The organism is Empedobacter sp. UBA3475 (assembly GCF_002378465.1).
Classification (GTDB): domain Bacteria; phylum Bacteroidota; class Bacteroidia; order Flavobacteriales; family Weeksellaceae; genus Empedobacter; species Empedobacter falsenii_B.
On the sequence record NZ_DFRA01000037.1, the window covers coordinates 1 to 57,671 of the forward strand.

57 protein-coding genes and 1 pseudogene (1 of these 58 running past the window's edge) are annotated in these 57,671 nt (G+C 31.1%); 18 read left to right on the forward strand and 40 right to left on the reverse strand.

All coding sequences use genetic code 11. The annotated features are described in order from the left end of the window. The 6 genes and pseudogenes from B3I31_RS08320 to B3I31_RS08345 all read left to right on the forward strand — a co-directional run. A pseudogene (locus B3I31_RS08320) lies at window positions 1-848 on the forward strand (glycoside hydrolase); the annotation flags it as partial. Beyond that, on the forward strand, window positions 848-1,660 hold the full coding sequence (locus B3I31_RS08325; RefSeq protein ID WP_286495610.1) for a rhamnogalacturonan acetylesterase: 813 nt from the start codon (window positions 848-850) through the stop codon (window positions 1,658-1,660). The pseudogene B3I31_RS08320 and the gene B3I31_RS08325, both read left to right, overlap by 1 nt. Beyond that, entirely contained in the window at window positions 1,660-3,327 is a 1,668-nt protein-coding gene (locus B3I31_RS08330) for a glycoside hydrolase family 28 protein (protein WP_221855156.1), read from the forward strand. Before B3I31_RS08325 ends, B3I31_RS08330 begins: the two co-directional genes overlap by 1 nt. Then, window positions 3,311-4,213 carry an alpha/beta hydrolase gene (locus B3I31_RS08335; protein WP_219034313.1) on the forward strand — a complete coding sequence of 301 codons (903 nt, stop codon included), beginning with the start codon at window positions 3,311-3,313 and terminating at the stop codon, window positions 4,211-4,213. Before B3I31_RS08330 ends, B3I31_RS08335 begins: the two co-directional genes overlap by 17 nt. Then, on the forward strand, window positions 4,210-5,184 hold the full coding sequence (locus B3I31_RS08340) for a pectinesterase family protein (RefSeq protein ID WP_286495611.1): 975 nt from the start codon (window positions 4,210-4,212) through the stop codon (window positions 5,182-5,184). Before B3I31_RS08335 ends, B3I31_RS08340 begins: the two co-directional genes overlap by 4 nt. Window position 5,185: 1 nt before the next feature. Next, window positions 5,186-5,926, forward strand: coding sequence for a rhamnogalacturonan acetylesterase (locus B3I31_RS08345; protein ID WP_286495612.1), 741 nt, complete (start codon window positions 5,186-5,188; stop codon window positions 5,924-5,926). A gap of 74 nt (window positions 5,927-6,000) precedes the next feature. Here the strand turns inward: B3I31_RS08345 and B3I31_RS08350 are convergent, their stop codons facing one another. Genes B3I31_RS08350 through B3I31_RS08360 form a run of 3 tightly spaced genes read right to left on the reverse strand, consistent with a single transcriptional unit; the run spans window position 6,001 to window position 8,647 of the window. Beyond that, window positions 6,001-7,062, reverse strand: coding sequence for an agmatine deiminase family protein (locus tag B3I31_RS08350; RefSeq protein WP_219034310.1), 1,062 nt, complete (start codon window positions 7,060-7,062; stop codon window positions 6,001-6,003). A gap of 2 nt (window positions 7,063-7,064) precedes the next feature. Further along, window positions 7,065-7,772: a subclass B1 metallo-beta-lactamase EBR-4 gene (locus B3I31_RS08355; protein ID WP_114999921.1), complete on the reverse strand. Its 708-nt coding sequence runs from the start codon at window positions 7,770-7,772 to the stop codon at window positions 7,065-7,067. Continuing rightward, window positions 7,772-8,647: a carbon-nitrogen hydrolase gene (locus B3I31_RS08360; RefSeq protein WP_114999920.1), complete on the reverse strand. Its 876-nt coding sequence runs from the start codon at window positions 8,645-8,647 to the stop codon at window positions 7,772-7,774. The genes B3I31_RS08355 and B3I31_RS08360 overlap by 1 nt, the downstream gene beginning before the upstream one ends. Before the next feature lie 261 nt (window positions 8,648-8,908). Here B3I31_RS08360 and B3I31_RS08365 point away from each other — a divergent pair, with 261 nt between their 5' ends. Further along, window positions 8,909-9,553 carry a DUF5715 family protein gene (locus B3I31_RS08365; RefSeq protein WP_291059069.1) on the forward strand — a complete coding sequence of 215 codons (645 nt, stop codon included), beginning with the start codon at window positions 8,909-8,911 and terminating at the stop codon, window positions 9,551-9,553. 43 nt (window positions 9,554-9,596) lie between these two features. Beyond that, window positions 9,597-10,178, forward strand: a complete 582-nt coding sequence (locus B3I31_RS08370) for a DUF5715 family protein (protein ID WP_291059071.1) — start codon at window positions 9,597-9,599, stop codon at window positions 10,176-10,178. On the opposite strand, the gene B3I31_RS08375 is transcribed toward B3I31_RS08370, so the two are convergent. Next, window positions 10,159-11,349, reverse strand: a complete 1,191-nt coding sequence (locus tag B3I31_RS08375; RefSeq protein WP_291052708.1) for an MFS transporter — start codon at window positions 11,347-11,349, stop codon at window positions 10,159-10,161. The two genes, B3I31_RS08370 and B3I31_RS08375, sit on opposite strands and share 20 nt — an antisense overlap. Window positions 11,350-11,551: 202 nt before the next feature. On the opposite strand from B3I31_RS08375, the gene B3I31_RS08380 reads away from it, so the two are divergent. From B3I31_RS08380 to B3I31_RS08395, 4 genes are all read left to right on the forward strand, one after another. Next, window positions 11,552-13,105, forward strand: coding sequence for a calcineurin-like phosphoesterase C-terminal domain-containing protein (locus tag B3I31_RS08380; protein WP_291059073.1), 1,554 nt, complete (start codon window positions 11,552-11,554; stop codon window positions 13,103-13,105). Window positions 13,106-13,349: 244 nt separating this feature from the next. Further along, window positions 13,350-16,553: a SusC/RagA family TonB-linked outer membrane protein gene (locus B3I31_RS08385; RefSeq protein ID WP_291059075.1), complete on the forward strand. Its 3,204-nt coding sequence runs from the start codon at window positions 13,350-13,352 to the stop codon at window positions 16,551-16,553. A 23-nt stretch (window positions 16,554-16,576) separates the two neighbouring features. Beyond that, window positions 16,577-18,028, forward strand: a complete 1,452-nt coding sequence (locus B3I31_RS08390; protein ID WP_286495618.1) for a SusD/RagB family nutrient-binding outer membrane lipoprotein — start codon at window positions 16,577-16,579, stop codon at window positions 18,026-18,028. An 85-nt stretch (window positions 18,029-18,113) separates the two neighbouring features. Then, a complete protein-coding gene (locus B3I31_RS08395; RefSeq protein WP_286495619.1) occupies window positions 18,114-18,461 on the forward strand; it encodes an MmcQ/YjbR family DNA-binding protein in 348 nt (115 codons plus the stop codon). On the opposite strand, the gene B3I31_RS08400 is transcribed toward B3I31_RS08395, so the two are convergent. The 5 genes from B3I31_RS08400 to B3I31_RS08420 form a co-directional block, all read right to left on the reverse strand. After that, the gene (locus B3I31_RS08400; RefSeq protein WP_286495620.1) at window positions 18,458-19,483 is read right to left on the reverse strand and encodes an isochorismate synthase; all 1,026 of its coding nucleotides are present in this window, start codon (window positions 19,481-19,483) and stop codon (window positions 18,458-18,460) included. The genes B3I31_RS08395 and B3I31_RS08400 overlap by 4 nt on opposite strands. Continuing rightward, entirely contained in the window at window positions 19,476-19,898 is a 423-nt protein-coding gene (locus B3I31_RS08405) for a PaaI family thioesterase (protein WP_219034304.1), read from the reverse strand. The genes B3I31_RS08400 and B3I31_RS08405 overlap by 8 nt, the downstream gene beginning before the upstream one ends. 3 nt (window positions 19,899-19,901) lie before the next feature. Beyond that, window positions 19,902-20,462 carry a 1-acyl-sn-glycerol-3-phosphate acyltransferase gene (locus B3I31_RS08410; RefSeq protein WP_286495621.1) on the reverse strand — a complete coding sequence of 187 codons (561 nt, stop codon included), beginning with the start codon at window positions 20,460-20,462 and terminating at the stop codon, window positions 19,902-19,904. Window positions 20,463-20,609: 147 nt separating this feature from the next. Then, window positions 20,610-22,406: a PspC domain-containing protein gene (locus B3I31_RS08415; protein WP_219034302.1), complete on the reverse strand. Its 1,797-nt coding sequence runs from the start codon at window positions 22,404-22,406 to the stop codon at window positions 20,610-20,612. Next, a complete protein-coding gene (locus B3I31_RS08420) occupies window positions 22,399-22,740 on the reverse strand; it encodes a PadR family transcriptional regulator (RefSeq protein WP_125350363.1) in 342 nt (113 codons plus the stop codon). Before B3I31_RS08420 ends, B3I31_RS08415 begins: the two co-directional genes overlap by 8 nt. A gap of 342 nt (window positions 22,741-23,082) precedes the next feature. Here B3I31_RS08420 and B3I31_RS08425 point away from each other — a divergent pair, with 342 nt between their 5' ends. The 4 genes from B3I31_RS08425 to B3I31_RS08440 all read left to right on the forward strand — a co-directional run bounded on the left by B3I31_RS08425 (window position 23,083) and on the right by B3I31_RS08440 (window position 27,463). Then, window positions 23,083-23,874 (forward strand): S1/P1 nuclease, encoded by a 792-nt coding sequence (locus B3I31_RS08425; RefSeq protein ID WP_219034301.1) that lies wholly within the window; start codon window positions 23,083-23,085, stop codon window positions 23,872-23,874. 197 nt (window positions 23,875-24,071) lie between these two features. Further along, on the forward strand, window positions 24,072-24,497 hold the full coding sequence (locus tag B3I31_RS08430) for an Hsp20/alpha crystallin family protein (RefSeq protein ID WP_257468096.1): 426 nt from the start codon (window positions 24,072-24,074) through the stop codon (window positions 24,495-24,497). 243 nt (window positions 24,498-24,740) lie between these two features. After that, window positions 24,741-25,772 carry a hypothetical protein gene (locus B3I31_RS08435; RefSeq protein ID WP_219034300.1) on the forward strand — a complete coding sequence of 344 codons (1,032 nt, stop codon included), beginning with the start codon at window positions 24,741-24,743 and terminating at the stop codon, window positions 25,770-25,772. Between the two features lie 128 nt (window positions 25,773-25,900). Then, window positions 25,901-27,463, forward strand: a complete 1,563-nt coding sequence (locus tag B3I31_RS08440; protein ID WP_125350368.1) for a M20/M25/M40 family metallo-hydrolase — start codon at window positions 25,901-25,903, stop codon at window positions 27,461-27,463. Window positions 27,464-27,514: 51 nt separating this feature from the next. On the opposite strand, the gene B3I31_RS08445 is transcribed toward B3I31_RS08440, so the two are convergent. The 30 genes from B3I31_RS08445 to B3I31_RS08590 form a co-directional block, all read right to left on the reverse strand. Then, window positions 27,515-28,822, reverse strand: a complete 1,308-nt coding sequence (locus tag B3I31_RS08445; protein ID WP_219034299.1) for a phenylacetate--CoA ligase family protein — start codon at window positions 28,820-28,822, stop codon at window positions 27,515-27,517. Beyond that, window positions 28,801-30,462, reverse strand: a complete 1,662-nt coding sequence (locus B3I31_RS08450) for a C45 family autoproteolytic acyltransferase/hydolase (protein ID WP_286495628.1) — start codon at window positions 30,460-30,462, stop codon at window positions 28,801-28,803. The genes B3I31_RS08445 and B3I31_RS08450 overlap by 22 nt, the downstream gene beginning before the upstream one ends. After that, entirely contained in the window at window positions 30,449-32,020 is a 1,572-nt protein-coding gene (locus B3I31_RS08455; RefSeq protein WP_286495630.1) for a phytoene desaturase family protein, read from the reverse strand. The genes B3I31_RS08450 and B3I31_RS08455 overlap by 14 nt, the downstream gene beginning before the upstream one ends. Beyond that, complete coding sequence (locus B3I31_RS08460) at window positions 31,995-33,299, reverse strand: lysophospholipid acyltransferase family protein (protein ID WP_291087914.1); 1,305 nt, start codon at window positions 33,297-33,299, stop codon at window positions 31,995-31,997. The genes B3I31_RS08455 and B3I31_RS08460 overlap by 26 nt, the downstream gene beginning before the upstream one ends. Then, a complete protein-coding gene (locus tag B3I31_RS08465) occupies window positions 33,290-35,653 on the reverse strand; it encodes an MMPL family transporter (protein WP_291087917.1) in 2,364 nt (787 codons plus the stop codon). Before B3I31_RS08465 ends, B3I31_RS08460 begins: the two co-directional genes overlap by 10 nt. Then, the gene (locus B3I31_RS08470) at window positions 35,646-36,830 is read right to left on the reverse strand and encodes a DUF2062 domain-containing protein (RefSeq protein WP_291059080.1); all 1,185 of its coding nucleotides are present in this window, start codon (window positions 36,828-36,830) and stop codon (window positions 35,646-35,648) included. The genes B3I31_RS08465 and B3I31_RS08470 overlap by 8 nt, the downstream gene beginning before the upstream one ends. 3 nt (window positions 36,831-36,833) lie before the next feature. Then, window positions 36,834-37,316 (reverse strand): hypothetical protein, encoded by a 483-nt coding sequence (locus B3I31_RS08475; protein ID WP_221854835.1) that lies wholly within the window; start codon window positions 37,314-37,316, stop codon window positions 36,834-36,836. Then, window positions 37,316-37,687: a 3-hydroxyacyl-ACP dehydratase gene (locus tag B3I31_RS08480; protein ID WP_125350372.1), complete on the reverse strand. Its 372-nt coding sequence runs from the start codon at window positions 37,685-37,687 to the stop codon at window positions 37,316-37,318. Before B3I31_RS08480 ends, B3I31_RS08475 begins: the two co-directional genes overlap by 1 nt. A 56-nt stretch (window positions 37,688-37,743) precedes the next feature. After that, window positions 37,744-38,367: a hypothetical protein gene (locus tag B3I31_RS08485; RefSeq protein WP_291059082.1), complete on the reverse strand. Its 624-nt coding sequence runs from the start codon at window positions 38,365-38,367 to the stop codon at window positions 37,744-37,746. Beyond that, complete coding sequence (locus B3I31_RS08490; RefSeq protein WP_376741533.1) at window positions 38,345-38,971, reverse strand: LolA family protein; 627 nt, start codon at window positions 38,969-38,971, stop codon at window positions 38,345-38,347. The genes B3I31_RS08485 and B3I31_RS08490 overlap by 23 nt, the downstream gene beginning before the upstream one ends. Beyond that, window positions 38,961-39,572: a polysaccharide deacetylase family protein gene (locus tag B3I31_RS08495; RefSeq protein ID WP_291059084.1), complete on the reverse strand. Its 612-nt coding sequence runs from the start codon at window positions 39,570-39,572 to the stop codon at window positions 38,961-38,963. Before B3I31_RS08495 ends, B3I31_RS08490 begins: the two co-directional genes overlap by 11 nt. Before the next feature lie 158 nt (window positions 39,573-39,730). Continuing rightward, window positions 39,731-40,720: a beta-ketoacyl synthase chain length factor gene (locus tag B3I31_RS08500; protein WP_286495636.1), complete on the reverse strand. Its 990-nt coding sequence runs from the start codon at window positions 40,718-40,720 to the stop codon at window positions 39,731-39,733. Next, window positions 40,717-41,913, reverse strand: a complete 1,197-nt coding sequence (locus B3I31_RS08505; protein ID WP_280051371.1) for a beta-ketoacyl-[acyl-carrier-protein] synthase family protein — start codon at window positions 41,911-41,913, stop codon at window positions 40,717-40,719. The genes B3I31_RS08500 and B3I31_RS08505 overlap by 4 nt, the downstream gene beginning before the upstream one ends. Further along, window positions 41,913-42,170, reverse strand: a complete 258-nt coding sequence (locus B3I31_RS08510) for a phosphopantetheine-binding protein (RefSeq protein ID WP_019975316.1) — start codon at window positions 42,168-42,170, stop codon at window positions 41,913-41,915. The genes B3I31_RS08505 and B3I31_RS08510 overlap by 1 nt, the downstream gene beginning before the upstream one ends. A gap of 30 nt (window positions 42,171-42,200) precedes the next feature. Next, window positions 42,201-42,740, reverse strand: coding sequence for a 3-oxoacyl-ACP synthase (locus B3I31_RS08515; protein ID WP_286495637.1), 540 nt, complete (start codon window positions 42,738-42,740; stop codon window positions 42,201-42,203). After that, on the reverse strand, window positions 42,733-43,881 hold the full coding sequence (locus tag B3I31_RS08520) for a beta-ketoacyl-[acyl-carrier-protein] synthase family protein (RefSeq protein ID WP_291046904.1): 1,149 nt from the start codon (window positions 43,879-43,881) through the stop codon (window positions 42,733-42,735). The genes B3I31_RS08515 and B3I31_RS08520 overlap by 8 nt, the downstream gene beginning before the upstream one ends. Next, on the reverse strand, window positions 43,854-44,291 hold the full coding sequence (locus B3I31_RS08525) for an acyl-CoA thioesterase (protein ID WP_221854827.1): 438 nt from the start codon (window positions 44,289-44,291) through the stop codon (window positions 43,854-43,856). Before B3I31_RS08525 ends, B3I31_RS08520 begins: the two co-directional genes overlap by 28 nt. Continuing rightward, window positions 44,266-45,543 (reverse strand): ABC transporter permease, encoded by a 1,278-nt coding sequence (locus B3I31_RS08530; RefSeq protein WP_221854826.1) that lies wholly within the window; start codon window positions 45,541-45,543, stop codon window positions 44,266-44,268. Before B3I31_RS08530 ends, B3I31_RS08525 begins: the two co-directional genes overlap by 26 nt. A gap of 1 nt (window position 45,544) precedes the next feature. After that, window positions 45,545-46,270, reverse strand: coding sequence for an ABC transporter ATP-binding protein (locus B3I31_RS08535; protein WP_221854825.1), 726 nt, complete (start codon window positions 46,268-46,270; stop codon window positions 45,545-45,547). A gap of 6 nt (window positions 46,271-46,276) precedes the next feature. Next, window positions 46,277-47,278 carry a BtrH N-terminal domain-containing protein gene (locus B3I31_RS08540; protein WP_291059088.1) on the reverse strand — a complete coding sequence of 334 codons (1,002 nt, stop codon included), beginning with the start codon at window positions 47,276-47,278 and terminating at the stop codon, window positions 46,277-46,279. Next, window positions 47,262-47,666 (reverse strand): hypothetical protein, encoded by a 405-nt coding sequence (locus B3I31_RS08545; RefSeq protein WP_125350383.1) that lies wholly within the window; start codon window positions 47,664-47,666, stop codon window positions 47,262-47,264. The genes B3I31_RS08540 and B3I31_RS08545 overlap by 17 nt, the downstream gene beginning before the upstream one ends. Next, window positions 47,663-48,118 carry an ABC transporter permease gene (locus B3I31_RS08550; protein ID WP_114999652.1) on the reverse strand — a complete coding sequence of 152 codons (456 nt, stop codon included), beginning with the start codon at window positions 48,116-48,118 and terminating at the stop codon, window positions 47,663-47,665. The genes B3I31_RS08545 and B3I31_RS08550 overlap by 4 nt, the downstream gene beginning before the upstream one ends. Window positions 48,119-48,122: 4 nt before the next feature. Then, window positions 48,123-48,563, reverse strand: coding sequence for a hypothetical protein (locus B3I31_RS08555; RefSeq protein WP_291059090.1), 441 nt, complete (start codon window positions 48,561-48,563; stop codon window positions 48,123-48,125). 3 nt (window positions 48,564-48,566) lie between these two features. Beyond that, complete coding sequence (locus B3I31_RS08560; protein WP_280049818.1) at window positions 48,567-49,706, reverse strand: beta-ketoacyl-ACP synthase III; 1,140 nt, start codon at window positions 49,704-49,706, stop codon at window positions 48,567-48,569. 1 nt (window position 49,707) lies between these two features. Then, complete coding sequence (locus B3I31_RS08565; RefSeq protein WP_291052746.1) at window positions 49,708-50,619, reverse strand: dialkylrecorsinol condensing enzyme DarA; 912 nt, start codon at window positions 50,617-50,619, stop codon at window positions 49,708-49,710. A 50-nt stretch (window positions 50,620-50,669) separates the two neighbouring features. Beyond that, window positions 50,670-51,539, reverse strand: a complete 870-nt coding sequence (locus tag B3I31_RS08570) for a lipid A biosynthesis acyltransferase (RefSeq protein ID WP_291046920.1) — start codon at window positions 51,537-51,539, stop codon at window positions 50,670-50,672. A gap of 5 nt (window positions 51,540-51,544) precedes the next feature. Then, window positions 51,545-51,793 carry an acyl carrier protein gene (locus B3I31_RS08575; RefSeq protein ID WP_038332291.1) on the reverse strand — a complete coding sequence of 83 codons (249 nt, stop codon included), beginning with the start codon at window positions 51,791-51,793 and terminating at the stop codon, window positions 51,545-51,547. Between the two features lies 1 nt (window position 51,794). Next, entirely contained in the window at window positions 51,795-53,021 is a 1,227-nt protein-coding gene (locus B3I31_RS08580) for a beta-ketoacyl-[acyl-carrier-protein] synthase family protein (RefSeq protein ID WP_291046922.1), read from the reverse strand. Window positions 53,022-53,026: 5 nt separating this feature from the next. Continuing rightward, window positions 53,027-53,758 carry a 3-oxoacyl-ACP reductase FabG gene (fabG, locus tag B3I31_RS08585; RefSeq protein ID WP_291046923.1) on the reverse strand — a complete coding sequence of 244 codons (732 nt, stop codon included), beginning with the start codon at window positions 53,756-53,758 and terminating at the stop codon, window positions 53,027-53,029. 3 nt (window positions 53,759-53,761) lie between these two features. Further along, entirely contained in the window at window positions 53,762-55,276 is a 1,515-nt protein-coding gene (locus tag B3I31_RS08590; RefSeq protein ID WP_038332296.1) for an HAL/PAL/TAL family ammonia-lyase, read from the reverse strand. A gap of 88 nt (window positions 55,277-55,364) precedes the next feature. Between B3I31_RS08590 and B3I31_RS08595 the strand changes: the two genes are divergently transcribed. Beyond that, window positions 55,365-56,606 carry an NAD(P)/FAD-dependent oxidoreductase gene (locus B3I31_RS08595; protein ID WP_291046926.1) on the forward strand — a complete coding sequence of 414 codons (1,242 nt, stop codon included), beginning with the start codon at window positions 55,365-55,367 and terminating at the stop codon, window positions 56,604-56,606. Window positions 56,607-56,690: 84 nt separating this feature from the next. Continuing rightward, entirely contained in the window at window positions 56,691-57,557 is an 867-nt protein-coding gene (locus B3I31_RS08600) for a cupin-like domain-containing protein (protein ID WP_291059092.1), read from the forward strand. A gap of 10 nt (window positions 57,558-57,567) precedes the next feature. On the opposite strand, the gene B3I31_RS08605 is transcribed toward B3I31_RS08600, so the two are convergent. Further along, window positions 57,568-57,671: the 3' portion of a carboxypeptidase-like regulatory domain-containing protein gene (locus B3I31_RS08605; RefSeq protein ID WP_280049813.1), read on the reverse strand. Its footprint extends 1,027 nt past the window's final position; the window shows 104 of its 1,131 coding nt (coding positions 1,028-1,131); its start codon lies beyond the right edge, outside the window — the gene reads right to left on this strand; the stop codon is at window positions 57,568-57,570.

Sequence of the window (57,671 nt, forward strand, 5' to 3'; positions counted from 1 at the left end):
GAAAATTCAGGGGGATATCCAGTGCTTGGGTGGATACAAAAAATGGAGAAGATTGGTTCTATCATTTTCAAGATGCGGACACTTATGGACGAATTGTTCATCTTCAACCAATGAAATGGATCAACGATTGGCCCTTTATTGGTGTTGATCAAGATAAAAATGGAATTGGAGAACCAGTTTTAACGTATAAAAAACCTACAATTTCGAATAAGTCTGACATTATAAATCCTTCAGAAACAGATGAATTTAAAGAAAATGATATTGGATTACAATGGCAATGGAGCGCAAATCCTTCAATTGTTTGGTACAGTAAATTAGCAAATCAAAATTTTCTTCGTCTTTTCTCTATCAAAGTTCCAGAAAATTCGAATAATCTTTGGACGGTTCCTAATTTGTTAACCCAAAAATTTCCTGCACCAAATTTCACAGCTTCAACAAAAATAAAACTTACGCCTGAAGATGCTACAGAAGGGAAAACTGCTGGTTTATTAATCATGGGAACAGATTATCAATCTTTGGTTATCACAAATAAAAAAGATGGTTATTATTTACAATTGATTCGTGCAGAAAAAGCAGAGAAAAATAATCCAGAAAAAATTCTATCCGAAGTAAAATTAGGAACTAATGAAGTTTTCTTGAAAGTAAGAGTGAGCGAACCTAACGGAGTTTGTCAATTTAGTTTTAGTGAAAACGGAAAAAAATATACATCAATCGGAGAACCATTTCAAGCTAAACCAGGAAAATGGATCGGAGCAAAAGTTGGTATATATAGTATAAGTTCTCAAGATGCGAAACGTGGTGGTTATGCTGATTTTGATTGGTTCAGAGTAGATAAAAATGAGAAATAATGAAGACAAAACAATTTTTATATGCTTTAATTTGCTTCGTTACTTTGTCAAATTTTTGTCATGCTCAAAAAGGAAAATCAATCACCATTTTCTTAATCGGAGATTCAACTGTTGCAGATTATACAGACGATTATGATCCGGGCAAAAACTATATGAAAAACAGATATCCAATTGCTGGTTGGGGACAAGAATTTCAACCATTTTTTGCAAAAGATAGTGTACAAGATCTGAAACATTTAGCCAATAAACATATCATCGTCAAGGATAAAGCAAAAGGTGGTCGAAGTACGCGTACTTTTTTTCAAGAAGGTAGATGGCGAGAGGTTTATTCTCAACTAAAAAAAGGTGATTATGTTTTAATACAATTCGGACATAATGATGCCGCCGAAGATAAACCAGAACGATTTGTAAATTTAGAAGGTTACAAAGAATTTTTGAGATTATATGTGGATCAAACGAGAGAAAAAGGTGCAATTCCGATTATTCTAAGTCCTGTTGCAAGAAATTATCCTTGGAAAAATGGAAAGTTAGAAAATGTACATGGCGAATATCCATTTGTTGCAAAAGAAATTGCAAAAGAAAAAAATGTTGCATTCTTAGATTTAAATCAATTATCGATGGATTTTTTTAGCCAAAAAGGACAAGAATATGTAACAAAAACCTATTTCATGAATTTTGAAGCGAATTTGTACGATGCTTATCCAAATGGACAAAAAGATAATACACATTTTCAAATTGCAGGCGCAAAAGCTGTCGCATCAATTGTTTTCAAAGAATTCAAAAATATCATTCAAAACAAAACCATTAAATAATGAAAAAATACATAAAACTACTTACAGTTGCGTTAGCGGTTGTTTGTTCTTCTCATTTATCAGCTCAAGTTGATGAGAATATTTACAAAGATATTGAGTTTAATATGCCCAAAGTAAAAGAAACTTCGTTTCCAAATCGTGTTGTTTCAATTGCTCAATATGGTGCAAAATCGGACGGAATTTTCAAAAATACAGAAGCAATCAACAAAGCTATTTCAGAAACAAGTGCAAAAGGTGGAGGAAAAGTTGTTATTCCACGTGGAATTTGGTTGAGTGGTCCTATCGAAATTAAAAGTAATATCAATTTACATTTAGAAGATGGTGCTTTATTGATTTTTAGTAAAGATTTCAACGATTATCCTTTAGTTGAAACAAGCTTCGAAGGATTAAATACAACGCGTACTGCTTCTCCTATTTCTGCAAAAAATGCGCAGAATATTGCGATTACAGGAAATGGAACAATCGATGGAAATGGTGATGCGTGGCGTTTTGTAAAGAAGGGTAAAATGACAGATTCTCAATGGAAAAATCTAGTTGCGTCTGGCGGAGTTTTATCAGATGATAAAAAAACGTGGTTTCCAAGCGAAGGTTCTAAATTAGGTTATATCAGCAGTTCTAATTTTAATGTTCCTGATAAAATTAGCAAAGAAGATCTAATTAAAGTAAGAGATTTTTTACGTCCAGTAATGGTTAGTATTGTTAATTCGGATCGTGTACTTTTAGATGGTCCAACGTTTCAAAATTCACCAGCATGGAACATTCATCCGTTAATGAGTTCGAATATTATCATTCGAAATTTGAATGTTAGAAATCCTTGGTATTCGCAAAATGGAGATGGATTGGATTTAGAATCTTGTAAAAATGTGTTGATTTACAACAATACGTTTGATGTTGGTGATGATGCGATTTGTATCAAATCTGGAAAAGATAAAGATGGTCGCGATCGTGGAATTCCTACTGAAAATGTAATTATCAAAAATAACACAGTTTATCATGCGCACGGCGGATTTGTGATTGGTAGCGAAATGTCTGGTGGTGTTCGTAATGTTCATGTTTCTGGTGCAACTTTTATCGGAACAGATATTGGTTTAAGATTCAAAACGACTCGTGGTCGTGGTGGATTAATCGAAAATATTTACATCTCTAATATTGATATGATTAATATTCCTGCGCAAGCAATTGGTTTTAACATGTTTTACGAAGGAAATTCTCCGATTGTAGAAGATGATCAAAATGCAGATGACGAAAAAAGAAATGATAAAAAAGTTCCTGTAACAGAGGAAACTCCAACAATTCGAAATATATTTTTCAAAAATATTAATGTTGTAAGTTCTCACGAAGCGTTGTTTATCATGGGACTTGCAGAAATGAATATTAAAAATATTGTGGTTGAAAATTCAACTTTCGACACGAAAAAAGCTTTAAGTATTATTGACGCTGATGGAATTCAACTGAAAAATATAAAATTCAATTACAAAGAGGGAAAAGCGGTCACAATTTTTAACAGTAAAAATGTTGATTTAAGCACTACTGAATTCAAGTCAGCTACAACTCCAGAAATTAAGATTATTGGTAATGAATCTGATAAAATCAAGTTACCAAAAGCATTTGATAAGAAGAATGTAACAAGTTCTAAAGAAGTCAAAAAGAATGCAGTTATCAATTAAAAAGATTTTGTTTGTTTTTATGATGCATTTGGTGATAGCCTTCGGTCAAGTTGAGAGACCGAAGGCTTCGCCTTATACAATCGAAACGACTTACAAAAAATTAAAGAAAAATTACCCTTTTATTACGCCGATTTCTTCTAAAAACTTCGAAAACATTAATGCGTTTGAAGATATAATTTATCAAGAAAAACATCAATTAAAAGCAGATATTTATCAACCAAAAAATCAAACTAAATCCTCTATAGCAATTGTTCTTGTACATGGTGGAGGTTGGATTTCGGGTAGCAAAGAAAATCAAAAACCAATGGCTCAAACGTTGGCTTCAGCTGGTTTTGTAACGATGGCGATAAATTATAGATTAAGTGATGCTGCAAAATATCCAGCTCCTTTAGAAGATATGGATGATGCGGTTAATTATTTGAGAAAGAATCGTAAAAAACACAAACTCGATCAATCGAAAATCGTTATTCTTGGCGCTTCTGCAGGTGCTCAATTGGCAACACTTTACGGCGTAAAATCAAAGAAAATTGCTGCAATTATCAATATTGATGGAATTGTTTCTTTTATTCATCCCGAAGCTGAAGAAGGTACTTATGCCAGTTATTTTTTCGGTTATACGAAACAAGATAATTTTGAACTTTGGAAAGAAGCTTCGCCTTTAGAATATGTTACTTCTAAAACGCCTCCTACTCTATTTATCAATAGTTCGCAACCGAGATTTCGAGCTGGTAGAGATGATATGATGAAAAAATTAAGCGATTATCATATTCTAAATGAAGCATACGAAATTAAGAATTCGCCTCATTCTTTTTGGTTGATGAATCCTTGGTTTGATGAAACGAAAGACTACATTATTGATTTTTTAACGAAACGATTTAACAAATGAAAATCATTCAATTCATTTTTATAGTTTGTTTACATTTCATCTATACTAATGTAAATGCTCAATACAAAACAATTACTGTTGCAAAAGATCAACAAGCAGATTTTACATCTATTCAAGAAGCGATTAATTCGTTGAGAGATTTAGGACCAGATCAAGCTTTGATTCTTGTTAAAAATGGCGTTTATCTCGAAAAAATTAGAATTCCTTCTTGGAAACATAAAATAAAGATAAAAGGTGAAGATTCAGAGAAAACTATTATTACTAATAATGATTTTTCAGGAAAAATAGATGGTTTAACCAATCAAAAAATGACAACCTATACTTCCTACACTTTTTTGGTTGAAGCAGATGATATACAATTAGAAAATCTCACGATACAAAACGAAAGTTGTAACCAAGGTCAAGCTGTTGCTCTGCATGTGGAAGGCGATAAATTTGTGGCAAAAAATATTCGGTTATTAGGATGTCAAGATACATTGTACACAGCTACAAATAGAAGTCGTCAATATTATCAAAATTGTTATATCGAAGGAACGACAGATTTTATTTTTGGTGAAGCAATTGCCGTTTTTGAGCATTGTACCATAAAAAGTTTGGCTAATTCTTATATTACAGCTGCGGCAACACATCAAGAGCAAGAATTTGGTTATGTTTTTTTCAATTGTAGTCTTATTGCAGAAGACAATTTGACAAAAGTTTATTTGGGAAGACCTTGGCGTCCTTTTGCCAAAACAGTTTTTATACATACCGAAATGGGAAAACATATTCTTCCTATTGGTTGGAACGAATGGAAAGGTGATGCAATGTTTCCAGATAAAGAAAAAAAAGCTTATTATGCAGAATATAAAAATAAAGGTTTAGGAAATAATCCTCAAAAAAGAGCAATTTGGTCGCATCAATTAACCGAAAAAGAAATACAAAAATATACCATCGAGAATATTTTTAACGGATGGAATCCAAAGCAGAATTAACATGAAAAAAATAATTTTATCAACGATTTTATGCTTGTTTTTTAGCATAATATTCGCACAAAAAAGAACCCTATTTCTTGTTGGAGATTCGACAATGGCGAATAAAGAAAATCCAACTAAAAATCCCGAACATGGCTGGGGACAACTTTTGCCTGAGTTAATGAATTCTGATTTAGAAATTCAGAATCATGCAACAAATGGAAGAAGTTCCAAAAGTTTTAGAACAGAAGGAAGATGGAAAAAAGTTCAGAATCAATTGAAAAAAGGTGATTATGTAATCATTCAATTTGGACATAACGATCAAAAAATTGAAGATTCTGTTCGTTACACAAATCCTGTCACTCAATATCGCGCAAATTTGGAACAATATGTTACAGAAGCACGAGCAAAAGGTGCTATTCCGATTTTAATGACTTCTATTGTTCGTCGAAATTTTAATGAAAAAGGCGTTTTGGTTGACACTCACGGTTTATATCCTTTGATTGTGAGAAGTGTTGCAAAAGATTTGGATGTTCCGTTTGTTGATATGCAATATTTGACAGAGAAATTGGAAATAAAATATGGTCCAGGAAACTCTAAAAAATTGCATTTACATTATCAACCAAATGAAATTGATTATTATCCAAAAGGCAAAAACGATGATACTCATCTATCAAAACTTGGAGCCGAAGAAGTTTCGAAATTAGCTGTTAAAGAACTGATCATACTAAATATCGGCTTAGAGAAATATATTAAAAAATAAGTTTTTAGTTTTCATTCTAAATCAATACCCCTCAACAAGAAATTTTGAAGAGGGGTATTTTTGTATTTTAAAAACTAAATCTTAGGTTCTTGTTGACTCAAACAATGGAAAGATCCTAGTCCCCAAATAATATCTGTAGAATCTATTCCTACAACTTTACGATCGGGGAAACATTTCTGAATAATATCCAAAGCAATTGCATCTTTTGCACAACGATAAGTTGGTACAATGACAGATTTATTCGCAATATAAAAATTCGCATAAGAAGCAGGTAAACGCTCACCTTCGCAATAAACCGCATCCGGCATTGGCAATTCAATAATGTTTAATGGACGTCCATCTCGTAATTTCATTTCTTGCAATTGGCGAAGATTCACTTGCAACAATTCGTAGTTATCATCCGATTCATCTGTTTCAACAACCGTCAAAACTGTATCTTCATTTACAAAACGAATTGTATCATCAATGTGTCCATCCGTATCATCACCAACAATTCCGTCTTCTACCCATAGAATTTGCGAAACTCCGTAATAATTTCTTAAAAATTCTTCGATTTGTTCTTGCGAATAATCTGGATTACGATTTTCATTCAGTAAACAAGATTTTGATGTCATCAACGTATCTTTTCCATTAAATTCGACCGAACCTCCTTCCATAATAATTCCAGGATGAAAAACAGGAAGATTAAATTCTGCACCAATTCTTGTTGGCACAACATCGTCATTTTCAAAAGGTGGATATTTTCCTCCCCACGCATTGAATCCCCAATCAACAATAACTTTTGGGTTATCAGGATTGTTTTTATTCAATAAAAATGCAGGACCATGATCGCGACACCATGCATCATTTGTTTCATTAAAATAAAACTCAACTTGTGACAAATCTGCATCCGTTTTTTCGATAAAAGACAACGCAAACACTTTCATTTCTTCATCTTTCACATTAATACGAACCTTTTCACCTTTCGATAATTCAGCAATAAATTCAGCATAAGCTGGATAAATTAACTGAATACGATCTGGCCAAGATTCTTCTTTGTGCGGCCAAGACAACCATGTTGCTTCGTGTTCTTCCCATTCGGCAGGAAATCTATATCCTAAATCTTTTGGGAATTTTGATGTATCTATAGTGTTCAATTTTATTTCTTTTCTAAAAGTTTAAACGTATTTTCGATATGTCCAGTAACTTTCCAATTATCATGACCTGGAATAACTTGTTTAATTTTTGGATGTTTTGTAACTAGTTTCTGTACTGTTTTTGGCCATTCAGTAACATTTGCTTCACCTGTGTAACCTAAATTTACAGCGTCAGCACCTTTTATCAAACAACCTCCATTCAGCACTTTATATTTTGGAAACCAAACCACAACATTATCAGAAGTATGTCCTTCACCAAAATATTCAACAACAAATTTTTCATTACCAAATTTGTATGTTTTTCCTAATTCAATCTCAAATTTTGATGTCGCTTTTCCTTCTTTTTTTAATTTAGAATTGGTTAAAGAAGTTGCATAAGTAGGAATATTCAAATCATTATAAAAACTTAAATCTCCTGCTCTATCATCATGCGAATGTGTTGCAAACACAGCGATAACTGGCAAATTATACTTTTCTTGTAACATATCATTTAATTCTTGATATTGCGATTTCTGCCAAGGAACATCAAACAAAACGATTCCTTTATTCGTTACCAAATACATTCCATTTGCATTATACTCAACACCATTAAACGAATTGAATGTTTGATAAACAAATAAATTGTTATTAATCGGATCAATCTGAATTGGTTTTATTTGACCAAATGCAAAACTTCCTATCAATGCTATAAGTGAAAATAATTTCTTCATTAATCCTCGTCTATAAAACGTTTTGTAATTGGTTGATAAGAATCGATGCGGCGATCTCTTAAGAAAGGCCAGTGTTTACGGAAGAAATCAGATTCGTTCAAATCCAATTCAACCACTTCTGTTTCCTCTTTATCATGCGTTGCTAAGTACAACAATTTTCCCTGCGCATTTGTCGCAAAAGAGCCTCCCCAGAACTTCATTGCTCCATCTTGCTCAAAACCAACACGATTTACAGAAATAACCGGAACTCCATTCGCAACCGCATGTGAACGCTGAATTGTTTGCCAAGCATTGTATTGATCTTGATTTGTTTCTTCGTCTTGCGTCGTATCCCAACCAATCGCAGTAGGATAAAATAAAATTTCTGCTCCCATCAATGCTGTTATACGAGAAGCTTCTGGATACCACTGATCCCAACAAATTAACACTCCAATTTTTCCAAATTTAGTATCAAAAACTTTGTAACCTAAATCACCTGGAGTAAAATAGAATTTTTCATAAAACGCAGGATCATCTGGGATATGCATTTTGCGATATTTTCCTAAATATTGTCCATCAGCATCTAAAATAGCGGTTGTATTGTGATATAAACCTTGCGCACGTTTTTCGAATAATGAAGCGATAATTACCACTCCCAATTCTTTAGCTACAACTGATAACGCATCTGTTGATGGTCCAGGAATTGCTTCTGCTAAGTCGAAATTATCGTAATCTTCTACATCACAGAAATATAATGAGGTAAACAATTCTTGCAAACACACAATTTGAGCGCCTTTTGCAGCTGCTACTTTTACTTGCTCTATTGCTTTGTTTAAATTTTCTTGTTTGTTATTAGTACAAGTCATTTGTACCATTCCAACTTTAACTTTTGCCATTTTATAAATAGGTCTAAAAATAAAAATGAATAATAATTACAAAAATAGCGAATTTAGTAGGATTTAATCTATTAGAATTTATATTTAAGAATATTTTATGTTTCAAATGTGATGAAATTTAAATTTCTATAAATCTATCTAACAATGCTATTTTGAGAACAGATTTAAGAAAATTTTAAAAAAAATTTACCTAAATATTATAATTTTTAACAAGTCTTTATTAAATTGTAACTTCTAATTTTGTCGCGAATAATTTAAAACATGAAAAAATTAATTGCCCTTTCTTGTCTTTTTAGCGGAATATTTATTTCAGCTCAAAGTCAAGAAAGTTACATTTTAGCAGAAAATTCTGCCTCTTCATCCACTTCTATCTCTACAAAAAAAATAACTTATGACGATCATTTAATGGCCGCAGAATCATTCAACGTTCCAATCGTGAAGAGTTTTGATGATATTGAAGGTTTAGTTGCTACAAAAAAATTAGTTGCAATTCCTGAAGAAGGAAATGGGTACACAATTGAGAAATTAACACACAGTAAAGCATTCTTAAATAACAGAGCAAAAACTGTGTTGGAACGAATTGCTTCAAAATTTCTGGACGAAAACAATGCTACAATTACTGTAACTTCGCTTACCCGTTCTGAAGAAAGTCAAGCAAGTTTAAGACGAGTAAATAGCAATGCAGCAAAAGGCGAAAGTTCTCATAACTATGGTGCTTCTTTTGATTTGTCGTATACAAAATTCAATAATAAATATACGTATAGCAAAACTCATCGTGATAATTTAGAAGCGATTTTAAAACAATTGCAAGAAGACGGTAAAATTTACTATATCAAAGAATATAGACAACACTGTTTTCATGTAACGGTTCGTAATCCCGATCAATTTAAATCAACAACAATGTAATATATAAAAGTTCTTTTCTATTTTTGCAGAAGAGAATTGAATCATGAAACAATTTTTAACAACTTTTTTTATTTGCTCTTCTTTATTCGGTTACGCTCAATCGCGAGTTGTTATAGAGCCTTCTAAAGAATATGTTCAGCATTTGAATGCCGCAAAATCTCATAAACTTGAGCTAATTGATGGTGATAAAAAGTTGAACAAATACATCAATCAAGGTAAATTGGTTAAAATAAAACAACGTGGTTATGGTTGGCGAGTTGGTGATTTAACACATAGTCATTCGTATCTTATTCCAAAAGGTCGAGATATTTTGACAAGTATTGCAAGAGATTTTGTAAAAACAACAGGTCAAAATTTTTTCGTTGTTACATCAATGACACGAACGCTACATGATCAAAATCGTTTGAGAGGAATTAATAAAAATGCTTCTTCTAATGATAGTTCACATAATTTTGGTGCTGCTTTTGATATTTCTTATGTTAGGTTTAATCATAAAATTAGACCTGATTCTAAACTAGAAAAAGAGTTAGAACAAGTGCTAAAAAATTATGTTAGAACAGGTAAAATTTACTACGTAAAAGAATCTAAAATTAGATGTTTTCATATTATCGTTCGGAATTATTAAATTCTGAACGATTTTTTTTTGTTTGTAAATAATAACTATACAATAATCCTATAAACACAAACAAACTACAAAAACCAAATAAGTTTGACATTCCAAACAAACTGATAACACCACCAATTAGAGGACCTGTAATTCCCAATGAGATATCAATAAACAAGCCATACGCAGCTAAAGCAGCTCCTTTACTATTATCTGAAACCAAAGCAACAGCCTCTACTCCCATCGCAGGAAAAACCAATGAAAAACCAATTCCTGTAATACCTGCACCAATAAGAGCTATAAAAGAATTTGGCGCACTAAAAAGAATTAATAAACCTATCGTTTCGACTATCATGCAAATAATTCCAACTTTTAATCCTCCTAATGTATTAATTGAACTATTAAAAAATAATCGTCCTACAATAAACAATAAACTGAAAACACTTAAACATAAAGCTGCATTCGACCAACTATAAAAGTCGTAGTAAAGTGTTATAAAATTAGAAATTCCTCCAAATCCAAGACCTGCAAGTGCTAAACAAATTCCAAAAGGAGCCACTGTTTTCAATACACTTATAAATGGTTGCGGAACTTTTGAAACTGCAGTTAATATATTCTCTTTATTTCTAGCTAAAAAATAACCTATAATCGCACAAACAATACTAAACAAACCAATAAAACCAAGTCCAAAATATTGATTTAAGATAACTCCCAATGGTGCTCCAATTGCCAATGCACCATAACTAGCAACACCATTATAAGAAATTGCTTTCGCTGTATGTTGTTGTCCAATTTTTAAAATTGCCCAGTTTATTGGACTTCCACCTACCATTCCTTCTGCTGCACCAGTAACCAATCTCGCAAGTACAAGAATAGCTATTGACAAAAAATGATTGTTTCTTGTGAAGTAACAAAAGTATAATAAAACTCCTGCTAAAATAAACAAACTCATACTCAATAAAACGGCTGGTTTAGGACCTTTTGTATCTACAATTTTTCCCGCATAACCTCTCAATATAAAAGTTATCACATATTGCAAACTAATTACAATACCCGCTACAAGCTCAGTAAAACCTAATGTTTTTGTAATAAAAATAGGTAAAATAGCCAACGGTAAACCTATAAGTAAATAACCTATAAATGAAAAACTTACATAACCTATAATTTGCATGAAAATTTGTCGTGAACTCATGCTTAATTTCTCTTCCATAACATAATGCAATCGGTTGCAAATTTAGAATATTTAATAATCAAAGACAATTATTCATCCATTATTAAATTTGAAAATATATTATTCTTATTTACTTAAATTTAATCTTTACTTATTGTTGTGTTAATCCGAATACCGCATAAAATATAGAATTTTAACATCTACAAAACAAGAAATTCACACAATGAAAAAAATCGTATTATCGCTGGTATTATTTGGAAGTTTTTATACTTCTGTCAACGCTCAACAACTTGCTAAAGGAATTGTTTTTGAAGATAAAAATCAAAACAATAAATTCGATAAATCAGAAAAACGTTTGGCAAACGTGCAAATTAGTAACGGAAAACAAGTTGTTTCGACAAATGATAAAGGAGAATATCAAATCGAGATTGATAACGAAACTATTTTGTTTGTCATTAAACCAACAAATTACAAAGTTCCTACAAACGAATTCAATCAGCCACAATTCTACTACATCAACAAACCTAATGGCTCTCCAAAATTAGAATATGCAGGTTCTGCTCCGACTGGAAATACTCCAAAGAGTATTGATTTTGCTTTAATTCCTACAAAAGAAAACGAAAAATTTTCGGCTTTAATTTTTGGTGATCCTCAAGCTTATACAGAAGAAGAAATCGAGTATTTCTCTAAAGGTGTAATTGATGATGTTAAAGGAATTAAAGGAATGGAATTCGGACTTTCTTTAGGAGATTTGGTTGGTGATGATTTGAATTTGCATCCATCTTATATAAAAGCTGTTTCGAAAGTTGGTTTACCTTGGTACAATGTTATGGGAAATCACGATATGAATTATGATGCAAAAGAAGATCAATATTCGGATGAAACGTTCGAGAAAAATTTCGGTCCAAATAATTATTCATATAATATCGGTAAAGCACATTTTATTGTTTTAGATGATATTTTATATCCAGATCCTCGTGATGGAAAAGGATATTGGGGAGGTTTCCGTCCTGATCAATTAGAATTCATTAAAAATGATTTAAAATTTGTTCCAAAAGATCATTTAATTGTTTTAGCATTTCATATTCCGTTGCGTGACACACGTCCAGAAGATAGAAATCAATTATTCGAATTGTTAAAAGATTACCCAAATACAATTTCAATGTCTGCTCATACACATTTCCAAGAACAGATTTTTTATGCAAATCAAGATGGTTGGCAACAACAAAAACCTCATCACGAGTACAATGTTGGAACAACTTCTGGTGATTGGTATTCGGGACCGAAAGATGCAAAAGGAGTTCCGGCCTCTACGATGCGTGATGGTACACCAAAAGGTTATGCTTTTTTACATGTAGATGGTAATCAATATAAATTTGATTATAAAGTTGCAAATTCACCAAAAGAAAAACAAATCGACCTGTACCACACAAAAAAAGTAAAAGAAGGTAAACGTAATCGTGCTTTTTTATATGCTAATTTCTTTATGGGACATGAATCGAATAAAGTGGAATATCGCGTAAATAATGGTGAATGGAAAGAGATGAATTGGGATCCTACAGTTGATTACAATTATATGGAAACTATCATGAAAATTGATAATGCAGAAATTACAAATATTGGAAACAGACCTTCTGCTCCAGAAATTTCGAAACATATTTGGTCAGTTCGCTTACCGAATAAACTAAAAGCGGGAGCTTATCCAATTGAAGTTCGAGCAACCGATTTGTACGGAAATACTTTTACAGAAAAATCTTCTTTCGAAGTTATCAAATAAAAGCATTTTATTCACGTCAATGAGCCACTTCAAAAGAAGTGGCTTTTTTTAATAAAATATTTTACAATTTATCCATGTTAAATAAAAGTCAATAAACCTTTACTCAAATGTAAAATTAATATCAAGACCTTTATTTTAGTAATGTTTACTTAAAAATCTCTTAATCCTAAGTTAAACAACTTCACAAACGGAAGATTTAGTTTTGTTAAAATTTTTAACACATAAACATTTCACATTTACAGCTATGAAACAATTAAAATTACCACTACTTCTACTTGGTGGATTTTTAAGTTTACACGCCAATGCTAAAACTTACATTCATACAAATTATTATCATTCAATTTCTCAAGATCAGAATCCAATCAAAGGTCAAATCGTTGATCAAAATGGATTCGGAGTTGCAGATGTTGAAATTATCATCAAGGGAACATCTTTTAAAACATTTACAGATGGAGATGGTTTTTTCGAATTTGTTTCAGTAAATGTTGCTCATCCTACATTATTGGTAAATTCATCTCAACACAAATTTATTGAATACACACCGAAAGATATTTCTCAGATAAGAATTACTTTACAAGAAGAATCTAACCAACTGAATGAGGTAATTGTCACTGCTTTAGGGATAAAGCGAGAGCAGAAAAAATTAGGATTTGCACAACAAAATATAGGCTCGGAAGAACTTGCAACAGCAGAAGCGAATAACTGGTCTTCTGGATTGAAAGGAAAAGTAGCTGGTCTTAATATTATTTCTGGAGGAAATGGACCAATCAATTCTCAGCAAATTATTTTACGCGGAGCAAATTCAATCGATCAATCAAAAAATTACGCTTTAATTGTCATCGATGGTGTTCCAATGAGCACAGAAATGACTTCTTCTGGAAATAATACTGCTTACATGGGCGATGATTCGCCTATCGATTTTGGTAATGGTATTTCTGATATCAATCAAGCGGATATCGAAAGTGTAACCGTTTTAAAAGGTCCTGCCGCAGCAGCGCTTTATGGAAATAAAGCTGCAAATGGAGCTTTAATTATAACAACAAAATCAGGTAAAAAAGGTAAACAATTAGGTTTAGAATATAAATCAACTGTAGCTATTGACGTTATTAACAATTGGCCAGATTTTCAATATGAATATGGTCAAGGAACTGGAAAGAGTTTCGATAAAAATGGCAATCCTTATTACTCATATCAAACCTCAGCAGATGGACCAAATACAGGAAGTACTTCTTCTGCATTCGGTCCAAAATTTGACGGACAATCATTTTTTCAATATGATCCAACTTTAGAAAAACAAGGGGCTGAAAGAACTTTATGGCGTGCTTATAAAGATAATAGAAAAGGATTTTGGCAAACTGGTTTTACTTTCAGTAATGCAGTTACACTTTCTGGTGGAAATGACAAAGGAAGTATGAGAGCTTCTATTGGACATCAGAAAAATAGCTGGATTATGCCAAATACAGGCTACGAGAATTATACTGCTGCGATTAATGGAAATTATCAAGTGAGTGATCGTATCAAAGTTTCGACTGCCTTAAACTATACTCGAAAAACAAGTGATAATTTACCAGGAACTGGTTACAATAATGGATCTATAGCCTATTTTATGATCTTCCAAAATCCAAACGTAGATTTAAATTGGTACAAACCAATTTGGAAAAAGGATTTCGATGGAGTAAAAATGATTCGCCCATTTAGTTCGTACATGGACAATCCTTATGCTATTGCTTACGAAGCTGTTAATCCATTAAGAAGTAATCAATTGATTGGTAATATTGAAGCCGATATTAAATTAAGTAACAAACTAAGTTTAATGCTTCGTCCTGCAATTAATACCTATACTCAATTGCGCGAACAAAAACGTCCATTTGATATGAATCGTACGCCGAATGGATATTACAAAAGACAAGACATATCTAAAACTGAAACAAATATCGATTTCTTATTAACTTATACTGATAAATGGGGAGATTTTGGTTTCAATGCAAATGTTGGAGGTAATAGAAAAAATTATGAATACAGAAATTTAACGGCTTGGGTAAATGGTTTAGCTTCGCCTGGAGTTTATAAACTTTCGAATGGATTAACTTCTCCTTTTGCAAGAACGTATGATTCTAATTTAAAAGAAAATTCATTATATGGAATGGCTTCATTTGGTTGGAAAGACATGATTTTCGTTGATTTTACAGGTCGTAACGACTGGAATTCTTCTGTTGCAGTAAAATATAGCTCATTCTTTTATCCTTCAGTCTCTTCAAGTTTTATTCTGTCAGATTTATTCAAAATAAAAGGACCTATTAATTACTTAAAATACCGTTTATCATTTGCAAAAGTTGGTAACGGAGGTACAACAGGTTGGACAAATAGATATTACGATCAAAGCGATTTTACAGCATCTGCAGTAGTACCTGGAAGATTATTTAATCCTGATATTAAACCTGAATCTACAACATCATGGGAAACTGGTTTCGAGGCTTTATTATTCAAGAAAAGATTAAGCTTAGATTTTACAGTTTATCAACAAAGTACAAAAAATCAAATCTTCGAATTACCAAATGATATCACAACTGGCTATTCAAGAAGAGTGGTAAATGGAGGAGAAATTGAAAACCGAGGAATTGAAATAGCAGCTACGTATTCTCCAATTAAAAGTAAAGATTTTGAATGGAAAATGATTGGAACTTGGTCTAAAAATGAAAACAAAGTAAAATCTTTAGTAGAAGGAATAGAAGGTGATCAAATGATTCTTGGTCAATCTGGAACAGTTTATCAAATTGCTAAAGTTGGCGGTTCTTCTACAGCTCTATATGGTGAAAAATTTGTAAGAAACGATGCGGGACAAATCATTTATGATGCAAAAACAGGTGTTCCACTTAAAAATGGATTAATAGAATATGTTGGAGACGCAACACCTAAATGGAGAGCAGGTTTCACAAATGAAATCAAATTCAAAACATTGCGTTTCAGTTTTACATTAGACGGACAATATGGTGGAATTGTCTATTCACAAACTTATCACAAAATGATGGAGCAAGGAAAATTGGCAGATTCTTTACCTGGTCGAGAAGATGGTTACATCATTGGAAATGGTGTTGTATTGAATGCTGACGGAACTTATTCTCCAAATACAACAAAAGCTGATGTGGCAACTTATTATGCTGAATATAATCGTCGTGCAAATGTAGAATCTAATTCATTCGAAGCTTCATATTTAAAATTAAGAGATGTGAGTTTAACATTTGATTTTCCTAAAAGATTATTATCAAAAACAGGTTTACAAGCATTGTCATTAACAGTTTACGGACGCGATTTATTCACGATTAGTGATTTTCCTTTATACGATCCAGAAACAGCATCATTAAATGGAAATACTTATGTACCTGGAGTTGAAATGGGACAAATGCCGTCAACAGCAACGTATGGAGTAACCTTAAAAGCTTCATTATAATTTACAACATTCAATTTATTAAAATGAAAAAGATTTCAATTCAACTATTTTTTGCCTTCACTATAATTTCAACTGTTTTCTCTTGTACAAACGATTTTGAGAAAGCAAATGAAGATCCAAACTTAATCACAGAAATTAATTCAGGTTCTGTTTTAAATCCTGTTCTTTATGATTTGGCTGAAAATAATGTTTTAAAAAACTACGATATTACAGCTCAATTGATGCAAGTTCATATTCCTTATCCAAGCAATGCAATGGGACTTCATCGTTATGATGTAACAACAGGAACGGGAAATTCGACTTGGAATAATGCCTACACAAATCTTGTTAATTTGGAGGAAATGCTAAAAGTTTCGCAAAAAGCTGGAGATGTCAATTATCAAGCAATTGCATTAACGCTTCGTTCTTTAGTTATTTCTAATTTAACCGATATGTTTGGCGATGTTCCTTTTTCTCAAGCAGCCAAAGCAGAAGAAGGAATTACAAAACCAAAATTTGATACACAACAAGATATTTATAAGCAATTATTAAATGATTTAGAGAAAGCAAATCAATTATATGTAACTAATTTAGGTCTAAAATATGGTACCGATATTTTATTCCCAAGTAGTGAAAAAAACATCAATATAACACGTTGGAAAAAATTCACAAATTCTCTTAAAATGAGATTATTATTAAGAATTTCGAATCGTGATGCATCTGCCTTAACAGAACTTAAAAAAATAATTGATAATCCGACAACTTATCCTATTTTCGAAAGTGAATCAGAATCTGCTATTTTACAAATTTCTGGTTTAGCACCAAGTTTATCTCCTTGGCCAAGAGCACAAGATTATAGAGATAGCCGAACATTCACAACATTTTTTATTGATAAAATGAATGAAACTAATGATCCTCGTTTACCAATTTTAGTCAATAAAGCTTCTAATTTGGATGGTTCTTCATTAGGTTACAAAGGAGTTCCTGCAGCTTACGAAGGAAATAGTTCTGATTACAAATTCAATCCGTCATCTCCTAACAATGCAATTGTTATCGCTCCGATGAAAATTCCATTAATGACTTATGCTGAAGTTGAGTTTATAAAAGCTGAAATGGCTCAAAAAGGTTTAGGTGGTGATGCAAAAACTCATTATGATAAAGCTGTAAAAGCTGCTGTACAATTATGGACGAATATCGAGCCTACTGCTGAATTTATGGCACAAGAAAAAATTAAATACAACAATACGTTAGAACGTATCATCGATCAAAAATATTTTGCTTTATTCTTTACAGATTACCAACAATGGTTTGAATATAAAAGAACTGGTTTTCCAAAATTACCGACAACTTCTACCATGTTGAATGATAAAAAAATGCCTCGTCGTATGCTTTATCCAACAAGTGTTAGAAATTATAACCCAGAAGGCTATCAGAACGCACTTCAACAAATGGGACCAGATAACATCAATACGCGTGTTTGGTGGGATGTAAATTAATTGCATACATTCCACATTTAATAGAAAACGACCTTGTAATTAAGGTCGTTTTCGTTTTATTTGTATCTTCACTAAAAATATTTTTATGCATATAGAAGAGTTAAGAGAGTTTAGTTTAGGACTTCCATTGGTCGAAGAAAAATTTCCTTTTGATCAATCTACTTTGGTCTTTTATATCGCTGGAAAAATGTTTTGCCTTTGTAATATTGACGATTTTGATTCTGTAAATATCAAATGTGATCCAGATAATGCAATCGAATTACGCGCAACTTTCGAAGCTGTAATTCCTGGTTATCACATGAACAAAAAACATTGGAATACTGTTAAAATTCATCAAGACGTGAAAAACATTCAAATCAAAGAATGGATAAAAGATTCTTATAATTTAGTCATCTTAACTTTACCAAAATCTAAACGTCCTAAGTTGATTTAATTCTCTGTTTTCACCAACAATTCACCTATTGTTTTTGATTTCAGTTCTGTTTCTCGCCATTCATTTTCAGGAATAGAATCGGGCATAATACCTCCTCCTACATACAAATTTACTTTATTAGAATAGATTTTTGCACATCTAAGATTAACAAAATACTCCGATTCTGTTTTATTTTGAAAGCCCATAAAACCTGCATAAAAAGTACGATTATAGCCTTCGTTTTCGAGAATAAAATCTTTTGACAGATCCTTTGGCATTCCTCCTACAGCAGGCGTTGGATGCAAAGCTTTCAACAAGTCATACAGCTGAGATTTGTCTTTTAATTGAGCTGAAATAAATGATTTCAAATGTTCAAAAAATCCTGCATTTACCGAAAATGGTCCGTCCACATCAATGTAAGAAGTATAAGGTTCTAAAGTTGACGAAATATAATCAGTTACTACTTGTTGTTCGTGATATTCTTTCTCTGTCCATTCATCTTCTTTTGCTTTTGTTCCAGCTAAAGAAACAGTTTGTATAAATTGATTATTTTCTTTCAATAAAAGCTCTGGCGAAGCTCCAATCCAACAACCTTCTTCTGTATCAAATCGCAAATACACATAGGCATTTGGATAATGTTGATGTAAATTTTTAAAAGTTTCAACTAAATTAATATTCGTTTCTGGAAGTGAATTGATTCGACTAATTACAATTTTTTTAGTTGGTGAATCACTTTGTAATTCTTCAACTGTTTTTTGAATTAAATCAATATAATTTTCATACGAAATTGCTTCATTTTTGTTTGATTCTGGTAAAGAAAGTTCAAAATTTGGTAATTCATTTATTCCAATATCTATAACCTCATTATCATTAAATTCAACCAATTTTGTATTATCGAAACTATTACAAATAAACTTGTTATCCGATTCAAAATCTTTATTTTCCCACAACTCCACTTGTGTAGAATTTGGTTTTCTAAAAAGAAGAAAAGGTTCTTGATTCTGAATTAATCTTTCAAGTTTATCTTGAAATTTTTTAAACATGTTTTTTAGAAATAATAGCGTTTGTTAAATGTGTATAACAGATTAATTTATCGTTTTCATCTTTGATTTCAATCTTAATCAAATGCGAAGTACGACCTTGTTTTACGACTGTTGCATGCCCAAAAATTGTTCCTTCCTTTTTTGGACGAAGATGATTTGCGTCAACATGTTGACCAACCGCCACAAAATCATCCGAATGTAAAATAATATTTGACAATGTACTTCCCAACGTTTCCGCCAAAACGATAGAAGCGCCTCCATGCAATAACCCAAATGGTTGATGAACTTTAGGCGTAACAGGCATTTTTCCTGATAAAAAATCTTCTCCAACTGCCGTAAATTCTATATCTAAAGTTTCAAGTAATGTATTTTTCGAAATTTCATTGAACTTCTGTAAAATATCTTGTTCGTTCATAATTTAATGTATTTTTGGGTTATAAAGTGCTGGATGTTTTGCCCTAACTTTTTTGTAAAAATCTTGAATTTCATCCATCACATCTTCTAAAGTTCTGTTTTCTGTTTCTACAATTTTTGAAATTCCAGCTCTTTTTTTCTTGAAATCACAATAAGCCAAAACAATCGGAACATCTGCTTTTTGCGCGATATAGAAAAATCCATTTTTCCACTTTTCTGCACGAGAACGCGTTCCTTCTGGTGTATTAATTAAATATAATTTATCTGATTCTTTCAAAATATCTGAAGCAAAATCGACCATATTATGTCGTTGAGAACGATCAATTCCGATTCCGCCCATTTTCTTTATAAAATATCCATACCAAGGTTTTGTCCAAGCATCTTTGATAAACATTTTCATTGGAATTCCCATTTGCCAAAAAGCCAAAATAGTATAGTAAAAATCCCAATTGGAAGTGTGCGGAGCGCAAACCAAAACGCATTTATCTACTTTCGATAGATCGAGATGATTATCTAATTTCCAACCTCCTAATGAGTACAAAAGTTTGCCTAAAATTTTTTTCATAAAATGATGCTTTATGCATTTGCAAACATACAAAACTCGAAACGGATATTAGTCAATGTAACCAAAAATAAAAAGAGACATTCCGAAATGAAATGTCTCTTTTTGAATATTATTAATTAAAATACTTCCTAAGTCTATGCAAAGAAATCAACGATTATTTGAATGATTTCTGTAGTTAATGTTAATAGAATCTGTATCATCTTTATAGTGTATTTCTTGGTTTGATTTTTCTTTTTTGTTTTCAGTTCTTGGTAAATTTAGTCCTACTGAACCGTCTTTACTTTCGACACGAATACCATTTTTATCAATTCTAACTCTCGCCGAATCGTTTCCGTCATTCAAATTTATGTTTACATCCTCTGAATCAAGATTAATATCGTCCTCAGAATCTGAATCTTTTTGACAATTCAAACATACGAATTTTTTTCCATTATATCCAATAAATTTATTCTTCAAATCGTATAAATAATCACGATCATTATCATTATTAATAATTGTTATTCGATCAGTGTTATTCGTGTGAATTAATTTGTTCTTAGGAACATACAATTTGATATCAACCGTTTGATTTCTAAATTTACCATCTTTAGGAATTTTAATAAACTCATCTAAATAAAGTTTATTTCCATTTAATTCGTAATTATATCTAATTGCTTCTAAATTGCGTTTTGCTTCTTCTTTGCTTCCTCCTTTAGAAGAATAAGTTACTTGAACATGAAGTTTATCGTCTGTACTTTCTTCAATCTCAAAAATATCATCAATTGGAATGATTAAGTTTCCATCAGCATCAATTAATTGATCTAAATCGTTAAAAGTTTTGAACTTTAAGTTACCTTCATTATTTTCTCTAAAATAAACTTGTAAGGTATCAGAAGGAATAACATAACTTTTTTCTTGTGTCATTTCAACTGAGTTTCTAAATTTACTTGCTGTACTTACAGAAATTCCGATGATTGCAAATAATGCAACAAACCAAAGAGCGATTGATCCAAAGATGACAGCTTTGCTTACTTTTACTTTATTCCAGAAACATTTTACACCTAAAATTGTCAACAAAATACCTGGAATTACCATTAATATTCCTCCAAATATTTTGGCTGCCATGCTCATCCATTCCTCTTCAACAAGATAACCGAATAATTCTGTTGGCATTTCTGTCCAAGTAGTAAAGAAGAAAAAGAATCCTCCAATGATTAATCCAATTCCTGAACTTAGAATGATAAATCCGATGAACCAAAGTAAAATTCGACCAAAAACACCAAAGGCTCCGCCTAATTTATTACTTAATTCTTTGCTTCCACTTACAACAGCTTCACTAGCTTGTTCTACGTTTTTTTTTAATGTATCAATGTTTGCTGGTTGTCCGTACATCTGTAACTTCTCTGATGTTGTTTTTGCTTTTGGAACAAAAATTAACAAGATAAAATAACAGAATACCACTAAGAAAAATGATACACCTGCTGTGAAAATTCCCAAAATTCCAAGAACTAACCAAATAGAACGTACAAACCAAGGATCAACGCCCATATAATGCGCCAAACCAGCAGATAATCCTGTTACAATTGTATCATCTGGATCGCGGTACAAACGTTTCGCACCAGTTTGTTGCCCACCATACGATTGATTATTTGACGAATAATTGTATGATGAATTTGTAGACGTTTTTTCGTTCTCTTCATCTTCTTCAACCTTATATTGATCTGGATGTCCCATCGTTGCAATTACAAAATTGATGTCATCTTCGTTTACGACTTCTCTAAATTTTAATCGTTCACGAAATAATTCAGAAATACGGATTTCTACATCTTCAATAATATCTTCTACACCTTCCGTACCTCTCAACGAAGTTTTTACATCTTGTAAATAGGTCTTTAATTTATTATAGGCGATTTCGTCTAACACGAAAGAAAATCCTCCTATACTTATTGATACTGTTTTATCCATTTTTCTGCGTTTCTGTGGTTACTTTATTCACGGCTTCAATTAACTGTTCCCAAGTTTCAGCTAATTCTTTTAAAAAATTTTCACCTAACTCTGTAAGTGCATAATATTTGCGAGGTGGTCCTGACGTTGATTCTTCCCAGCGATACTGTAAAAGGTCATCATTTTTTAGTCTTGTCAAAAGCGGATATAATGTTCCTTCAACAACAATCATCTCTGCTTTTTTCAATTCGTCTATGATATCAGATGCATAAGCATCTCCTTTTTTGATAATGCTGAGAATACAATATTCCAGTACACCTTTTCGCATCTGAACTTTTGTTTTCTCTATATTCATAAGAACGGCTTGTTTTATTTTGTTATACAAATATATATAAAAGTTTTAGTATTATGCAAAACAAAGTACTGAATTATTTTTAGTATTATAAATAAAAGACATACCAATCTGCCTGTTTATCGAGGTTTATTGAATTAATATTTTTTTTAAGTTTTTTAAGTTTTTTAAGTTTTTTAAGTTTTTTAAGTTATTTAAGAATATTTTAAAATCGATGTTTTTTTTATGAAAAAGTACTTGATTTTACTTGAAAAAATATTAACTATCATTTAAAAATCACCTTCAAAAATCACTCATTCTACTTGAATTAGTTTTATTACCTTTGTCAAAAATCGAGCTCACACAATGAAAAAAATTATAGGAAGTGCAATGCTTTTAGGAGCATTTTTAGCTTCAGAAAGTGCTTTAGCTTGGGGATTAACAGGTCACCGAGTAGTTTCTCAAATTGCAGAACAACATATTAGCAAGAAAACTCGTAAAGAAATTACAAAAATTATTGGTCCACAAAAATTAGCGTATTGGGCGAACTGGCCAGATTTTATCAAGTCTGATGATTCTTGGAAACATGCAGATTCTTACCATTACGTAAATATTCCAGGAGATTTGGATCGTGCACAATTTGATGTTGCGCTAGATGGAACTTCTGATGATAATATGTACAAAAAAGGTTTGTTTTTGATTAATGAATTAAAAAACAACAAGAATTTAACAATCGAACAAAAACAACACGATTTATATTTCTTGATTCACATTTTGGGAGATGCGCATCAACCTTTACATGTTGGGCGTCCAGACGATTTGGGTGGAAATAGAATCAAAGTTGAATGGTTTCGCGATAAAGTAAATATTCATACCGTTTGGGATTCTAAATTGGTTGATTACGAAAACTATTCGTACACAGAATATTCTAATTTACTGGATATTGCAACGAAAGAACAACAAAAAACAATGCAAGAAGGAACTTTTGCTGATTGGATTTACGGCTCTTATATTATTGCAAACAGAATTTACGCAGGTGTTAAAATGGACGATAAATTAGGTTACCGTTATCATTTTGACAACAAAAAAACGATCGAAGATCAAATGCTAAAAGGCGGTCTACGTTTAGCAAAAGTTTTAGACGAAATTTATAAATAAATAGAATCTTTACCGAGATTTACAAATCCTGAAAATGACTTTTCAGGATTTTTTTATGTTCAAAATTTAAATTTTCGGTCATTTTGACATTTGAAAATAGTAAAAACCAGTCATTTTGTCTTAAAATATCGATTTGCACATAATTTGAATAAAGTGAAAACATGAACAATGAAATCAAAAATTTAAACATACAAGACATGAATACAGCAAGAAAAAATAGAGCAAATTATTTTCCTTTTGGATTTGAAAATGCAATGCGTCCAAAATTTGAAACTTTTGTAAATTCTCAAAATCAATTTCCTGCAGTAAATATCAAAGAAAATGAAGATAGTTTCGAGATTTTATTAGCTGCACCAGGTTTAAACAAAGAAGATTTCTCTATTGAAATTGATGAAAATATTTTGAAAATTTCATCAGAATTTAAACAAAATGAAGAAGTAAAAGAAGAAAAATTTTCGAGAAAAGAATTTAATTTTTCAAGCTTCAGAAGAGCATTTACATTGCCAGAAACCATAAACGAAGATAAAATAGAAGCTTCTTATGTAAACGGAATTTTGCAATTAGTTCTACCTAAGAAAGAAGAAGCTTTACCAAAAGAAAAACGTAGCATACAAATTTCATAGATATAGTTAATTTTAGTTGGTTAGTAAATCCTCAATTCTTCGGAGTTGAGGATTTTTTGTTTAAATCAAATTTATAATTTTATCATTTCCTCAAAAACAATGTTAAAAAAAGTGACTATTTTATCGAAAACGGAATCAAAAAGTTCTTAACAAAAACACTTAATAATTTTTATAAAAAAGTGTTTTTTAGTAAAAATTATTAAAAACTAATCTTTTACATTTACAAAAGATTAAAATTCAACTATGCACAAAAACATTTTATCTACAATAACTTATGTTGTAAAAACACGTTTTTGCACAAGCTCAAAAGAATTTCAAACAACTGAATTTAATTCGGATAACGGGTTAAAAAATAGGTTGGATGCTTTTAATTTTCTTAAAAATTACATCGAAATTATTTCAAATGAAGGTTTGCTACAAATTGAAAGTAACTTTATTCAACCAAAAGCAATTGATCGAATAAATACTGAAATCAATTTTCCTAACGAAAATAATTACAAACGCTTAAAACTAGTTAATCAAGAAGCTATTTTTATCACTCCAAATGAAACCATTTTTCCTTACGGAATTAGTTTGTCTTTTGTGTTAAATGAAGATTTCGATTCTTTAAAAAAAGATAACGAATATGAAATTTATTCTTTAAAAAATTCTAAACAAATTAATTATTCTGAACAACTTAACAATTTAATAAACGAATATAAGTTACTGAAAAATTTAGGTTTTGAAGAACAAATAAATGCAATAAAATTAAATAAAAATCTATTCTCAAATTTTGCTATTAAAGATGACTATTTCAAAATTTTAGACACACCTTTTTTGTGGAATAACCCAACAAGACAATTTTTTATAAATAATATTTCGAACAACGAATTTATTCTAGATTGTCTTTACGATCATCTTTTTCATTATCAATATTTTAATTATGTTCAGTTTTTAGAAAAGAATTGTCCGAAAGAAATTGAAAAAAATATTTATGCAATGCTGCATGGTCAGGGAGGTTTATTATTTGTTGGTTATCATCCAGAAAATTTAACCGAAAGTATTATGAGCGATGTCGAATTGATTAATTATTACAATTTACTTGATGCAAATTTTTCTCAGGACGAATATTTATATAAAAACATTAATTTACAGATATTTAGTTTCAATGATTTTCCAGTTTTAGCAATTACGGTTTTTCCATTAAATGAAGAATCGAAAAAGAATCATGCCTATAACCCTGACAAAATATTTGTGCTACAAAATAATCGATTCATTAAAATGAAAGATAGTTAAAAAACAATACTATATTTTCAAAAAAACATAATTACACAAAAGACATCTACAGATGTCTTTTTTTATTTCACAAAATATTCTATTTTAGACCTAATTTGTAAAATTTATCACACGAAATTACTTTAATTATGAAATTGATTAACACATTAACCTACTCTACAATTGTATTATCGTCTATTGCGGTACATGCGCAAGCACAAGAAAAATTAGACCCAACTGTACAAAGTTTTGTAACCGAAATTCAAAATAATTCGCAGTTGAAGAAAATTTCGCACGAATTATTAGACGGAATCGGACCTCGTTTAGTAGGAACTCCACAAATGGATCAAGCAGGAGAATGGGCAATTAAAACGTTGAAATCTTGGGGAATTGATGCCCGCCGTGAAGATTATGGAACATGGAAAGCATGGGAGCGCGGAATAACGCATGTTGATATGACGTATCCAAGAGCAAAATCTATCGAAGCTACTCAATTAGCATGGTCACCAGCAACTAAAAAAGCTGTGAATGCAGATGCTATCGCAATGCCTGTTTTCAAAACAAAAGCTGAATTTGACGCATGGTTACCTTCTGTAAAAGGAAAAGTTGTTTTGATGTCACAAAACCAATCATATGGACGTTCTGATTATCAATACAAAGATTTTGGTTTAGAGGATTTGTATAAAAAAGTTACTGAAACAAGAAAAGCTGAAGCCGAAGCTTGGGCAAATTCTATAAAAGTGACAGGTTACAACAACAATACACTTCCAGAAGTTTTTGAGAAAAATGGAGCTGCAGCGGTTGCAATTTCTTATTGGACAGGAATTATGGGAGCAAATAGAATTTTTGGTGCAAAAACGAAAACTATCCCAATGTTAGATATTTCGAATGAAGATTACGGAATGTTATATCGTTTAGCTGAAAATGGAACTGCTCCAAAATTGACTGTTAATGCACAATCTAAACACAATGGAGTTGCGAAAACATTCAATATTATTGGAGAAATTAAAGGAAAAGAAAAACCAAACGAGTACATTATTCTTTCTGCTCACTTCGATTCTTGGGATGGAGCGCAAGGAGCAACAGATAACGGAACTGGAACTATCACAATGATGGAAACAATTCGTACAATCAAAAAATTATACCCAAATAACAAACGTACAATTTTGATTTGTTTATGGGGAAGTGAAGAACAAGGATTGAATGGTTCTCGTGCTTTTGTAGAAGATCATCCAGAAATTATTAAAAACACTCAAGCTGTATTTAACCAAGATAATGGAACAGGACGTGTAGTAAACATCAATGGATCTGGTTTTGAAAAATCATATGAATACATGACGCGCTGGTTACAAGCTGTTCCTAATTTTATTACGAAAGAAATCAAGACAGATTTCCCTGGAATGCCAAGTGGTGGAGGATCGGATCATGCATCTTTTATCGCTGCAGGAGCGCCAGCTTTCGGACTTAGTTCATTAAATTGGGGTTACGGTACGTATACTTGGCACACAAACAAAGATACGTATGATAAAATCGTTTTTGAAGAAGTACAAACGAATGCAATTTTGAGTGCTACTTTAACGATGATGGCAGATCAAGAAAAAGATTTAGTAAGTCGTGAGCGTCGTATTTTACCTAATGGTAGAGACGGAAAACAGCAAGAATGGCCAGAGGTTAAAAGCCCGGCAAGAAATTCTGATACTTATTTAAAATAAGATATTTTCAAATAAAAAGTCCACTTTCAGTGGACTTTTTATTTCATATATTTAACTTTCTCTATAATCAACAAACGTAATTGGTTTTCTACTTTCTGGCTTGAAAACAATTGATTGTAATTCTTCAAAAGTTTCAAATTTTATAGAAGGCGTTACGCGTAATTTTGCTCTGAAATAATCTTTTATTTTTGCTAAAAAATCATCGGTTTCGTCTGTTGAAACTAATCGAATTAAAATTTCATCTGTTCCAAATTCGTTCGAATAAATTTCGATTAAATGTAATTTGATTTCATCAAAATGATTCAAAATATCATGTAAAGCTGGCGGATACAAGGTTGTTCCTTTGTACTTTATCATATGTTGCTTTCTACCTTCAACTGGTCCTAATCGATACGAATTACTCCCGCATATACATTTATCGGAATGTTTGCGTACTAAATCACCTGTTTTAAAACGCAATAAAGGCATTCCTTCTATTCCTAATGTTGTAATTGTCAATTCACCTAATTCACCATCTTGTACAACTTCATTATTCTCGTCTAAAATTTCTGTGATAATCAAATCTGGCTGATGATGTCCTCCAACCGATTCATTACATTCTGTAAACGCTGTTCCCATCTCGGTTGAAGCATAAGTCGAAAAAAGTTGAATATCCCATTTCGAATTTATTTTTTGCGCCAACAAAGACGAATTCAAATCTTTATCACGCAACGACTCTCCAATACACAAAACCGATTTTACGGATGAATTTTGATAATCGATGTTATTTTTCTCTGCATAATCTAACATTTTCAATAAAAAAGATGGAACAGCAACCAAAAATTTGGGTTGATATTTTAAAATAGAATCCCATTGCAATTGCGGAACTCCAGCACCAACACGAATAACGCCCGCGCCTATTTTTCTCAAACCAAGAAAATACGCCAAACCAGCCATAAAACGACGATCAATCGTTGTCATCAATTGTACAACATCACCTTTTTGAACCCCAATTCGTTGAAAAGAATTCATTTCATTTGCTGCCAGACGATCTAAATCTTTATCCGTCAAACCAAATGTTACAGGATCACCTAAAGTTCCAGAAGTTGTTGAGTAATCAATAATTTCAGTTAATGGAACACATAAAAAATCAAAATTATATTGTTGCAAATCATTCTTCGTTGTAACAGGAATTAATTTTAAATCTTCCGTTGTTTGAATAGATTTCCAATCAATTTGATATTTTTTGAATAAATCTTGATAAAATTTGGAATGCGTCGCAAGATACTTTATCTGTTCTTGAAGTTTCTGATTTTGAAATTCTTTAATCTCTTCTAAAGATTGAAGTTCTAAGGATGTTAACGCGTTTTTCGAGAACATTTGGATAATTTTTTCTGAATTTTATTTCGGTCAGGAACTGTAGTCACCTCCTTTGTCAATGCTAATTTATAATAAAAACTCGCTTGTTGATAATCTTTCTGCTGAAAATAATAATCACCAACTTTGTCATAAACCAACCAAAAATCAGGATTATTTTGAATGTAACTTGTTAAAAAAGTTTCATCAATTTTCTTATTTTCTTTTATCAACTTACTTATTTGGTGTGTTTGTTCACGATATTTTTCATAATTAGAATAATCAGCAGATAAGACAAACTTGTCTTTTTCTATTCTCAAACTATCTACATTTAACATATAATTTGAAATAGAATCATTAAAAATTTTATTCAAATCATAAGCTGTAAACTCACCTAATTGATATGGATTTGACGAAACCCAAACCAATCGTTTATCTGGTTGAAAAACAACTGCGTGATGCGCCAATAGTTGATTCAAAGCCTTTTCATTTCCGTAACCTAATTTAGTGTTTTTCAAACCATTTGTATCACGCAATAATTCAACCATTTTAGTGGGATTTAGCTTATTTTCATTCGAAAGATGTTCTTCAATTTTTTCAAAACGATAAACCGAATGACTTTCCTCTTTTTGAATATTATTTCGCTTATCATCCAAATAAACATCACTCTGAAAATGGTTAGTACAAGCTAAATAAGGTTGATTTTGAACTTCATAAACACCAAACTTTTTAGGAGAAATTTCTATCAACACCACACGATGATCTTTTGAACTACCAATCATGATACTCTCAGAAACGAAAACCTTTTTAGTCTTTGCTATTTCAATTGCTTGATCAATCGTTGAGGCATATTGTAAAATTTCTAAAGCAACGAGAGAAATAGGCGTTTTTGCTTTAAGTGGAATAGAAGATTTTCCCGCATTTATCGTTACTGTAAGCCCTTCCAGATTCATTCCAGACGAAACACCAATCATTCCACACCAAGTCACCGACATATATGGATAACCAGAATTTGGCTTGACAAACGAAACTATTTTATTCTTCGCAAAATCATCATTTGCATAAAAGTCAAAATTGCGACCAATCAACAAACCTCCATCTTCAGATTTATTATCCAAAACAGCCAAAGATGAACAACCAACCAACATCAAATCATGCATAGCATGTCCTATATCGTGCGCCCCATGTAAAAAAAGGTTACGATTATATTTGTCTATTAACGAATCATAGTGGCTATTTGCAGACTCAGAAAGTCCATAAATTTGTGCTTTATATTCGTTGTTGACATATTTATGTAAATCTCGATTATAATATTTGAGTACTTTGAAAAGAAATTTTCTGCGCTTTTCAGAAGGAATAAAATCAGTTATCAAATTCATGAAAGATTGCTCTTGAAAAGCATATAATTCTTTCGTTAAAACACCTGTTTTTTGACCAATTTCTAACGGATCTCCCGAAACAAAAAGTTCCCAATTTTGTGTTTTATTTTTCTTAAAAAAATTATTTTCAATATAAAAAAGTGAGTCATTGATCTCATTTCTACTATATTGTTTTGATTGAAAAGTAGACAAATCAGGACGATTTTCTAAACTTTTTCTAATGCCACAAGATATAAACGTAAAAAAAATAAACGTAAAAAAGTAAATAGTTTTATTCATTCGCATTTAGTTTTATTTCACGATGAACTTTATTCATTAAATAGTCAGCACCAAGGATTTCGCAACATGTTACAAATGCACCAACCGTTACACCCAAAACTCCATGAACACGGACATTTTGACCAGTAAAAAACACATTTTTTACTTTTGATCTTGGTGAAATAAATGTTTTCATCGGATGATTACTATCTTTCAAATATCCATACATATTTCCTTTTTCAGAACCTATAAAATCGCGATAAGATAAAGGCGTAGAAGTATGAATTGAAGAAATTTTTTCTCTAATATCAGGAAATTTTTTCTCTAATTTACGAATGATTAATTCCGTTTTCTGACGTTTAAATTCTTCATATTCTTCTCCTCTATTTCCGTAATTATCATTAATATCAACATTATACGATTCTTCCCATTTTTGTACTTCATCAAACATCATATACGTCATAACCGTCATACTTTCCGAATACTCTTCATCTTTTTGATCCATACTAAATGTTGCAATGTATGTATTTGGCCAATCATTTGTAGTTTTTTCGTAGCTGTCCCACACATCATTTATCGAGTTAAAATGATAAATATTATGATTGATATAGGAAAAACTTTTTGGCTTAAAAACAATATAAATAGTAAATGCAGAAGGCGTTACTTCCAAGCTTTTGACGCGTCGAGAAAATGGTTTACCAAACTTACGCTCGCCTAACATATCTATTGTTTTTTTAATGTCAATATTCGAAATGAATAAATTACCAAAGAAACGTTTTCCTTTTGTTGTTTCACAACCAATTACTTCTTCATTCTCGTTTTGTACAAATGATTTTATTTCTTGGTATTTATAAATTTCACCTCCATATTTCTTCAGTTCTTTGATCAAAAGTTTCGCGATTTGGCTTCCTCCATTTACACATCTCCAAGCCGAATGTATATAAGAGTTAACTGAAAGCGCGTGTATGTACAAAGGCGTTTTCTCTGCTTGTCCTACATAAAGAAAATTATTTCCTACTAAAACCGCTTTCAAACGCTTATTTGTGAAAACCGAATCGATGTATTCTTTCGCATTAATCGACAAAAAATCTTCTTCATCAGCAAAAGTTCCGATATTCAAATTATACATAGGAAAAGCAGAACAAATTTCCTCTAATTTTTTGCTGTATTTGATTAAATTTTCTCTCTCTTCAGGAAAAAAAACAGCTAATTGATCAACAAAATTCTGATACGTTTGCGCAATTGGATATTCCTGAGAATCATCATCAAACGAAATCATATCAAAACCATTTTTATTCAACTGGCGCAATTTCAATTTGTCGGATATATTCAAATAACTGAAATAGTTATACAAATTTTCTCCTTTATCCAAACCTCCAACATAGTGAACACCAGTATCAAAAATTGTTTTATTTCGAACAAAAGTTTGCAAATTCCCTCCAAACTGATTGTTCTTTTCTAATACAACAACTTTCTTTCCTTCTTTTGCCAAAATAAGCGCAGAAACAAGTCCTCCCAAACCACTACCAATAACGACTACATCGTAATGAGATTCAGAATTATTTTGTGTAAATTGTGTATTCATTTGTTTCGGTTTGTTGGGCAAAACTTGTAAAAAGTGATTCGTCAATATTTCTATTCTTTAAAACAACAATTTTCTCAAATTGATTTATTGTTTCTTGATAAATATTTTCAATATCAGTAGAAATTAAAAGCGTCTTATAATCATCTATAACATCAAGATCAGAACGATATTCTAACGAACGAATTTTTGTAATGTAATTTGTTGCTGCAATCTCTCGCTTTTCTTCCTCTTTTACAAACGTTATTATTTTTCGGTTTGCTTGTTGCATCAATAATAAAAAATCAATTTGTCCAAAATCATTCGAAAAATGAACTATTTTTTCATCTTTTGTAAATGCATTATTTAATTGATGATAAACAGATTTATTCAAACTAAAATCCTTTTTTACAACTTGAATAATTTCAGATTCTTTGTACAAAAAACTTAAAAATAATTTCTGTTTCCAATAGTTTTTATATTCATATTTATCTCGAATTTCTTGAAAATTATTTTTAAATTCCTTACTGATTCTTTTAGTTCGTTCTGAATAATTCAAACCATAGTTTTCATCATTCCAAGCAATTCTTTTACCTATTATTGAATAAATATGTCCATCAAAAATTAAAAAATCTCCTTTTGGAATAATCTCTGAATTTCCATGAATATAAATTGGTAAAATATCAAGTTTCAATTTCTCCGCCAAATAAAATGCACCTTTATGAAAACGATTAATATTATTCGTTCGAGAACGTGTTCCTTCAGGGAAAATCATCAACGAAAACTCATTCCCAATTCGAGTTTTAATCTCTTCAATATTATTTTCAACACCGTTTGAAACAGGATAAAAACCTGCCATTTTCACAGCTCGACCAAAAATCGGCGATTTATAAACCCAATCGTTCACTAAGAACACAATTTTAGGCGTACACATTCCAATCGCCAACGTATCCAAGAACGAAGTGTGATTCGCAATTATGATTGACTGTTTCTTGAAGTCTTCTTGATTTGGATTAATAATTTTCTTGACAACCGTTGGCTTTAACATCAACACAGATTTCATAAAAGTTGACATTCCCCATCCAAAAAGTTTATATTTTTTTTCTTTCGAGATTGGTAAAATAAGCATAAAAAATCGAAGGATTAAAGACGTTATTGTACCAAATAATCCAAAATAAATGAAGAAAATCCCACTTTGAATTGCCAACCACAACGTCATTGGAGATTTACCTTTTTTAGGACGATTTGAGATGAAAAATCGAAATAAAATTGGGTAGAAAATAAATGTAATCACTAGTGCCACACAACTCCAACTAAAGAAACTGATGCGATTGATTTCAACGCTGGATGTTTAGCAAAAATAAGTGCTCCAATTGCTAAAATTGTCGTGATAACTGCTAACAAAATCGAAGTGCGATAAGTAGGCATTTCATCTTTTCCGGTCGTATATTCTTTTTGTAAAGCACTCGTCATAAAAATACTAAAATCAACACCATGACCAAAAACCAATGTACAAACAATACTGCTAAAAATATTGAATTTAATATCAAAAAGTCCCATCAATCCAGCAGTAACCAAGCCCGATAACGCAATAGGAATCGCACTGATAATAACCAATTCTATACGTCGAAAGAAATACCACAATATTAATAAAACAGCAATAAATGAGTAATTGACAAGATTATTAAAATCTGTCACTAAATTTCCTAAAAAATTTTCGTTTAACTGTTTGCGATCAATTACAATTGTTTCTTTATTATGATATTGTTTGATGAAGTTTTCTCGGCTTTCTTCCTTTAATTTTACTAAAGTAGAAATCGTATAAAAACCTTTTTTTTGCGAAACAAATTCTTCAAAAAGCGACGGATTAAATGCTCTATAATCTTCTAAATTTAAAGGTTGATATGCTTTATCAAAAATTGAGAAAAATTGATTATAAATTTCTTTTTTGAAACCATATTTTTTTCCATCCTTGATAAATTCATTCTTTACAAAATTCACTTTATCTGAATTCCAAAAATTTTTCCAATCATATATTTTTTCTTGTTGAACAGAAATTGGTAAAATCAACGATTGAATAGAATTATAACTTAAAATCTCATCTCTATTTTCTGCTTTTTGTAACTTATTTGTTAACGCAATATTTTCATTTAATACGTCTTCTACATTGTTTCCATAATTGACAACATACAACGATTTTGAGATAGAATTAGACGATGTTTCTAACTTTTGTTCCGCTATTTTTTGATCGGTTGGAACGTAATTCAATTTGGATAAATCTTTATCAAAATTGACATTATTAAACGTAAAACAACTCACAATAATCAAAAGAACACAAGCACCAATCAATATCTTGTTATTATGAAATGAAAAGAACGCTAACTTCTCTATTATTGAAGAATTATTTTCAATCGCATCTTGTTTTGGATGATATAAATGTGGAATAATCAATAAAGAAAAAATACCAGAAACAATAACTGTTATTCCAGCAAAAATTCCTAAATCTTTCAACACATCTGATTTCACAAAAAGTAAACACAAAAATGCAATCGCTGTTGTCGTACAGCTCATGATTAACGGTTTCGTAATCTCTCTAAACAATGTTTTAGAATCGCTATTGTGCTTATAATGCGTCATGATATGCAGCGAATAATCAATTGTTATTCCTAATAAAACTGCTCCAATACTCAATGAAATTGCAGAAATTGTACCTTGAATAAAATACAAAAGTGCCAAAGCGAAGAAAAAACCAAAAACGGAAGGAATAAAAATAATTATCGGAATGTAAATTTTTCGATAGAATACAATTAAAATGATCATTAATGTAATCATCGAAATCAAAACGGTTGTTATAATATCTTGTTTAATTTGTTTTGCATTCGCAACTGCAATAAAGCTTGAACCGAAATAACTCAATGTTGATTTTCCGCTATATTCTGGATTTAAATGCTGTTGAATTTCTTCTAAACGATTAACAAATTCAGTATTATGTTCTGTTTCACTTCCTGAAAATTTAGGATTGATAAAAAGAAATAATTTCGAATGATCTTTCGTCACAATAAATCCATTGTAAACTTCGAAATCATCCGTCAAATTCTTTTCTTTTAAACGATTTAATGCAACAAAAGTCAACCCAAGCGGATCTTTCAACATAAATTCTTTTGAAACAATTCCAGTCGGTGTAATCAAACTTTTGTAATTACTTTCAACAATAGAAGCAATCGAATCTTTTAAGAGTTTTTGTTCTAACTTTTTATAATCTTCTTTCTCTAAAAAAAGTGGCAAATTTTGATGAACGAAATCAAAAGTCGAAGCAAAATTATCTAAATCATATTGACCTTGAATATCATTATAATAATTACTTAACGGCTGAACACTATCTAAAAAATCTGTTGCTTGCGCCGTCATATCATCCAACGTTCCAGCTTTATCTTTTTCGATAATCACCGCAACTTTATCCGTAAATTTTAATTGAGCAATAACCTTTGCCATTGCATCATTTTTCTCATCTTTCGGAATGATTCGCGTAATATCTTCTTCAAATTTTAGTCGATTTGAAAAAAAAACACAACCAAGTAAAAAGAGAATAAAAAATAATACACTCAACCATTTATTTGCCTTGATTTGTAAAAATATGTTGTAGAAAAATTTATGCATTCTTAATTGTCTTTTGACTGAAATAAATTAATAAAAAATAACTTACAATTCCACTAACAATACTACAAAAAGTAGCTAAAACTAAACTTCCGACAATATAACGAAGCAGATTTTTTTTGATAATTTCAAAAGAAACCAAACTCAAATCCAATTGAAAATTGTCTTGCAAAATAAATCCCCCAGTCAACAAAGAAAGATAAATAATTATCGGAATCATTGGCGGAATACTAATGTTGGAACAAAAGAAACTAATCACTTTATTAAGACGAAACATCGACGCTAAAAAAATGGATAAAAAAGTTTGAAAGCCCCAAAATGGTGCAATTCCAAGAAAAATTCCCAAAGCAATTGAAAGCGCTTTTACTTTATTGCTATCATTACTCCCTAGAATATCTTCTTTAATGAATGTTCGTATATTTTTTTTTTTGAAACTGAAGAAAAAATTTCGTGGTTTGATGTAAAAAATCGTCAAAAAAACCAGAAAAGTATTCAAAATACTAATTCTCGTAAAATCTTGAAATGGACGAAAATGTGAAACTCGTTCGTTTGGATCGTACAAAATATCAATCGGAATATTGGTCACCTCAATTCCTTTCCAAGCTGTTCGTACAATAATCTCAATTTCGAATTCGAATTTATTTGTCCAAAACTTTTTCGGAATAAATTTCAACGGATACAAACGATAACCAGATTGTGTATCATTCAGCTTAATTCCAGTCTCGAACCAAAACCAAAAGTTAGAAAACTTATTTCCAAAACTACTTTTCTTCGGAATTCCATCTTGTTCCATTTGACGACTTCCAATAATTAAAACAGGTTTATTTTTTTGATCTAATTCTGTAATAAAATTTGGAATATCATGTGGAAAATGTTGACCATCCGAATCGATTGTCAATGCATAATGGTAGCCTTTTTCTCGCGCAGTTTTAAAACCAATACGTAGTGCATTTCCTTTTCCTTTGTTCTCTGAAAGTTCAACAACAATAAACTGATTCTGATAATCTTTTAAAATTTCAGAAGTAGAATCCGTCGATCCATCATTTATAACTATAATTTGATTCGTGTAATCTAAAACTCCGTCAATCACACGCTTCAATGTTTTATGATTGTTGTAAGTCGGAATAAGTACACAAACTTTTTGTTCGTCTATTTTATGTCGAATAATCGAAAAATCCATTGATTAATTTAGTTTTTTCAGCTGTTGCGCTGTAAAAGTATTGTATTTTTTGGCGTAAGATTTCACCAAAGTTTTAACTTCTTTTGGTGCAGAACTATAATTTTCGACAATAAATGTTTTATCTTCTTGTATATTTTGATTGTATTTGATAAACTTTGGAATATTCTCTTGAATAATCAATCGAATTAAACGATTTTCAACATCTTTCGAGTCCTTTTTTATCGAATTATTGATCAAAGTTGCTCCATCTGTAAAATATTGTTTCTTCGTTTCCTTATCTTTTATATACCTTGCTTTCAGAATTTTAGACGCTCCTTTATATGCAATAATTGTTTGATTATCACCTGAATAATTATCTAATTTATTATACAAAACAGATACATTATTCGATGATTTCGAAGCGTTTTCAAAATCTGTTCTCAATTCGGATAAGGTTAATCCAAAGAAAAATGAAACCGATAAAAAAATAGATAATAGAGTTTTCATTAATCCAAAACTTTATAAATTGCACTAAATTTTAACGCATTTGTCGTTTCAAAAAATGAAGAATTTTTCACTTTCACTTCATTATTTTCACAAACAACATTCAAACTCAAATCCAAAATAGGATTAATAAACGGATTTATTGTCGCCATAAATTTCACATTAGAAACTTTAGACAAAAACAAATCTTTCGAAACAAAACCTTCTGTTATCTCCTTTATTATCTGCATCATGCAAACACCAGGTGTAATTGGATTATTTGGAAAATGACCTTCGAAAACTTGATGATTTGGATTTAATTCAATTTGAACTTTAAAATTATTTTCATCAATTTTCTCAGTATTTTTAATGATATATAGATTAGGAATAAGCATTTGTAATAGTTTTGAGTTACAAATATAATCTAAAAAAAGATGATTTGTACGTTAGTTTACTCTTCCTCTAATTGTATATTTACTTTTGTAAGTGTGATACTTAAATTGAAGTGATTATGTTTAATTAAAATCTGATCAGGAAAATCTGTTTGATCTCCAGAAAATTGATTAATCGTTTTTATTTTATTCTTCTTTAAATGAACCAATTCTTTAAAATAATTTGATTCATTCTTAGCAAAAATTAAACTCACTTCTTTTGATTTTAAAATCGTTTGATCTGTCGTTTTTATATGCTCATCAACTTGAAAATCATTCTTAAAAATAGCTTGTAAATCTTCTGCAAGAGTTTTTACAACCACTTTTTTATTCAAATCTGGCATCGCATAATTCAATGTATAATCGTGGTCTGTAACTGACAAATCGAATAACGTATTCCCAAAATCAGACGTCATTACCACACGATGCGAGTTGTAACCCAATTTTTTCACAACAAAATTACCTTTCATTTCATTTTTCATGAACGTAATCTTGAAACGATAACTATATTCTTTATCAGTTGAACTAAAATATGGGTTCAAAAACTCCCTTTCATCCTTTTGTTGTTCTTGTATATCAGCAATTTTGTAAGTCGTTCCACAAGAGGTTAAAATGAAAAAACTAAGGATTAAAAACAGACGCATTGATTATTTTATTTAAAGATTTGTTGGTAAATAAAATTTTCGTGTAATCATCCGAAGGTTCAATTAATTTGACTTCTGTAACCGTTGATTGACCTGAATAAAACGTCAACTGAATTTCTTTGATGTACTTTTTTACATCCTTTATTTTTGGTTGTAATTTTGCAATTCGAGATTTATCAGTTTTCGCAAAAGTTATGATAAAATCGTTTGTATCAAACAAATTTCCACTTACACTTCCGACAATTAATTGATTTAATTTTTCAAATTTTTTATTTCCTTGTAAATCTACACTCGATTTTTTCCCTTCATCATTAATGTAAATTTTTCCATTGTTAAAAATCACATTATAATCAATTGGTTGTGTATAATTCCAACGCATCGCTTTAGGATTTTGCAAGTACAATTTTCCTTTCGAAACAATTGGTTTATCCAAGAAACTCATCACTTTATATTGTGTAAAATCAGCCGTCAACGTTTGTATTTTCTTAGAATCAGCTATAATATCTTTTTTGAAATTCTCAATTTCAGCATTACTCATTTTACTTTCTTGCGCAAAAATTGTCAAGTGAAAAAAAGCTAATAAAATGAAGATTTTAGTTTTCATATACATCAATTTTCAAGAGTTCATTTAATGGAACTACTTTATAATTTTCCTTTTGTAAAAATACGAATAATTGCTCTAAAACATTCGCAGTTTTGTCTGAAGTATCGTGCATCAAAATAATAGAACCAGGCTTTATTCGACCAGTAATTCGGTTCAATAATTTTTTTTCATCATTGATAACTGTATCCAAAGAACGAATATCCCAACCAATTACATTATGTTGTGTTTTATTTAAAGCCTTTGCTATATGTGGATTTGTGACACCAAAAGGTGGTCTAAAAATTTTCGTCGTAACGTTTATTTTTTCTCCAATAAGTTGATTGGTAGAAACGATTTCATCAATGATTTTTTCTGTTGAATAAAAACCATTTTTAGAAGAGTGATGAAATGTATGATTCCCTATCAAATGTCCTGATTGATGAGTTATTTCAAGAATTTCAGGATAATTTTCGATTTGTCTACCAATGCAAAAAAAAGTTGCTTTTGCACTATTTTTTTCTAAAATGGTTAAAATTCTTAGTGTAAATTCCGTCGGTCCATCATCAAAAGTAAGAGAAATTATTTTCTCTGAATGATTATTTCCTCGATGATAAGCTTTCAAAAAATAGTTAAATCGAATTTCAAAAGCTCCAAAAATTGTCAATAACAACCAAATAATAAAAGGTATAAACAAATAAAAAAAAGACAAACCTTTTGTAAAACAACCAATTGATAAACAAATTAGTATAACTACAAAAAGGATTGTGACTACTCTGAATTTCATATCGATTGAAGCAATACTAAACTCAAATCTTTACCTTTATGACCATTCACTAAAAGTACGTTTTTATAACTTTCAGCTTTTACGTCATTCTTTTTGAATTGGTTTGGTAAAGTTTGATTTTTCAATAATTCACAACCTAACACAAATCCGAAAGCAGAGGAAGTTCCAAATTCTCCAATAAAATCTTTGTATCCAAATAACTCAAGTTGATTTAAATCATTAATATTCAATAAATTTTCACCAGAAATAATCGAATCAATATCGGTTAAATCAATATGATTCAATTGAATGAATTTTAAAATTTCGGAATATAAATCTTCAAATTGATTTAAAATAGAAACATCTAAAACTTTTGTATAAGAATTTTCATTTCTTTTATTAGATAAAACACAAAAATGAGCACCTTCACTATATTTAATTCCTTGATTTTCTTCTGATTCAATCTCACCAATTAATTGTAACAACTGATATGTTCTTTCTCCAATTTCATCAATTCCACCAACCAAAACGTTATTTACTTCTTGATTTTCAACTTGTAAAAAACCATCTAGAAGTGCATTTTCAAACGAATTAAAACCATTTGTATACGTGAAATTATACGCATTACAACCAAGATGCAAAGCAATTTGAGAACCAACTGTATTGTGCGTAGATTGAATAAAAGCTGTTGGCGTCAAAAACTCTTCTTTGTTTTGAATAATATTTGTCAAAAACTTCTCAGAATCAACCAAACAACCCAAAGCAGTTCCAGTAATTATTGCTTCTGGTTGTTTAATTCCTGCCTCATTCAATGCTTTTAGAGAAGAATAAATTCCCATTTTTACACCAGAAGCCATTCTACGACTCATCGCAGGAGAAATAATATCTTTTAACGAAGGCGATTTTGCCTTAGTAATAGAAGCTTCTAAAGGAAGAAAATCATCAGTTATTATATCTATAAATCGCACATTTACAAAGCCTAATCCGTTTACAAATACTTCTTTCATGATTTAGAAAAAATTAAAGTTGAACAATTTCCTCCAAAACCAAACGAATTTGATAACACATATTCAATATCTTTCTTTTCCAATTTTGTGGTCGGAAAGATATTCAACTCTTCAATCGGAGATTGAAAATTAAGATTTGGATAAACAAGATTATGTTGAATACTCAACAAACTGAATACCGCTTCTACACTCGCTGCAGCAGCCAACGTATGACCTGTAAATGGTTTTGTAGAACTAAAATTAGGGACATTTTCTCGGAAAATTCTCTTCAAAGCTCGACCTTCTGTTATATCATTATTGTTTGTTGCAGTTCCATGAACATTAATATAATCGATTTCTGAAGGCTGAATAATAGAAGTTTCGAACGCTTTTTTCATCGCCAAATACGCTCCTTCTCCATTTTCAGACGAAGCTGTTTGATGAAATGCATCATTAGCATTTCCAGCACCAACTAAATAACCAAGAACTTTTTTATTTGACTTTTGAACTGATTCTTCTGATTCTAAAACTAAATAAGCTGCTGCTTCACCAAGATTTAGACCTTTTCGATTTTCATCAAATGGTTGATTAAACTCATCACTCAAAATCATCAAACTTTTGAATCCATTAATGGTAAATTTTGACAAAGCATCCGTTCCGCCAACAATCACTCTATCTAATTTTCCTGAATTAATCAAGCGCGCTCCATACATAATCGCATTCGCAGCCGAAGAACAAGCCGTACTAATTGTAGAAACAAAGCCTTTCAAACCAATTTCATTTGCAATTTGATTGGAAGAAGCGCCCGCATCGTGACTCGAAATATACTTTTGTTTCTCGGGCAGGTTTTCATAATCCAAAAAATAATTTTCCGTCATATCCATTCCTCCCACACTTGTCGAAGAAATCAGTCCTGTTCTGACTTCATTTACGTTTTCGATTCCTGCATTTTTCAGAGCTTCTTTCACAGCTATTAGTCCTAACATCGCTGTTCGAGAGAAATTATTCTCTGAAGATAAGTTTAAAAAAGTTGCTAATTCATCATTCGATAATTTAATTTCACCTACAAAAATTTCATTTTTATGAATAGAATCAAAATTTTCAAGGCATGATAAACCATGCTTTTGATGAATTAATGAATCGAAATTCTCTTCGACATTCTTACCAATTGCCGAAATAATTCCCATTCCTGTTATTCCAACTTTTTTATGCATTATTTTGTTCTATTTTTTTCAATATAATCTGCCATTACTTCTACCGATTGAAAGATTGTTTTTCCTTCTTTTGGATCAGTAATTTTGATTCCATATTCTTTATCCAATAAAACAATCAACTCCAAAGCATCGATTGAATCTAATCCCAAACCGTCACCAAATAAAGGATCATCATTTTTGATATCCTCTACTGATACATCTTCAAGGTTTAAAATTTCGATAATTTTTACTTTTAAGTCGTTAATTAAATTTTCCATAGTATTTTTTATTGTAAACTAATATTGTTTTTAATCTATTAAGTACATTTTCGCTTCGTAATCACCTTGTAAATAATCTACCCAAGCCAAAACAACTTTCTTTGCTTTGTTTTTTCGAATTAAATAATTCGCATATTTTTTTAATTGTTCTTCATTAAAATTTTTCGAAATAAAAAAAGCATTTTCTGTCTTCAATCCATGACGAATACTTACTTCACCTAAACAAATATTTGCTAATGTATAAACAAAAACAGCAGGACTTGGAAAAATTTCATCAGTAGATTGAATACTTTGTTGATGTTTCAAATCTGATTCTAAACTCGAATTTCGATTTGCAAAAACCAATGCAATATCTTGATTTTCATTTAAAGTATTCTCATCTTTCAACAAAATTTCGGCAGCTAAAAAAGCTAATTTACTTTGATAATCCATTTTATAAAATTTTGGATAATCAATTTCGAAAGATTTGAAGAAATTTTTCGAAAATATACCAAAATCTCCTGAAGAATCTTCAAAATGAAGTTCATCATTCAACCAAACTTGTTCGTTTTTAATCTCAACTTTAGTCATTCTGAACTTTTTTTAGAATAATTACAGCATTACTTCCTCCAAAACCAGATGAAGTTTTCAAGATAATATTGACTTCTTTTTGAAGATTTTCATTCAAAATATTTAATGGAACTGAAGTTCCTATTTCACTAAAATTATGACTTTTCAAAACTAAATTTTCTTCAGCTTGCTTCATCGCAATAATTAATTCCAACAATCCAGAAGCGCCCAATGTATGTCCATAAAAAGCTTTTAAACTATTTGTCGGAGTTTTATCCATTTGTAAACGATTAAAAGCAATTGCTTCCATTTCATCGTTATACAATGTCGCCGTTCCATGTGCCGAAATATAATCAATTTCATTTGATGAAATATTGGCTTCTTTCATCGCGACTTCTATACTCAAGACCAAACCTTCACCCGTTCGAGATGGTCCAGAAATATGATTTGCATCGTTAATTGAAGATTCACCCAAAATCTGAAAACTATTTTCTTCTTGACTTTTTGAAAGATAAACACAAGCCGCAGCTTCGCCTAAATTAACACCTTTTCTATCTTTGTCAAATGGTTTACATAATTCAAAATCCATTGCTTGAAAAGAATTGAAACCTGTCAAAACAAAATCTGTCAACTCATCCAAAGCCAAAACATATGCATCATCAAACTCATCAATTTCAATGAAACGTTTTGCAACATTAACTGCTAAAACTCCAGAAACACAAGCATTTGAAATGATAATTGGTTCAGTTTTAAATCCAAAATAATCTGCAATTTTCTTTGCAAAATTTGGAATTGAAACTTTTTCTAAAGAATCAGAAAGTTGATCAATATTTCCTTTTGTAGTTGAAAGTACAAAAGCAGTTCGTTGTGAAATTTTTGATTTTTCAATAATAGATTGAAGAGCTGAAATACCAATTATTTCTAATCGTGTATAATGTTGATTATCTTTTAGTTCATTTTTTAAATTTAAGAAAATATCATCCTCAATTTTCCCAGCATAAAAATTCTTTAAATGACCAAATGAATCAATTTTAGAAACAGCCGAATTTCCTTTCAACAATTCATTCCAATTTGTTTCAATTGAATTTCCGAAAGGCGTTAAAATATTTGCACGATTAATGTAAACTTTTTCCATTACAACAATCCTACTTTTTTCTTCCATTCTTCAAAAAATGGTGGCAATGTTAACATTAAATCTCCTTCGTTGTCTAAAAAAACTTGAGTCGTTTCTCCAATACAAACCAATTTTTCATCTTGATTGAAAATCTTGAATCTGTATATCATTTTAGCAGCCAAAGTATCTTCAAAAGTTGTTTCTACTCTACATTTATCGCCATATTTCAATGGAAATTTATGTTCACAAACCGACTTAATGATTGGTGTTACAAATCCGCTTTTTTGAATATCCAAATAACTAATCCCAAAATGACGTCCAAAAGCTTCCCTTCCATCTTCAAAATACGTAATATAATTCCCATGCCACACGATTCCCAACGGATCGGTTTCATTGAATCGTACTGCGAAATTGGAATTATGTACTAATGTTTTAATCTTCTCTTCTGAACTTATCATAATATATAGCGGCAAACAAGGTAATAATATAGAACAAAGTTAACAAAATAATATTCGGAACAATCTGAAGAAAAGATTGATTTCGCAGAATTAAACTATAATAGCCATCGAGTGCCCAATTCATCGGTGATATTTTCGCAAAATGTTGCATAAAATCTGACATCGCAAAAACTGGAATCCAAACACCACCAATTGCAGCTAAAATAACGACTAAAGTCGCTCCAAAAGGTGCAGATTGTTCTTGGGTTTTCGCAATTGTACCTATTAAAAGTCCTAATCCAATTGCTGCCAAAGAAGCAAATATAGTTAATCCGTAAATAGAAAATAATATGCCATCCGTTTTGAAACCTGGTAAATCAATCAATGGAAAGACTAATTTAGCGACACATAAAATCATTGTAAATTGCAATAAACTTATGATTAAATACGTGATGGTTTTTCCGATAATTTGAACAGAATAAGGCATTGGACTTGTTAATAGTCGAATATGTGTGCCTAAACTTTTTTCTTTTACAATGTTGATAGAAAGCGGAACAACAATAAAAAATATCGCAAATAATGTCCATGCAGGCACATTATGTTGTGTAACATTTGGTTTCAAAACTGATTTAGAATCTTCAGGAACAATCTCTTGAAAATGAATAAACTTCTCATTTTGAAATCCTAAATCATTTGATCCCATCTCTTGTTGAAATGCTTTGTAAATACTTTTATTCTCAGTATCTGTAATTAATTTATCCAAAACATTCGACACATTTTCTTTGAAAGCCAATGAAGTTGCAGGATCAAAGTATAATTTAATCGTTTTTGGATTGACTTGTTGATTATATTTAACTTGCGTGCTATCAAAAGCAAATTCGTTCAGAATTTTCTCAACATTTTGATTGATTTTATAATTCAAATCCTTTGATAATTTCGCTGGAATTACAATTCCAACTTGGTATTTTCCTTTAAAAACTTCAGTTTTCAGTTCATCTTCCGTTAATTTTTTCCCATTTAATTCAGTTACAATTTTTAAATTTCCTGAATGTGAAATATGTTTTTTTACAATCGCAGAAATACTACCTTGATCATGATCAATAAATAGAACAGGAATACTTGCTTCAGCAAAAGAATCATAGGTACTTTTCTGAATTTTAGTCACCGTAATAACCAAAATCAAAGGCATAATAAAAAGAATCACCAATCCGCCAATATCACGAATAAGTAATAAAATTTCTTTCTTTATACATGCTAAAAGTTGGCTCAACATATCACGATAATTTAGTTAAATTAACAAAAGCTTCCTCCAAATTATATACATTCACTTGCTTGATTAATTCTTTCGGTTCAGCTGTAACAATTGATTTTCCTTGATTCATAATCGTGACTTGCGTACAAAAATCTTCGGCTTCTGCCATATGATGAGATGTATAAACAATCGACATTCCTTGTTGATGAAGCTCTTGTAAATAGTCTAATAATGCAATTTTTGATTGTATATCAACGCCAACAGTTGGCTCATCTAAAAAAAGAATTTCTGGCTGATGAAGAATTCCTGCCAATAAATTAATGCGACGTTTCATTCCTCCCGAAAAAGAATCAATTTTTTTATCTAAAAACTTACTCATTCCTACTTTTTCAGTCAAAAGCTGAATCTTTTCGTGTAATTCTTTTGAAGGAACTTTATAAATTTTTCCAAAAAATTCTAAATTTTCTCTCGCTGTCAACGTTGGATACAACGCATATTCTTGCGGAACAATTCCAATGATTTTTTGAATCTTTTTTAAATCTGTTTTTTGATTTAAATTTTGAATCACAACATTACCAGAAGTTGGTTTAATCAATCCAGAAAGTATCGACATCAAGGTTGTTTTCCCTGCTCCATTTGGACCAAGTAAACCGTGAATTTCGTTCTGTTTTATCGTCAAAGAAAAATCTTCTAGCGCAAAAACATCAGAATTTTTATATTTTTTATATAATTTTTCAATTTCAATCATCTGTGACTAAATTGCTTTTCTTAAACGTTTAAAAAACGATTCTTCCAAATCTGCTAATTCCAATAATTGATCCGAAATCACATCGTAAATATCTTGTGCATTGTTTCGTTTTTTATAAACTCTTGATGCATTTAGAGCTAAATCTCGCCATTTATCCCCAATTGCAGAAATTTCTAAGGCAAAATCATTCAGATTTGGTTGATTCAATTTTTGTGAAGCTTCTTGTAAAAAAGCAGCATAAATATAACGAAAACCTCCACCTCCTGTCCCAATCTCTTCTTGCATTCGAATCATTTGTGCCAAAAAATAATTCGTTTTTGCATTCCCAATTTTCTTTGGCATTTTTTTAATTCGTTTCGCAACCATTCTGATTCCTCGAACACCAACAATCGGAACTGGTGCTAACATTTCACGACACATTTTCTTAATTCCTTTTTTGATTGCTTTCTCAAAATCTATATTTTCTGGAATAAATTCAGGATAATATAAATGTCCTTTTGGTGCTAAAACACCTTTCGAAAAACGCACTTTTTCTAACTCATTTTCAGTCAACTTTGTCGTTTCTTGCATCACAGGATCACTGATTAAATACGTTTGATCTTGCTTACCGAAAACAACTAAATTATGTCCGTTAAAATGAAATTTATATTCTTCTGGAAAATAAGTTAAATTATACACACCAACCTGTAAGCCGCAAGGTCGATTGGCCAAAAGCTGTTCATCTAAGAATGTTTGGGCAGATTTTGTAGAGCGAAATTTATGACGTTTAACCTTTATACCAAGATTTTTTGCTGCACGATTAAAAATCATTCCTGGCATCGGACGATAACTAATTGCAGGTGCGTGATTGACTTTTAGAAAAGGTAAAAACACAAAAAAAAGTCCTGAGCCAATTCCAAAAATCATTGGTTCTGAAATCTCAATTCCTTTATTTTTTAATAAATTAGATGCTACTCCATTTTCGCAATGTGCTGATTGAAAATGTTTAAAATCAGTTATGGTTTCCATCAAAGTTTTTTAATTCATCAACCGAAATTTCAAAAGCTTCGGCATATTTTTTTAGTGTTGATTCTTTTAATTTTGAGAAAACAGTTGGTTTCGCATGTCTTTTGACAAAAATCTTCCAAATTTCGACATAATTAGACAAAATTTCCCAATCCATACGTTTCAATTCCATGAAATATAAAATTGGACTTGCTTTTCCATCAATTACTTTTTGTCTTGCTTCCTCTATACGTTCCTCCAAAATTTTTAAGGTTTCGGACTGAACAATATTCTTCGCTTCCCAACCCGCACTCAATGTTTGGGAAAATTCTCCCTGTTCATCAATTGCGTAATAAACTTCGTTGAAATTCTTGAGATGTCCTTTATCTTGTGGTACTTCAGATTGTTTCATTTTTTATGGTTTTGAAGCATTAAATTCATTGTAGCTGTCGCAATTATTTCGTCATTCAATATAACTTTTGCTTGCATCAAACTAATTGTAAATTCATCGTAATCAAAAACTTCTAACAACGTTGCTTTTGTTATAATGGTTTGATTAACTTTTGGCAATTGCATAATTTCAGCTTGTTTAATCGAACTAATAAAACCTATTACATCACCTTTATGTACATCAGAAAAATTGATAAAATAATTTTGTCCAATAATTGTCGAACAAACTTGCGCCATATTTTCCAATAAACCAACTTCTGCAAAATATTCGTTCTGAATAAATAATTGATTCGATTTTATCGTAAATAAAGCTTCAACATAGGTTTTCTCAATCCAAGAAATCTTGTCTACAAAAAGCATTGGTTCACGATGTGGAAGAAATTGTTGAATATCAATTTCCTGATTTACTTTCATAAAATTATGTTTCTGCAATCACTGTTTTCATCTCTCCTTTTGCAATTACTTCTCCTTCTATCTTTGTTTCAATCGAAACCAAAGTCACTCCCATTACTTCGTGCAAAATAGTTGCTGTTGTTGTTAAATTCTCATTCACTTTTGGCAAACGATTAATCTCTATTGATTTCATCGAGCCAATATATCCTGTTGGAACCGATTCATCTCGAATGTAAAATTGATAACCTGTATACAAAGCAACTGTTTGTGCCATGTGTTCTAATATTCCAGATTCTTTCAATTGATTATTTTCGACAAAAATCGAATCGTTTTTGACCGTTAAGCCTCCAACAACTTTTTCCTCTTCATATTCAAAAATAGCATTTACCATAATAATTGGTTCACGCTGTGGAATCAATTGTTTGATAAATCCTATTGTATGATTGGGTAATTGTATTTTATTCATTTTTTAAACGACTGTTAAATAGACGTACGAATACGAAAAACGCCCACTTTCTGGTACACAAAGCATAATACGATCTCCTTTTTTAAGATTTCCGTCTTGAAATAGTTCGTCAAGCATCAAAAAAACAGACGCTGAACCCACATTTCCAACTTTGCTTAAATTCATAAACCATTTCTCTAACGGAATATAAATATCTCTCTTACAAAATTCGTCATATAAACCTTGAACAAAATAATTTGACGAGACATGCGGTAATAAATAATCAATTTCATTTGAAGATAATTGATGTTTATCCATTGCAGCTTTCATGCTTTCTACGCCTTTTATCAAAATATTATCATTCAGAACTTTGACATCTTGTTTCAAAGAAAAAACGGATTCTTTTAACCATTCTTCCGAAGAAAAATCGCTCCAAGATTTCATTTCTCCATTCGGTAATTTATCACCTCCGGCATACATACATGTTTCCAATTCGTGTGCGTAAGAATAAGATTCCATCCACTCTATTTTAAGCGAAATCGAATCTTCGTTTGGTTGATTTTGCAATAAAAAAGCTGCGGCCCCATCTGATAACATCCAACGTAAAAAATCTTTTTTGAATGCTATAATTGGTTGCTCTTCTAATTCTTTTAAATTCTCAACTTCATGCTCAAATTTTTCTGCTTTCATCCATGTCGAAACTCGCTCAGAACCTGAACAAACTGCATTTTTAGAATTACCTGACTTTACCGAAAGATAACCAAATTTCAGCGCATTCATCCCCGAATTACAAACTCCCGAAGAAGAATTTAACTCTACCGAAACACTATTTTGCAATAAACCGTGTACCATCGCGGCATGAGAAGGCAACAACAAATCTGGCGTTGAAGTCCCACAAGACAACACTTCTACCTCATTTTTTGTGAACTGTGTATCAAATAAATTTGTAATTGCATTACTCGTCAATTCGGCATTAGAATGTGTGACATTTCCAGTTTTATCGAGAGCGTAATAACGCGTTTTGATTCCATTATTTCTTAAAACGATTCTTCGAGCTTTTGAAGGAATTTGATTAATTTTTCCTAAAAAATCTTCCATTTCTTCGTTAGAAATTGGTTGATTTGGCAAAAACTTCGACGTTTTCGTTATATATACATTTTGCATATTATTCTATTCCTTGAAAATATTTTACCTGTTTTTTATATTTAAAATAGTTGAACGGATAAAATATAATATATAACAAATTTACTAGTGGAGATATTATCCAAATAGCTAAAATTAAATAATAATAAAAGAATTTCAAATACTTTTCTCGCTGTTTACCTTGTTTAGAATCAATAATTTTAGACCAAACTTTAAACATTCGATTCCCTTTTGTATCAACAGAAACTAAAAAAGGTTTTACCTCAACGGCTCCAGATTCAATTAAGTTTTCTTGTAGATTAGAGTAATTATTATTTTGGATTGAATTTAGAATAATTTTACCAAATCTTCTACTTTCTTGAATAGTTTTTTCACTAATTCCTGGCAAAGGCAACAAATTGAACATTCGTTTTTTAACGCCCGAAAACATCCAATTTACAATTGTCATTGCACTTACTAAATTTGGTGTATGATCGACCAATGCGATGTTTCCGACTAATTTAGACTGTCGTTCTTTTAATATGGTTTTGATTTTTTCTTGTGCCAAAAACCACATATTTCGCGAACCACTAATTGTAATTATTTTAGAATTTTCTAAAATTTGCTGTACTTGTTTATCCTTTAAAAAAGAATTTATTTGAATAGATGGTGATAAAAACCAAACTTGATAATACAATAAAATTAAATCATATTTCTGATTCAAGATTTCAGTCGGAATTGGTTTAATCTTCTTTTCTTTTTGAAGAAAACTATCTGGAAAAGCATTGAAAAAAGAATAAAAATCCCACGGAAAAGGAAATTCCTCTTCCATTTCTATCTTGTATTTCGTTAAATTAATATCTTGATTTTGAACTAAATCATATGTTGTTTGATCGACAATCTCATTTAACTGTCCTGACTGAGAGTAATAAACAACTAATACGTTGCATTTCATGTAAAAGTTTAGGTTTTTTAGTGGTTTGAAAATTCATATTGTGGGCTAATTTACATCCAAAAATCGAAATAATTAAACCATTGATAAGGATATTTTTTTACAATGGTTTCTAGATTGACGCAAAACTCTTTCAAAAGTGCATTTGCATCACGATGTTTGAAATTTGCTTGACGCGCATATAAGTGATAGTGTAGATTTTTTTCCTTCATTACATACACAAAAGCAACGGGCACTTTCAAGCGAGAAGCAATAGAAAATGGTCCTGCAGGAAAATTAGCTTGTTTTCCAAGGAGCACTTCAGACATCGTTTTATTTCCCTCGAAATAACGATCTCCTGTAAAACAAATTAATTCGTTTCGACTAAGCGCATTATTTATTTCGAAAATATGAGATAAATCTTCTTGAATCAAGATAAACTTTACCGAAGGTTTCTTCGAAATACTTTCTAAATATTCTTTGATAACATTTCGTTCTAAATCTGTTGTAACCAAATTAATTTGACAATCAAAGTCAATATCTGCAAAAAAATGTTCAGCAACTTCGAAATTACCAACATGTGCACTTATTAAGATTCCGCCTTGTTTTTGATTCAATAGATTTCTTAATAATTCTATTCCATCAAATTCGTACGAATATTTGTTACGTAAACCTGCATTAATCGCTGTTTTATCAATCAAGGCTTGTCCAAAAGTATAGTAACTTTTGTAAACACTTAAAATTGATTTGAAAACCGAAAAATTTAATCGATAACGAAAGTATTCGTAAATAGATTTGTTACTGCTATAAGCCGTTATAAAATAATAAAAAGCTACAAAAATTAAGACTGAGTAAGCAGCCTTAATTCCGAGCTTTTTCATAACGTTGACAAATATTTTGTATCCCAGGACCGTTCCTTTAGAACGACCATCCCATTGTTTCATATCTGTTATTTATTCTCTAACTTTTGTTCTACAATTGCATAGAAATCTTCAAAAGTTATCATATTTTGAAAATCTTCTTTAATTAATTTCACACCGAAATTAGATTCAATGATTACCACTAAATCAACATAGTCCAAACTATCTAAATCTAAAGATTCTTTAATATTTTTTTCCTCTGAAATCACAGAAGGATCAACTTCAAATTCATCAATTAAGATAGCATTTAATTTTTCAGCGATTTTACTTTTCACCATATTAGGAGTTAAATTTTTTAATTACTAAGGCAGAATTCGTTCCACCAAATCCAAAAGAATTCGACAAATATACATCAAATTCTTTATTTAAGGTTTCTTTAACAATGTTTAATTTAACTGAATCTTCGTCTGCTTCTTCGAAATTAATATTTGGTGCAATAAAGTTATTCATCATCATTAAGTTAGAATAAATAATCTCACTTGCTCCTGCCATCCAACATTCGTGTCCCGTCATCGATTTTGTAGAACTTACAAAAGGTTTCGTTTTTCCAAAAACTTGGTCAATCGCTTTTGCTTCGTTCGCATCACCAACTGGCGTAGAAGTCGCATGTGCATTGATATATTGAATTTCATCAGCAGAAATTTTTGCTTGTTTCAACGCTCTATTCATTGCAATTGCTGGCCCATCTACATTTGGCGTAGAAATATGTCCACCATTCGACGAAAAACCATAACCCAAAACCTCAGCAATAATTGGCGCACCACGTTTTACTGCGGATTCATAGCTTTCTAAAATCAATGTTGCTCCACCTCCACTCGGCACCAATCCATCACGATTTTTATCGAAAGGACGACAAGCTTGTGTAGGATTTGCTTCATTTTCGGAAAAAACACCCAAACCATCAAAACTTGCCATTGCATACTTATTAATCTCCTGTGCTCCTCCACAAATAATCATATCTTGCAGACCATCTTTGATCATCATATAACCTAATCCAATCGAATGCGAACCACTTGCACAAGCTGCACTAATCGTAAAACTAATTCCAGTCAACTCAAAAATTGTTGCAAGATTCATGGTTACAGTAGAATTCATTGACTTGAAAATCGCTCCAGAACCAATTAATTCAGTATCTTTTTTCTCACGAACAATATCTATTGCATCAATAATTGCTTTTGAAACACTATCGTTTCCATATATAATTCCGACCTCGTTAGTCTTGATATACTCTTCCGTCAAATTAGCATTTTTCAACGCTTCTAAAGTTGCCATATAAGCGAACTCTGTTTCTTGACCAATTGTAATTCGTTGTCGACGATTCAAAAAAGGTTTCAAATCTGGTACTGGAACAGTTCCCGTCAAAGCTGATTTAAAGCCAAATTCTTTGCGTACTTCATCAAAAATAATTCCTGATTTTCCTTGACGCAAAGATTCTGTTACCTCTTCTAATGATGTTCCTAAGCAAGAATAGATGCCCATTCCTGTTATTACTACTCTTTGACTCATTTTATCTAAGAATAAATTCCTCCATTTATATTAATAACCTCTCCTGTGATATAACTCGATTTTTTAGAAACCAAAAAGCTTACCAAATCAGCAACTTCTTCGGCTTTTCCAAAACGATTTGCTGGAATCAACTTCTTTAATTCTTGTTGATCCAATTCATCTGTCATATCCGTTTCGATAAAACCTGGTGCAACAGCATTCACAGTTACATTACGTTTTGCTATTTCTTGTGCCAATGCTTTCGTAGCACCTATCACAGCAGCTTTTGCAGCAGAATAGTTTGTTTGTCCTGGCGTTCCTTTCAAACCAGAAACAGAAACTATATTAACAATTCTTCCGAATCTATTTCTCAATAATGGATTAATAAAGAAATGAGTTACGTTGTAAAAACCATTCAAGCTTGTATTAATCACATTTGACCAATCTTCTTGAGAAATCCACATAAACAAATTGTCTTTCGTAATACCTGCATTGTTTACAATAACTTCTACAATTGCATCTGTATTTTTCTCTGTCCATTCGGTTAAAACTTGTTGCGTTTGATTTGCATCAGCCACATCAAATTTTAAAATTTCTCCTGTTCCTCCTAATGCTTCAACTTCTTTCAAAGTCTCTAACGCAGCAGCTTCATTCGAATTATAATTTATCAAAAGATGATAATCATGTTCTTCGGCAATTTTCAAACAAATTGCTTTTCCAATTCCACGAGAACCACCTGTTACAATTGCACATTTCATGCTTTAGTTTACTTTATTATTTAGTAAATATTTTTTAACTTCCTTAAGATAAGGATAAATCACCTCATCTTCTTTAAATACAGGAACAATTTTACGAATCGAATCATAAAATGCTTTCCCTTTCGAAGATAATTTATCTTGTATTTGTAGAAATTCTATCGCTTGCGTTACAGCCATACTCTGAACCGTCAACACTTCGAACGTATTATCAATCACTTTTGCACAAATCGTAGCCGCATTTGTTCCCATACTCACAATATCTTGATTATCATTGTTGTTTGGAATACTATGCACATACATTGACGTAGAAAGTGTTTGATTTTCAGCTGTTGTAGAAGTCGCCGTAAATTGAGCAGCTTGCAAACCGAAATTAAAACCAAGCGTTCCTAAATTGACAAAAGGTGGTAAAATATTATTGATTTTTGGATTGACTAAATAGTTTAATTGACGTTCACTTAGCATTGATAGACGCGTAACAGCCAATTTTAATTTATCCAATTCTAATGAAACATAATCGCCATGAAAATTTCCTCCATGATGAACAGTTTGATTTTCAACATCGATAATTGGATTATCACTCGCCGAATTTATTTCATTTTCTAGTACTTCTTTCGCGGCATTCCAAGTATCATAAATTGGTCCTAAAATCTGAGGAACACAACGCAACGAATAATATTCTTGTACTTTTTCTTCAAAAATTTTCTCAGTACGTTCTTGATATAATTCGTCTGCACGTTTTTTGACTAATTTGCTATCATTCAAAAAATCGGTCATTTTATTCGCCACATAACGTTGACCAACATGTTGTTTAGCCTCGTTCAACGGTTTTGAATAATGATCATCAAAAGATTGTACAATTTCATTCATCATCGAGCTTAACGTAATCGAAAGATTAATTAATTGATTAACTTTAATCAAATTTACCATTCCAATTCCCGTCATTACCGAAGTTCCGTTCATAATTGATAAACCTTCGCGAATATGAACTTCTATTGGTTGAAGATTTTCAAGTTCAAACACTTCTTTCGTCGATTTGATTTCTCCTTTATAAAAAACTTCTCCTTCTCCAATTAATGTCAAAGCCAAATGCGCCAATTGAACCAGATCTCCACTAGCACCAACGCTTCCATGTTGATAAATGACAGGTAAAATATCACGGTTTACTAATTCTTGCATCAATACTAAAACTGAAGGATGAATCCCAGAATATCCCAACGAAAGCGTATTAAAACGTGCAATAACCGCAGCTTTTGTTTGGTCTAACGTCAACGGTTCTCCAATTCCTGTACAATGACTTCTGATTAGATTATATTGAAGCTGAATTGTATTTTCATCTTCAATACGATATTGTGCCATTGGTCCAAAACCTGTATTTACGCCGTAAATTATTTTATTTTTTGAAAATTCTTTTAAAAATTTAAAACTATTCTCCACACGATCAAATGTTGATTTATCAAGCAATAATTTTTTATTCTCAAAAAGTATGTTTTCTATAGTGTCAATTGTTAATTTTGTCATGTTATTGATTAGGTAAAAGATTTATCGATTTTGGTTATTTACTCCCTCAATCAGTTGCAAAAATAATTAAAAAACTATACAAAAAGTCATGATTGAAAATACAGATGTTTTAATCATTGGTGCAGGACCTTCGGGATCGGTTGCAGCAGCCTATTTAAGAGAAAAAAACATTAAAGTTATTGTTTTAGAAAAAACTCAATTTCCCAGAATTGTTGTTGGTGAAAGTTTGATCCCTCGCTCTATGGATCATTTTGAAGAAGCTGGATTGTTACCTTATTTAGAGAAACAAAATTTCGAAGTAAAACCTGGTGCGAGATTTATTCGAGGCGAACAAATTTGTATTTTCGATTTCAGTAAAAAGTTTGGGAAAGGACAAGATTGGACTTGGCAAGTTCCGCGTGCTGATTTCGACATGACTTTAGCTGATGCAATTATAGACAAAGGTGCAGATTTGCGTTTTAATGAAGAAGTAATTGATGTTCAATTTGAAGGAAAAAAATCGATTACAACTGTAAAAAAACAAAATGGAGAAACGTATCAAATCAATGCAAAATTTTTGATTGATGCGAGTGGATATGGACGCGTTTTACCACGATTATTAAATATTGATAGTCCATCAAAACTAAATCCACATTCAGCAATTTTCACACATATTAATGATGTTCGTCGCCCTGAAGGTCAAGAAAGAACGCAGATTTCTTTTGATATTATTGAAACGAAAGTTTGGTTGTGGGTAATTCCTTTTTCGAATGGAAAAACAAGTGTAGGGATCGTTGGCCCAACAGATTATATCAATCAATTATCAACCAATCAAGATACAACAGAAGCTTTGCAAAATGCAATTCAAAAATCCGATTTTTACGTCAATCGTTTTGGTAATTTACCATTTGAATTTAACCCAATTTGGTTAAAAAATTATTCCGCTGCGGTGACTAAAATGTTTGGAGATGGTTATGTTTTGACAGGAAATAGTACCGAGTTTTTAGACCCTGTCTTCTCTTCTGGTGTTTGTTTCGCAACAGAAAGTGGTTTGAAAGCTGCTAAGCTTGCTATTAAAGAAATGAATGGCGAAAAAGTAGACTGGCAGACAGATTACGAAGATTATATGAAAGAAGGTATCGATGTTTTCACCACTTATGTGCAAGAATGGTACACAGGAAATTTGCAAGAATTATTTTTCCATCAACCTGAAAATCCTGATGTCAAAGAAAAAATTTGTGCTGTTTTAGCGGGATACGTTTGGAACAAAGAAAATCCATTTGTAAAAAAACACAATAGTGTAATTCGGAATATGGCGTATCTGATTCGAATGGTTAAAGAAACAGAATAAATGAAAAGTCAACAATATGTTGGCTTTTTTGTTTTTAATTCAGATAGATTCTCTATTTTTGAGTAATCCAATACTTTAAAACGCATGCAATTTCAGACTATTGATACAGTTGAATCAATTTCGAAAGAAGATTTCATCAAAAATTATCTCAAAAAAAGGAAACCTTTGTTATTGAAAGGTTATGCGAAGAATTGGAAAGATTTTGACAAATGGAATCTCGATTATATCAAAGAAAAAGCTGGAGAACAAATTGTACCTTTATACGATAGCAAACCTGCTGATGCTAACAAAAGTTCGGACACTCCTGCTACACATATGAAGTTTAATGAATATGTAGATTTGATCAAAAAAGAGCCCTCTGATTTGAGAATTTTTTTCTTTATCATCAAAGATAAAATTCCCGAATTACTCAAAAATTTCACTTATCCTGATCTAGGTTTAAAATATTTTGAACGTTTGCCTACACTATTTTTTGGAGGAAGTGAAGCTAAAGTTTTGATGCATTATGATGTCGATATGACGGATTTCATTCATTTTCAGTTCCAAGGTGATAAACGAATTTTGTTGTTTGATCCAAAACAATCCAAAGCTTTATATAAAGTTCCACTTTCGGTACATACAATTTACGAAATTGATTATGATCATCCCGATTACGAAAAATTCCCAGCTTTGAAACACGCAAAAGGTTTTGATTTTGTCATGAATCATGGCGATGCTTTATTTATCCCACGTGGTTATTGGCATTATAATCGTTATTTAGAAGCAGGATTTTCAATGTCTTTACGCGCCTTTCCTAATGAGTTTTTTCAAGTGATGAATACCATTTATCATGTATTTATTATGCGCTATACAGATAAGTTAATGCGCAAGATTTTTCAACTAAAATGGATTCATTTTAAAGAAAAATGGGCTATAAAGAAAAGCCATCGTTATTATGGAATTAAGAAATAGGTTTTAAATATTACTCAATTTTATAATCCATAGGAACCATGTTTGCTATTTTTTCCCAGCTCCAATATCCTTCAACAACCAAATTAGCAGGATGGTAATATGTACCATTTTCTT

Bases quoted from the DNA above. Each gene is read 5' to 3' on its own strand.
- B3I31_RS08325 (WP_286495610.1), top strand. From the start codon at position 848: ATGAAGACAAAACAATTTTTATATGCTTTAATTTGCTTCGTTACTTTG.
- B3I31_RS08330 (WP_221855156.1), top strand. From the start codon at position 1,660: ATGAAAAAATACATAAAACTACTTACAGTTGCGTTAGCGGTTGTTTGT.
- B3I31_RS08335 (WP_219034313.1), top strand. From the start codon at position 3,311: ATGCAGTTATCAATTAAAAAGATTTTGTTTGTTTTTATGATGCATTTG.
- B3I31_RS08340 (WP_286495611.1), top strand. From the start codon at position 4,210: ATGAAAATCATTCAATTCATTTTTATAGTTTGTTTACATTTCATCTAT.
- B3I31_RS08345 (WP_286495612.1), top strand. From the start codon at position 5,186: ATGAAAAAAATAATTTTATCAACGATTTTATGCTTGTTTTTTAGCATA.
- B3I31_RS08355 (WP_114999921.1), bottom strand. From the start codon at position 7,772: ATGAAGAAATTATTTTCACTTATAGCATTGATAGGAAGTTTTGCATTT.
- B3I31_RS08360 (WP_114999920.1), bottom strand. From the start codon at position 8,647: ATGGCAAAAGTTAAAGTTGGAATGGTACAAATGACTTGTACTAATAAC.
- B3I31_RS08365 (WP_291059069.1), top strand. From the start codon at position 8,909: ATGAAAAAATTAATTGCCCTTTCTTGTCTTTTTAGCGGAATATTTATT.
- B3I31_RS08370 (WP_291059071.1), top strand. From the start codon at position 9,597: ATGAAACAATTTTTAACAACTTTTTTTATTTGCTCTTCTTTATTCGGT.
- B3I31_RS08375 (WP_291052708.1), bottom strand. From the start codon at position 11,349: ATGAGTTCACGACAAATTTTCATGCAAATTATAGGTTATGTAAGTTTT.
- B3I31_RS08380 (WP_291059073.1), top strand. From the start codon at position 11,552: ATGAAAAAAATCGTATTATCGCTGGTATTATTTGGAAGTTTTTATACT.
- B3I31_RS08385 (WP_291059075.1), top strand. From the start codon at position 13,350: ATGAAACAATTAAAATTACCACTACTTCTACTTGGTGGATTTTTAAGT.
- B3I31_RS08390 (WP_286495618.1), top strand. From the start codon at position 16,577: ATGAAAAAGATTTCAATTCAACTATTTTTTGCCTTCACTATAATTTCA.
- B3I31_RS08395 (WP_286495619.1), top strand. From the start codon at position 18,114: ATGCATATAGAAGAGTTAAGAGAGTTTAGTTTAGGACTTCCATTGGTC.
- B3I31_RS08400 (WP_286495620.1), bottom strand. From the start codon at position 19,483: ATGTTTAAAAAATTTCAAGATAAACTTGAAAGATTAATTCAGAATCAA.
- B3I31_RS08405 (WP_219034304.1), bottom strand. From the start codon at position 19,898: ATGAACGAACAAGATATTTTACAGAAGTTCAATGAAATTTCGAAAAAT.
- B3I31_RS08410 (WP_286495621.1), bottom strand. From the start codon at position 20,462: ATGAAAAAAATTTTAGGCAAACTTTTGTACTCATTAGGAGGTTGGAAA.
- B3I31_RS08415 (WP_219034302.1), bottom strand. From the start codon at position 22,406: ATGGATAAAACAGTATCAATAAGTATAGGAGGATTTTCTTTCGTGTTA.
- B3I31_RS08420 (WP_125350363.1), bottom strand. From the start codon at position 22,740: ATGAATATAGAGAAAACAAAAGTTCAGATGCGAAAAGGTGTACTGGAA.
- B3I31_RS08425 (WP_219034301.1), top strand. From the start codon at position 23,083: ATGAAAAAAATTATAGGAAGTGCAATGCTTTTAGGAGCATTTTTAGCT.
- B3I31_RS08430 (WP_257468096.1), top strand. From the start codon at position 24,072: ATGAATACAGCAAGAAAAAATAGAGCAAATTATTTTCCTTTTGGATTT.
- B3I31_RS08435 (WP_219034300.1), top strand. From the start codon at position 24,741: ATGCACAAAAACATTTTATCTACAATAACTTATGTTGTAAAAACACGT.
- B3I31_RS08440 (WP_125350368.1), top strand. From the start codon at position 25,901: ATGAAATTGATTAACACATTAACCTACTCTACAATTGTATTATCGTCT.
- B3I31_RS08445 (WP_219034299.1), bottom strand. From the start codon at position 28,822: ATGTTCTCGAAAAACGCGTTAACATCCTTAGAACTTCAATCTTTAGAA.
- B3I31_RS08450 (WP_286495628.1), bottom strand. From the start codon at position 30,462: ATGCGAATGAATAAAACTATTTACTTTTTTACGTTTATTTTTTTTACG.
- B3I31_RS08455 (WP_286495630.1), bottom strand. From the start codon at position 32,020: ATGAATACACAATTTACACAAAATAATTCTGAATCTCATTACGATGTA.
- B3I31_RS08465 (WP_291087917.1), bottom strand. From the start codon at position 35,653: ATGCATAAATTTTTCTACAACATATTTTTACAAATCAAGGCAAATAAA.
- B3I31_RS08470 (WP_291059080.1), bottom strand. From the start codon at position 36,830: ATGGATTTTTCGATTATTCGACATAAAATAGACGAACAAAAAGTTTGT.
- B3I31_RS08475 (WP_221854835.1), bottom strand. From the start codon at position 37,316: ATGAAAACTCTATTATCTATTTTTTTATCGGTTTCATTTTTCTTTGGA.
- B3I31_RS08480 (WP_125350372.1), bottom strand. From the start codon at position 37,687: ATGCTTATTCCTAATCTATATATCATTAAAAATACTGAGAAAATTGAT.
- B3I31_RS08485 (WP_291059082.1), bottom strand. From the start codon at position 38,367: ATGCGTCTGTTTTTAATCCTTAGTTTTTTCATTTTAACCTCTTGTGGA.
- B3I31_RS08490 (WP_376741533.1), bottom strand. From the start codon at position 38,971: ATGAAAACTAAAATCTTCATTTTATTAGCTTTTTTTCACTTGACAATT.
- B3I31_RS08500 (WP_286495636.1), bottom strand. From the start codon at position 40,720: ATGAAAGAAGTATTTGTAAACGGATTAGGCTTTGTAAATGTGCGATTT.
- B3I31_RS08505 (WP_280051371.1), bottom strand. From the start codon at position 41,913: ATGCATAAAAAAGTTGGAATAACAGGAATGGGAATTATTTCGGCAATT.
- B3I31_RS08510 (WP_019975316.1), bottom strand. From the start codon at position 42,170: ATGGAAAATTTAATTAACGACTTAAAAGTAAAAATTATCGAAATTTTA.
- B3I31_RS08515 (WP_286495637.1), bottom strand. From the start codon at position 42,740: ATGACTAAAGTTGAGATTAAAAACGAACAAGTTTGGTTGAATGATGAA.
- B3I31_RS08520 (WP_291046904.1), bottom strand. From the start codon at position 43,881: ATGGAAGAAAAAAGTAGGATTGTTGTAATGGAAAAAGTTTACATTAAT.
- B3I31_RS08525 (WP_221854827.1), bottom strand. From the start codon at position 44,291: ATGATAAGTTCAGAAGAGAAGATTAAAACATTAGTACATAATTCCAAT.
- B3I31_RS08530 (WP_221854826.1), bottom strand. From the start codon at position 45,543: ATGTTGAGCCAACTTTTAGCATGTATAAAGAAAGAAATTTTATTACTT.
- B3I31_RS08535 (WP_221854825.1), bottom strand. From the start codon at position 46,270: ATGATTGAAATTGAAAAATTATATAAAAAATATAAAAATTCTGATGTT.
- B3I31_RS08540 (WP_291059088.1), bottom strand. From the start codon at position 47,278: ATGGAAACCATAACTGATTTTAAACATTTTCAATCAGCACATTGCGAA.
- B3I31_RS08545 (WP_125350383.1), bottom strand. From the start codon at position 47,666: ATGAAACAATCTGAAGTACCACAAGATAAAGGACATCTCAAGAATTTC.
- B3I31_RS08550 (WP_114999652.1), bottom strand. From the start codon at position 48,118: ATGAAAGTAAATCAGGAAATTGATATTCAACAATTTCTTCCACATCGT.
- B3I31_RS08555 (WP_291059090.1), bottom strand. From the start codon at position 48,563: ATGAATAAAATACAATTACCCAATCATACAATAGGATTTATCAAACAA.
- B3I31_RS08560 (WP_280049818.1), bottom strand. From the start codon at position 49,706: ATGCAAAATGTATATATAACGAAAACGTCGAAGTTTTTGCCAAATCAA.
- B3I31_RS08565 (WP_291052746.1), bottom strand. From the start codon at position 50,619: ATGAAATGCAACGTATTAGTTGTTTATTACTCTCAGTCAGGACAGTTA.
- B3I31_RS08570 (WP_291046920.1), bottom strand. From the start codon at position 51,539: ATGAAACAATGGGATGGTCGTTCTAAAGGAACGGTCCTGGGATACAAA.
- B3I31_RS08575 (WP_038332291.1), bottom strand. From the start codon at position 51,793: ATGGTGAAAAGTAAAATCGCTGAAAAATTAAATGCTATCTTAATTGAT.
- B3I31_RS08580 (WP_291046922.1), bottom strand. From the start codon at position 53,021: ATGAGTCAAAGAGTAGTAATAACAGGAATGGGCATCTATTCTTGCTTA.
- fabG (WP_291046923.1), bottom strand. From the start codon at position 53,758: ATGAAATGTGCAATTGTAACAGGTGGTTCTCGTGGAATTGGAAAAGCA.
- B3I31_RS08590 (WP_038332296.1), bottom strand. From the start codon at position 55,276: ATGACAAAATTAACAATTGACACTATAGAAAACATACTTTTTGAGAAT.
- B3I31_RS08595 (WP_291046926.1), top strand. From the start codon at position 55,365: ATGATTGAAAATACAGATGTTTTAATCATTGGTGCAGGACCTTCGGGA.
- B3I31_RS08600 (WP_291059092.1), top strand. From the start codon at position 56,691: ATGCAATTTCAGACTATTGATACAGTTGAATCAATTTCGAAAGAAGAT.